The 57,671-nt window shown below is 73.1% G+C and carries 34 protein-coding genes and 2 pseudogenes (2 of these 36 only partly in view); 18 read left to right on the top strand and 18 right to left on the bottom strand.

All coding sequences use genetic code 11. The annotated features are described in order from the left end of the window. From OIE51_RS01965 to OIE51_RS01915, 11 genes are all read left to right on the top strand, one after another. On the top strand, positions 1–3,809 hold the end of the coding sequence (locus OIE51_RS01965; RefSeq protein ID WP_326595008.1) for an SDR family NAD(P)-dependent oxidoreductase. Its footprint begins 5,044 nt before the window's first position; 3,809 of the gene's 8,853 nt are visible here — the last part of the coding sequence; its start codon lies beyond the left edge, outside the window; its stop codon occupies positions 3,807–3,809. Continuing rightward, the gene (locus OIE51_RS01960; protein WP_326595006.1) at positions 3,806–7,150 is read left to right on the top strand and encodes a type I polyketide synthase; all 3,345 of its coding nucleotides are present in this window, start codon (positions 3,806–3,808) and stop codon (positions 7,148–7,150) included. The genes OIE51_RS01965 and OIE51_RS01960 overlap by 4 nt, the downstream gene beginning before the upstream one ends. After that, positions 7,147–10,497 carry an amino acid adenylation domain-containing protein gene (locus tag OIE51_RS01955; protein ID WP_326595004.1) on the top strand — a complete coding sequence of 1,117 codons (3,351 nt, stop codon included), beginning with the start codon at positions 7,147–7,149 and terminating at the stop codon, positions 10,495–10,497. Before OIE51_RS01960 ends, OIE51_RS01955 begins: the two co-directional genes overlap by 4 nt. A gap of 5 nt (positions 10,498–10,502) precedes the next feature. Further along, a complete protein-coding gene (locus tag OIE51_RS01950; protein WP_326595003.1) occupies positions 10,503–16,364 on the top strand; it encodes a type I polyketide synthase in 5,862 nt (1,953 codons plus the stop codon). Then, a complete protein-coding gene (locus tag OIE51_RS01945; RefSeq protein ID WP_326595001.1) occupies positions 16,361–25,825 on the top strand; it encodes a non-ribosomal peptide synthetase in 9,465 nt (3,154 codons plus the stop codon). Before OIE51_RS01950 ends, OIE51_RS01945 begins: the two co-directional genes overlap by 4 nt. Next, the gene (fabG, locus tag OIE51_RS01940) at positions 25,822–26,568 is read left to right on the top strand and encodes a 3-oxoacyl-ACP reductase FabG (RefSeq protein WP_326594999.1); all 747 of its coding nucleotides are present in this window, start codon (positions 25,822–25,824) and stop codon (positions 26,566–26,568) included. The genes OIE51_RS01945 and fabG overlap by 4 nt, the downstream gene beginning before the upstream one ends. Before the next feature lie 61 nt (positions 26,569–26,629). Continuing rightward, positions 26,630–27,838 carry a cytochrome P450 gene (locus OIE51_RS01935; protein ID WP_326594998.1) on the top strand — a complete coding sequence of 403 codons (1,209 nt, stop codon included), beginning with the start codon at positions 26,630–26,632 and terminating at the stop codon, positions 27,836–27,838. A 10-nt stretch (positions 27,839–27,848) separates the two neighbouring features. Beyond that, complete coding sequence (locus OIE51_RS01930) at positions 27,849–28,043, top strand: ferredoxin (protein WP_326594996.1); 195 nt, start codon at positions 27,849–27,851, stop codon at positions 28,041–28,043. Between the two features lie 74 nt (positions 28,044–28,117). After that, entirely contained in the window at positions 28,118–28,867 is a 750-nt protein-coding gene (locus OIE51_RS01925) for a thioesterase II family protein (RefSeq protein ID WP_326594995.1), read from the top strand. Next, on the top strand, positions 28,864–30,111 hold the full coding sequence (locus OIE51_RS01920; protein ID WP_326594994.1) for an MFS transporter: 1,248 nt from the start codon (positions 28,864–28,866) through the stop codon (positions 30,109–30,111). Before OIE51_RS01925 ends, OIE51_RS01920 begins: the two co-directional genes overlap by 4 nt. A gap of 50 nt (positions 30,112–30,161) precedes the next feature. After that, positions 30,162–31,127: a beta-ketoacyl-ACP synthase III gene (locus OIE51_RS01915; protein ID WP_326600460.1), complete on the top strand. Its 966-nt coding sequence runs from the start codon at positions 30,162–30,164 to the stop codon at positions 31,125–31,127. A 127-nt stretch (positions 31,128–31,254) separates the two neighbouring features. On the opposite strand, the gene OIE51_RS01910 is transcribed toward OIE51_RS01915, so the two are convergent. Both OIE51_RS01910 and OIE51_RS01905 read right to left on the bottom strand, forming a co-directional pair. After that, the gene (locus tag OIE51_RS01910) at positions 31,255–32,115 is read right to left on the bottom strand and encodes a 3-hydroxybutyryl-CoA dehydrogenase (RefSeq protein ID WP_326594991.1); all 861 of its coding nucleotides are present in this window, start codon (positions 32,113–32,115) and stop codon (positions 31,255–31,257) included. Positions 32,116–32,206: 91 nt separating this feature from the next. Further along, positions 32,207–32,875 (bottom strand): TetR family transcriptional regulator, encoded by a 669-nt coding sequence (locus OIE51_RS01905; protein WP_326600459.1) that lies wholly within the window; start codon positions 32,873–32,875, stop codon positions 32,207–32,209. A gap of 159 nt (positions 32,876–33,034) precedes the next feature. On the opposite strand from OIE51_RS01905, the gene OIE51_RS01900 reads away from it, so the two are divergent. Continuing rightward, positions 33,035–34,189, top strand: a complete 1,155-nt coding sequence (locus OIE51_RS01900; protein ID WP_326594989.1) for an acyl-CoA dehydrogenase family protein — start codon at positions 33,035–33,037, stop codon at positions 34,187–34,189. A gap of 232 nt (positions 34,190–34,421) precedes the next feature. Here the strand turns inward: OIE51_RS01900 and OIE51_RS01895 are convergent, their stop codons facing one another. The 4 genes and pseudogenes from OIE51_RS01895 to OIE51_RS01880 all read right to left on the bottom strand — a co-directional run bounded on the left by OIE51_RS01895 (position 34,422) and on the right by OIE51_RS01880 (position 39,807). Next, complete coding sequence (locus OIE51_RS01895; protein WP_326594987.1) at positions 34,422–35,699, bottom strand: metallophosphoesterase; 1,278 nt, start codon at positions 35,697–35,699, stop codon at positions 34,422–34,424. Between the two features lie 425 nt (positions 35,700–36,124). Continuing rightward, a pseudogene (locus OIE51_RS01890) lies at positions 36,125–36,352 on the bottom strand (response regulator transcription factor); the annotation flags it as partial. Positions 36,353–36,530: 178 nt separating this feature from the next. Beyond that, positions 36,531–38,765, bottom strand: coding sequence for an MMPL family transporter (locus tag OIE51_RS01885; protein WP_326594985.1), 2,235 nt, complete (start codon positions 38,763–38,765; stop codon positions 36,531–36,533). A 175-nt stretch (positions 38,766–38,940) separates the two neighbouring features. Next, a complete protein-coding gene (locus tag OIE51_RS01880; protein ID WP_326594983.1) occupies positions 38,941–39,807 on the bottom strand; it encodes an SDR family NAD(P)-dependent oxidoreductase in 867 nt (288 codons plus the stop codon). Between the two features lie 57 nt (positions 39,808–39,864). On the opposite strand from OIE51_RS01880, the gene OIE51_RS01875 reads away from it, so the two are divergent. Further along, entirely contained in the window at positions 39,865–40,329 is a 465-nt protein-coding gene (locus tag OIE51_RS01875) for a MarR family winged helix-turn-helix transcriptional regulator (RefSeq protein ID WP_326594981.1), read from the top strand. Positions 40,330–40,378: 49 nt separating this feature from the next. Here OIE51_RS01875 and OIE51_RS26820 read toward each other — a convergent pair. From OIE51_RS26820 to OIE51_RS01845, 7 genes and pseudogenes are all read right to left on the bottom strand, one after another. After that, positions 40,379–40,579 (bottom strand): annotated as a pseudogene (locus tag OIE51_RS26820) (hypothetical protein); the annotation flags it as partial. 39 nt (positions 40,580–40,618) lie between these two features. Further along, positions 40,619–41,059 (bottom strand): VOC family protein, encoded by a 441-nt coding sequence (locus OIE51_RS01865; protein WP_326594978.1) that lies wholly within the window; start codon positions 41,057–41,059, stop codon positions 40,619–40,621. Between the two features lie 557 nt (positions 41,060–41,616). Then, positions 41,617–41,760, bottom strand: a complete 144-nt coding sequence (locus OIE51_RS26815; RefSeq protein WP_442811843.1) for a hypothetical protein — start codon at positions 41,758–41,760, stop codon at positions 41,617–41,619. 696 nt (positions 41,761–42,456) lie between these two features. Continuing rightward, a complete protein-coding gene (locus OIE51_RS01860; RefSeq protein ID WP_326594976.1) occupies positions 42,457–43,647 on the bottom strand; it encodes an MvdC/MvdD family ATP grasp protein in 1,191 nt (396 codons plus the stop codon). After that, positions 43,644–43,916, bottom strand: coding sequence for a putative ATP-grasp-modified RiPP (gene tgmA / locus OIE51_RS01855; protein WP_326594974.1), 273 nt, complete (start codon positions 43,914–43,916; stop codon positions 43,644–43,646). The genes OIE51_RS01860 and tgmA overlap by 4 nt, the downstream gene beginning before the upstream one ends. Positions 43,917–43,996: 80 nt before the next feature. After that, the gene (locus OIE51_RS01850; protein ID WP_326594973.1) at positions 43,997–44,254 is read right to left on the bottom strand and encodes a hypothetical protein; all 258 of its coding nucleotides are present in this window, start codon (positions 44,252–44,254) and stop codon (positions 43,997–43,999) included. 670 nt (positions 44,255–44,924) lie between these two features. After that, on the bottom strand, positions 44,925–45,500 hold the full coding sequence (locus OIE51_RS01845; RefSeq protein WP_326594971.1) for a hypothetical protein: 576 nt from the start codon (positions 45,498–45,500) through the stop codon (positions 44,925–44,927). Positions 45,501–45,637: 137 nt separating this feature from the next. On the opposite strand from OIE51_RS01845, the gene OIE51_RS01840 reads away from it, so the two are divergent. After that, entirely contained in the window at positions 45,638–47,008 is a 1,371-nt protein-coding gene (locus OIE51_RS01840) for a hypothetical protein (RefSeq protein ID WP_326594969.1), read from the top strand. 263 nt (positions 47,009–47,271) lie between these two features. Here OIE51_RS01840 and OIE51_RS01835 read toward each other — a convergent pair whose 3' ends face one another. The 3 genes from OIE51_RS01835 to OIE51_RS01825 form a co-directional block, all read right to left on the bottom strand. Beyond that, positions 47,272–47,820: a hypothetical protein gene (locus OIE51_RS01835; RefSeq protein WP_326594968.1), complete on the bottom strand. Its 549-nt coding sequence runs from the start codon at positions 47,818–47,820 to the stop codon at positions 47,272–47,274. A gap of 104 nt (positions 47,821–47,924) precedes the next feature. Further along, entirely contained in the window at positions 47,925–49,127 is a 1,203-nt protein-coding gene (locus OIE51_RS01830) for a helix-turn-helix domain-containing protein (RefSeq protein ID WP_326594966.1), read from the bottom strand. Positions 49,128–49,324: 197 nt separating this feature from the next. Then, on the bottom strand, positions 49,325–50,572 hold the full coding sequence (locus tag OIE51_RS01825; RefSeq protein WP_326594965.1) for an MFS transporter: 1,248 nt from the start codon (positions 50,570–50,572) through the stop codon (positions 49,325–49,327). An 80-nt stretch (positions 50,573–50,652) separates the two neighbouring features. Between OIE51_RS01825 and OIE51_RS01820 the strand changes: the two genes are divergently transcribed. Both OIE51_RS01820 and OIE51_RS01815 read left to right on the top strand, forming a co-directional pair. After that, positions 50,653–51,324, top strand: coding sequence for an AIM24 family protein (locus OIE51_RS01820; protein ID WP_326594963.1), 672 nt, complete (start codon positions 50,653–50,655; stop codon positions 51,322–51,324). A gap of 151 nt (positions 51,325–51,475) precedes the next feature. Beyond that, on the top strand, positions 51,476–52,414 hold the full coding sequence (locus tag OIE51_RS01815; protein WP_326594962.1) for an alpha/beta hydrolase: 939 nt from the start codon (positions 51,476–51,478) through the stop codon (positions 52,412–52,414). Between the two features lie 8 nt (positions 52,415–52,422). Here OIE51_RS01815 and OIE51_RS01810 read toward each other — a convergent pair whose 3' ends face one another. Further along, positions 52,423–53,241, bottom strand: a complete 819-nt coding sequence (locus OIE51_RS01810; RefSeq protein WP_326594960.1) for a TetR/AcrR family transcriptional regulator — start codon at positions 53,239–53,241, stop codon at positions 52,423–52,425. 183 nt (positions 53,242–53,424) lie between these two features. On the opposite strand from OIE51_RS01810, the gene OIE51_RS01805 reads away from it, so the two are divergent. Further along, complete coding sequence (locus tag OIE51_RS01805) at positions 53,425–54,594, top strand: acyl-CoA dehydrogenase family protein (RefSeq protein WP_326594959.1); 1,170 nt, start codon at positions 53,425–53,427, stop codon at positions 54,592–54,594. A gap of 91 nt (positions 54,595–54,685) precedes the next feature. Here the strand turns inward: OIE51_RS01805 and OIE51_RS01800 are convergent, their stop codons facing one another. Further along, a complete protein-coding gene (locus OIE51_RS01800; protein ID WP_326594957.1) occupies positions 54,686–56,095 on the bottom strand; it encodes a carboxylesterase/lipase family protein in 1,410 nt (469 codons plus the stop codon). Between the two features lie 238 nt (positions 56,096–56,333). On the opposite strand from OIE51_RS01800, the gene OIE51_RS01795 reads away from it, so the two are divergent. Continuing rightward, positions 56,334–57,671, top strand: partial view of an AMP-dependent synthetase/ligase gene (locus tag OIE51_RS01795; protein WP_326594956.1) — the 5' portion only. The gene runs 597 nt beyond the window's last position; 1,338 of the gene's 1,935 nt are visible here — the first part of the coding sequence; the start codon lies at positions 56,334–56,336; its stop codon lies off the right edge, out of view.

The following is a 57,671-nucleotide window of genomic DNA, read 5'->3' as shown; positions in this document are numbered from 1 at the left end:
CCACCGTCGAGAACGTCCGCCTCACCCGGATGACCATGGTGCCCGAGACCGCCGCCGCGCCGACGCTTCAGCTCGTCCTCTTCCCCGAGACCCCCGACACCGGCTCGTTCCGCCTCTTCACCCGGGGCGGCGAGGACGACGACTGGACCGAGGCCGCCCAGGGCGCCTACCGCCGCCCCCGGCCCGGCACCGGCACCGGGGAGGGCACCGGCACCGGCACCGGCACCGGGGAGGGCGTGCCCACCGGCGGCCCGCTCGACGCCGCCCGCGACCGCTGCTCCCTCGACACCCCGCCCGACCCGTACTACGCCGCGCTGCACGGCGCCGGGCTCCAGTACGGCCCGGCCTTCCAGGGCATCGAGCGGCTGTGGCGGGGCGAACGGGAGGCCGTCGCCCGGCTCCGTGCCCGCGCCGACCTGACCGCCGACCGCGCCCCCTACCTGATCCACCCCGCCCTGCTGGACAGCGCCCTGCAGCCGCTCGTCGCGGCGCTCGGCGCCGCGGACACCTGGTCGCGGGCCACGTATCTCCCGGTCCGCACCGGGCGGTTCACGCTGGCGGGCGACCGCGCCGCCGCCGCCCGCTGGGCGCACGCCGAGGCCGGCACCGCCGAGCCGGGCGCCGACGAGATCACCGACGCCCGCGTCACGCTGTACGACGACTCCGGCGCCGTCGTCGGCGCGGTGACCGGCATCGCGCTGCGCCGCCTGGACCCGGCGGACTCCGCCGACCCGGTGGGCGAAACGCTCTTCGCCGTCGAGTGGCGCGTGGCGGACGCCGCGCCGCCCGCCACGGCGGACCCCGGCCGCTGGCTGCTCCTGGCCGACCACGGTGGCGTCTGCGACGGCCTGGCCGCCGCGCTCGCGGCCCGGGGCGGCTCGTCGGTCACGGTCACGCCCGGCCCGGAATACCGCAGGCTCGGCCCGGACCGTTACGAGATCGACCCGGCGCGCCGCGAGGACCTCGCCGCGCTCCTCACCGCGCTGCGCGCCGCCGGCCCGGCCCCGGCCGGCGTCGTGCACGGCTGGACCCTCGACGTCCAACTCCCCGGGGACGCGGGGCCCGAGGAGCTGGCGACCGCGCGGGACGCGGCCTGCCTCCCGGTCCTGCACCTCGTCCAGGAGCTCGCGTCTGAGCAGGACCAGGACCAGGAGCAGGACCGGGACCGGGACCGGGACCGGGAAGCGGACCCGGTCGGGGGCGCGGCTCCCCGACTGGTGCTCCTCACCCGGGGCGCCCAGCCCGTCGCCGCCGGGGAGGACATCGCGCTCGGCCAGGCGTCGCTGTGGGGCCTGGCCCGGACGATCGGCCTCGAACACGGCGCGCTGCGGCCGTTGACCGTCGACCTCGACCCCGCCCGCCCCGGCGACGAGGCCGCCGCGCTCGTCGCCGAGCTGCTGCGCGGCGGCGACGACGGCGACGACGGCGGCGGCGATGGCGACCAGGTCGCCCTGCGCGGCGGCGGGCGCCTCACCCCGGCGCTCCAGCCGTGGACCGCGACCGCCGGGCCGGCCGGCGCCGACCTGCGGCGCCGGGCGTTCGACCCCGCGCGGGACGGCAATCACCGGCTGCTGGCCGCCCGTCCCGGCAGCCTGGACAGCCTGACCCCGACCCGGTGGGAACGGACCCCGCCCGGCCCGGGACAGGTGGAGATCGAGATCGCCGCCGCCGGGCTCAACTTCAGCGATGTCCTCAAGGCCATGGACGCCTACCCCGGCGCCCCCAGCGGGATCGTGCCGCTCGGCGCCGAGTGCGCCGGACGGGTGAGCGCCGTCGGGGAGGGCGTGGACCGGTTCCGCGCCGGGGACCTGGTGATGGCCGCCGCGCCGGGCGGCATGGCCGCGTACGTCACCGTCGCCGCCGACCTGGTCGCCCCCCGCCCCGACGGCCTGAGCGACGAGCAGGCCGCGGCCGTGCCCATCGCCTACCTGACCGCCGTCTACGGGCTGGAGTACCTGGCCCGCCTCCGCCGGGGCGAGACGGTCCTCGTCCACTCCGCCACCGGCGGCGTCGGCCTGGCCGCCCTCCAGATCGCGCGGCGCCGCGGCGCCGCGGTCTTCGCCACGGCCGGCACCGACGAGAAGCGGGAGCTGCTCCGCTCGCTCGGCGCCGCCCACGTGATGGACTCCCGCTCGCTGCGGTTCGCCGACGAGATCAGGGAGCTGACCGGCGGCCGGGGCGTCGATGTCGTGCTCAACTCGGCGGCCGGCGAGGCGCTGCTGCGCGGGCTCGAACTGCTGGCGCCCGGCGGCCGGTTCGTCGAGATCGGCAAGCGCGACATCTACGACGACAGCCACATCGGCCTCGGACTCCTCAAGCACAACCGCTCGTTCTTCGCCGTCGACCTCGAACGGTCGATCCGCGAACAGCCGGACCTGATCGCCGAGTTGTTCGAGGAAGTGGTGCGCGGCCACGAGCGCGGCGAGTTCGGGGCGCTGCCCGTGACGACCTACCCGTACGCGGAGGCCGGCGCCGCGTTCGCCCGCATGGCGCAGGCCCGGCACATCGGCAAGCTGGTGCTCAGGCCGGGCGAACGCGAGGAGATCGCCGCCCGCCCCGACGCGCCTCCCGTCCACCGGGAGGCGACCTACCTCATCACCGGCGGCCTCGGCGCCCTGGGCCTGGAGACCGCCCGCTACCTGGCCGGCCAGGGCGCCCGCCACCTCGTCCTGGTGGGCCGCGGCGCGCCCTCGCCCGACGCCCGGCGCGCCGTCGAGGAGCTGCGGACCACCGCCGAGGTCGCGGTCGTCGCGGCCGACATCTCCCGGCCCGACGGCGTCGCCGCCGTCCTGGCGGAGATCGACCGCTCCCTGCCGCCGCTCGCGGGCATCGTGCACGCCGCCGGCACCCTGGACGACGGCCTGCTCACCGACCTGGACGCGGCGCGCTTCCGGTCCGTCGCCGAGCCCAAGGCGGCCGGCGCCTGGCACCTGCACCGGGCCACCCTCGACCGGGAGCTGGACTTCTTCGTCCTGTACTCCTCGGCCGCCGCGGTCCTCGGCTCCGCCGGCCAGGCCAACTACGCCGCCGCCAACGCCTTCCTCGACGCCCTGGCCCACCACCGCCGCGCCCGGGGGCTGCCCGCCCTCAGCGTCAACTGGGGCCCCTGGGCCGAGATCGGCCTCGCCGCCCGGCCCGGCCGGGGCGGCGCGCTGGCCGCCCGGGGGATCGTGAGCCTGAGCCCGCACGACGGGATCCGGGCGCTGGACCGCCTGCTGCGCGGCGCCGCCACCCAGGCCGGCGTGCTCCCGCTCGACCGGGAGGCGCTGCGCGAAACGGCCAGGACCGGCCGGCCGCCCGGCCTGCTCGGCACCCTGCCCGACGCCCGGGGCGACGGGCCGGGAGACGGGCCCGAGACGGACGGACCCCGGCGACTGGGCGAGGTGCGCCGCAAGCTGCTCGCGGTCGAGCCGGGCCGCCGTCGCCGGGCCATCCTCGTGGAGCACTGCCGGGCCCAGGCCGCGCGTGTCATCAGCCTGGAGCCGTCCCGGATCGACCCCACGGCGCCGCTGGCCGGCATGGGCTTCGACTCGCTGATGTCCCTCGAACTCCGCAAGGGGCTGGAGGCGTCGCTCCGGATCGAGCTGCCCTCCACCATCACCTGGCGCTTCCCGACGATCGACACGCTGGTGCCGTTCCTCGCCGAGCGCATGGAGATCCCGCTGGAGGCCGGCCCGCCGCCGGCCGCGTCCGAGGCGCCCCGCGCCGACGACGCGCCGCCGCCGGACCTCGACGGGCTGTCCGTGCCGGAGCTCGAAGCGCTGCTGCTGGCCAAGACCAAACAGATCGACGAAGGGGGTCAGCGATGACGTCACCGGAACAGGCGTCGGCATCGGTCGCCGCGCTCAAGAGCGCCTATCTCACGATGGAGCGCCTGCAGCGCCGGATCGAGAGCTACGAGCGTGCCCGGTCCGAGCCCATCGCGATCGTCGGCCTCGGCTGCCGCTTCCCGGGCGGAGCGGTCGACGCCGACTCGTACTGGCGGCTGCTGAGCGGCGGTACCGACGCGGTCGGCGAGATCCCCGCCGACCGGTGGGACGTCGACGCCTTCTACACCGAGGAGCCGCGCAGCCCCGGCAAGATCAGCACCCGCTCCGGCGGCTTCCTGGACCGGATCGACCGGTTCGACCACGACTTCTTCGGCATCTCCAAGCGCGAGGCCCTGGCCATGGACCCGCACCAGCGGCTCGCCCTGGAAGTCGCCTGGGAGGCCCTGGAGAACGCCGGACAGGCGCCGTCCGGGCTGGCGGGCAGCCGCACCGGTGTGTTCATGGGGGCCGCCGGCTGGGACTTCGTGATGTCCCAGGTCACCCACCCCCAGGACGTCACGGCCTACACCAGCTCCGGGACCGCCCTCAGCTTCATCCCCGGCCGCATCGCGTACCTGCTGGACCTCCGGGGTCCCAACCTGTCGATCGACACCGCCTGTTCGTCCTCGCTGGTCGCCGTCCACCAGGCGTGCCAGAGCCTGCGGGCCGGGGAGTGCGATCTCGCGCTCGGCGGCGGGGTCAACGTGGTGCTCTCGCCGCTGCTGCTGGTCTCCCTCTCCCAGTTCGGCTCGGTGTCCCGGCGCGGGCGCGCCTCGACGTTCTCCGACACCGCCGACGGCTATGTGCGCGGCGAGGGCTGCGGCATCGTCGTGCTCAAGCGGCTGTCCGACGCCGTCCGGGACGGCGACCGGGTGCTGGCCGTGCTGCGCGGCGGAGCCGTCAACCAGGACGGCCGCAGCTCCGGGATCACCGCCCCCAACGGCGCCGCGCAGCGCGACGTGTTCCGCCGCGCCCTCGCCGCCGGCGGGATCGAGCCGCACCAGGTCTCCTACATCGAGACCCACGGCACCGGAACGAAGCTCGGCGACCCCATCGAGGCCGAGGCCCTGGCCGACGTCTACGGCCGCGAGGCGGGCGACCCCGTCTACCTCGGCGCCGTCAAGACCAACATCGGCCACCTGGAGTCGGCGGCCGGCATCGCCGGACTGATCAAGGTCGTCCTCTCCCTGAACCACGCCGCCATCCCGCCGAACCTGCACTTCGAACGCCTCAACACGAACATCAGCCTCGAAGGCACCACCTTCCGCCTGCCCACCGAGCTCACCCCCTGGCAGCGCGGCGACGCGCCCCGCACCGCGGGCGTCAGCAGCTTCGGCCTCAGCGGCACCAACGCGCACCTGATCATCGAGGAGGCTCCGCCGCGCCCGGCGCCCGCCGCCGACGACCGCCGCCCCCGTTCCGTGCTGACCCTGTCGGCCAAGAGCGAGACCGCGCTCCTCAAGCTCGCCCGCCGCTATCAGGACCGGCTCACCGCCGACGGCGCCGAAGCCCTGCCCGACATCTGCTTCTCCGCCAACACCGGCCGCTCCCACTTCCGCCACCGCCTCGCGGCCGTCGGCGCCACCGGGCGGGAAATCGCCGACCGGCTGGCCGACTTCGTGCGCGGCGACTCCGGCGAGGGCCTCGCCCTGGGCGAGGCCGACCGCTCCGAGGCCGTCTTCCTCTTCACCGGCCAGGGTGCCCAGCGCCCCGGCATGACCCGTGAGCTGTACGAGACGCAGCCCACGTTCCGGGCGGCGATCGACCGCTGCGCCGAGATCCTGCGGCCCCTGCTGGCGAAGCCGCTGCTCGCCGTGCTGTATCCGCGAGACCCCGAGGATCCGGAGTACGGGCGGATCAACGACACCGCGTACGCCCAACCCGCCACGTTCGCCGTCGAGTACGCCATGTCCGAGCTGTGGCGGTCCTGGGGCCTGGAGCCGGCCGCCGTCCTCGGCCACAGCTTCGGCGAGGTCGTCGCGGCCTGCGTCGCCGGTGCCATGTCGCTGGAGGACGGCCTGACGTTCACCGTGCGGCGCGCCGCGCTCATCCAGGAGCTGTCCCTGCCGGGCGCCATGGCCGCCGTCTTCGCGCCCGAGGAGGAGGTCGCCGCGGCCCTCGCCGCCCACCCTGGCCGGATCGCGATCGCCGCCGTCAACGGCCCGGCCAACACCACCATCTCGGGAGAACGCGAGCTGGTCGAGGCGGTCCGCGAGGGCTTCGCCGCCCGGGGCGTGCGGACCAAGCCGCTGCACATCGCCTCGGCGGGCCACTCCCCGATGATGGAGCCCGTCATGGAGCCGCTGCGCCTGGCGGCCAAGGAGATCCGTTTCACCGCCCCGCGCATCCCGCTCGTCTCCAACGTCACCGGCGGCCTGTGGCCGTGGGACGCGGCGCCCGACGGCGACTACTGGGCCCGGCACACCCGCCGCCCGGTGCTCTTCGCGCGGGGCGTGCGGACCCTGTGGGACATGGGATACCGCACCTTCGTCGAGGTCGGCCCCGCCCCCACCCTGCTCGGCCTGGTCACCGACGCCGTGCCGCCCGGCGAGGACCTGGCCCTGCTGCCCAGCCTGCGCCCGCGGCAGGACGACTGGGAGGCGCTGCTGTCCACGGTGGCCGAGCTCTACGCGCGCGGTTTCGCCATCGACTGGACCGGCTTCGACCGTGACTACACCCGGGGCCGGGTGCCGCTGCCCACCTACCCCTTCGACCCGACCCGCTGCTGGCAGCCGCCGCGCCGCTGGGACGGCGACGCGCCGCCCCCGGGCCCGGCCGGCGCGCCCGCCGGACCGGCCGACGACGAGCGGCCGGTGGCGCCGCTCCCGGTCCGCGCCACGCGGAAGCGGGGCAGGGCGAGCGTGATCCCCACCGCCGAGGAGCTGCTGACGCTGCCGGCCGAGGACCGGCTCGTCACGCTCACCGGTCAGTTCCTCCTCACCGTCAAGGCGGTCCTCGGCTCGAAGTCCACCTCCATCGGCCCGGGGGAGCCGCTCACCGGCCTCGGCCTCGACTCCCTGATGGCCGTCGAGCTGCGGAACGAGATCCAGAGCCGGCTGGGGATCACCGTGCCCATCACCGACTTCCTCGGGGACGCGACCATCGGCAGCGTCGCCGGACAGATCATCGAGCGGATCTCCGGCACCGAGGCGACGGCGCCGGACAGTCCCGCGCCCGGCGACCTCGTCCCGGGCTCCGTTCCCGGCTCTGTTCCCGGCTCTGTTCCGGGCTCTGCCCCGGGCTCCGGCGAGGGCGGCGCGATCCGCCGCGTGGAGCGCTTCGAAGACGTCGCGGCGGCGCTGCTGGACCGGCTCGGCGACCTGCCGGAGGACCGGACATGACCGACCTCGACGCACGCCTGGCCGCCCTCACCCCCGAGCAACGGGCACGGTTCGAAAAGCTCCTGGCCGAGCGGGGGCTGACGGAGACGGAGAGTGTCTTCCCCCTTTCCGTGCTGCAACGCGGCATGTGGTTCCTCGAACAGCTCAGGCCGCACAACCCCGCCTACCTCGTCCCCGGCGCCGTCGACGTGCGCGGCCGGCTCGACATCGGCGTGCTGCGCGCCGCCGTCAACGAGATCGTCCGCCGACACGAGGCGCTGCGCACCACCTTCGGTCTGCGCGACGGCGTGCCGGCGCAGATCGTGCGCGGCCGGCTCGATGTCGACGTGCCCGAACTCGACCTGAGCGACGCCGCGTTCACGGAGGACGACCGGCGGGCGCGGATAGCGGCGGAGCTGGCCGAGCCGTTCGACCTCACCGCCGGACCGCTGCTGCGCGTCACCCTCGTCCGGACCGGGCCCGAGGAGTCCGTGCTACTGCTGGCGATGCACCATCTCGTCTCCGACCGCTGGTCGATGGGGGTCTTCCTCACCGAACTCTCCGAGCTGTACGAGGCGTTCGCCCAGGGCCAACCGTCCCCGCTGCCCGTGCTCGACGTCCAGTACGGCGACTTCGCCAGCTGGCAGCACCAGCGGCTGACCGACGGCGGCTGGGCGGCGGACCTGGCGTACTGGCGCGACCGGCTCCACGGCGCCCCGGCCGTACTCGCGCTGCCCACCGACCGGCCCCGGCCCGCCGTCCAGGGCTTCGACGGCGGCTCCGTCCCCGTCGAGCTGCCCGAGCCGCTGATGCGGGAGCTCGGCGCGCTCGCCGGACGGCACGGCGCCACCCCCTACATGGCGCTGCTGGCCGTCTTCCAGATCCTGCTGCACCGCTACAGCGGCCAGGACGACGTGGTGGTGGGCGTGCCGGTCGCCGTCCGGGACCGCGCCGAACTGGAGCCGCTGATCGGGTACTTCGTCAACACCCTGCCGATCAGGACGGATCTGGCCGGCGACCCCTCCTTCACCGAGGTGCTGGGGCGCGTGCGGGACTCCTGCCTCGGCGCCTACGCGCACCAGGACGTCCCCTTCGAGCTGGTCGTCGCCGACCTCAACACGGCCCGCGACCTCAGCCGCCCGCCGGTCTACCAGGTGAGCTTCTCCTACGGCCGTGAGCCGGTGCCCACCCTCGCCCTGGGCGGCGCCGAGCTGACCCGGATGCCGGTGCGCAGCGCGGGCTCCCGTTTCGATCTGGAGCTCCAGGCGTTCGACGCGGGTGGCGCGCTCAGCGGCTGGTTCGACTACGACCGCGACCTGTTCGAGGAGTCCACCGTCGCGCGCCTGGCCGGCCACTTCCGGCGGCTGGCCGAGCAGGTGGCCGCCCGGCCGGACACCCCGGTGGTCGAGCTGGAGCTGCTGGACGACGCCGAGCGGCGGCGCGTCCTCACCGAGGTGAACGACACCGACCGCGCCTGGCCCGACGACGCCGGATGGCTGCACGAGTGCGTCGAGGAACGCGCCCGCAGCCGACCGGACGCCGAGGCCGTCCGGTTCGAGGGCCGGAGCATGGACTACGCCGGGCTGAACGCGCGCGCCAACCGGCTCGCCCGCCTGCTGCGGCGGCACGGCGTGGGCCGGGACGTGCTGGTCGGCGTCGCCATGGAGCGCTCCTTCGAGCTCGTGGTGAGCCTGCTGGCGATCCTCAAGGCCGGCGGCGCCTACGTGCCGCTCGACCCGGAACTGCCCCCAGCACGCCTGGAGTTCATGCTCCGGGACGCCGCCGCGCCGGTGCTGCTGACGCGGCGCCCGGTGCTGGACGGCCTGCCCCCGGCCGGTGACTGCCAGGTGCTGGATCTCGACGCGCTGGCGGACGAGCTGGCCGCCGAGTCCCCCGACGACCTCGGGGTGGCCGTGGACGGCGAGGACCTGGCGTACGTCATCTACACCTCCGGCTCGACCGGCCGCCCCAAGGGCGTGATGAACGTGCACGCCGCCATCCGCAACCGGCTGCTGTGGATGCAGGACGCCTACCGGCTCGACACCACCGACCGGGTGCTGCAGAAGACGCCGTTCTCCTTCGACGTCTCGGTGTGGGAGTTCTTCTGGCCGCTGATGACCGGCGCCACCCTGGTCGTCGCCCGCCCCCGGGGCCACCGGGACGGCGCCTACCTGGCCGAGGTGATCCGCGCCGAGCGGGTGACCACCGCGCACTTCGTCCCCTCCATGCTCCAGGTCTTCCTTCAGGAGGACATCGAGAGCTGCACCGCTCTGCGCCGCGTCGTCTGCAGCGGCGAGGAGCTGCCCCGCGCCCTCCAGAACCGCTTCCTGGCCCGCTCCGGCGCCCAGTTGCACAATCTCTACGGCCCCACCGAGGCCGCCATCGACGTCACCGCCTGGACCTGCCGCGACGACGGCGACCCGCGACCGGTGCCGATCGGCTTCCCCATCGCCAACACCCGGATGTACGTGCTGGACCGCCGCCTGCGACCCGTCCCCGCCGGAGTGCCGGGCGAGCTCCACATCGGGGGCCGCAACCTCGCCCGCGGCTACCTCAACCAACCCGGGCTGACCGCCGAGCGGTTCATCGACGACCCCGTCGCCCCCGCCCCCGGCGCGCGGCTCTACCGCACCGGGGACCTCGCCCGCTTCCGCTCCGACGGCGCCCTCGAATTCCTCGGCCGCCTCGACCATCAGGTGAAGCTGCGCGGCTTCCGCGTCGAACCGGGCGAGATCGAAGCCGTCCTCGCCGGCCACCCCGGCGTCCGGGAAGCCCTCGTCGTCGCCCGCGAACACGGCGCCGACGACGTCCGCCTCGCCGCCTACCTGACGGCGGGACCCGACGGCCCGCCCGGCGTGCCCGAGCTGACCGCCCATCTGCGGGAGCGGCTGCCGGAGTACATGGTGCCCTCCTCCTTCACCGTGCTGCCCGCGTTCCCGCTCACCTCCAGCGGCAAGGCCGACCGGAAGGCGCTCCCCGAGCCGCAGGGGCTGCGGCCCGACCTCGGGACCCGCTTCGTCGCGCCTCAGGACGGCCTGGAGGACACTCTCGCCGGGCTCTGGCGCGAGTTGCTCGGCGTCGAACGGGTCGGCAGCCAGGACAACTTCTTCGACCTCGGCGGCCACTCCCTCCTGATGGCCCAGCTCAGGGCCCGGCTCGCCGCCACCGTGGGCCACGAGCCGTCCATGGTCGAGCTGTTCCAGCACCCCACCGTCGGGTCGCTGGCCGCGTATCTCAGCCGGTCCGAGGGCCCCCGGACCGGCTCGCCCGGCGGCGGCGCGCGGGAGCGCGCCGAGAGCCGCCGACAGTCCCGAAACCGGCGTCAGCAGGCGGCCGACCGCCGTGCTCTCTCCCGTGGAGACAGGTGATCGAAGTGTCAGAGCCAGACCAGGAAGACAACGGCCAGGTGGCGATCATCGGCATGGCCGGCCGCTTCCCCGGCGCCCCCGATGTCGAGACCTTCTGGGAGAACCTCGCCCAGGGACGCGAGGGCATCTCCTCGTTCACGGACGAGGAGCTCCTCGACGCGGGAGTCGGCCCCGATGCGCTCAGCCGGGACGACTACGTCAGAGCCAAGGGGGTGCTGGCCGACGCCGACCGCTTCGACGCGGCGTTCTTCGGCTACAGCCCCCGCGAGGCCGAGGTGATGGACCCGCAGCACCGGGTCTTCCTCGAATGCGCCTGGGAGGCGCTGGAGACGGCCGGCGTCGACCCGAGGACGTTCGACGGGCGGATCGGCGTCTTCGCCGGCGCCGGCCTCAACTCGTATCTGCTGTTCAACGTCATGCCCAACCGGCGGGTCGTGGACTCGGTCGGCATGCACCGCGTCCTGCTGGCGAGCGACAAGGACTTCCTGGCCACCCGGGTCTCCTACAAGCTCGACCTGAAGGGGCCGGGCATCACCGTCCAGACGGCCTGCTCGACGTCGCTGACCGCCGTCCACCTCGCCTGCCAGAGCCTGTTGGGCGGCGAGTGCGACATCGCGCTGGCGGGCGGCGTCGCCGTCACCGCCCCGCTGAAGAGCGGCTACCTGTACGAGAAGGGCGGCATCCTGTCGCCCGACGGCCACTGCCGGGCCTTCGACGCCGACGCCGCCGGGACCGTCGCCGGCAACGGAGCCGGCGTCGTCGTGCTCCGCAGACTCGCCGACGCCCGCGCGGGCGGCGACGCCGTGGACGCGGTGATCCGGGGCACCGCGATCAACAACGACGGCTCTCTGAAAGCCGGTTACACCGCGCCCAGCGTCGACGGCCAGGCCGACGTCATCGCCGAGGCGCTCGCGGTGGCCGATATCGACCCGGCCACCGTCGGCTATGTCGAGACCCACGGCACCGGCACCCCGCTCGGCGACCCCATCGAAGTCGCCGCCCTCACCCGCGCCTTCCGCGAGCACACCGAGGACCGGGGCTTCTGCGCGCTCGGCTCCGTCAAGAGCAACGTCGGCCACCTGGACGCCGCCGCGGGCGTCACCGGCCTCATCAAGGCCGTTCTCGCGCTCCGCCACGAGGCCATCCCGCCCACCCTCCACTGCGCCGAGCCCAACCCCCAACTCGCGCTGGAGAGCAGCCCGTTCTTCGTCAACACCGAGCTGCGGCGGTGGCCCCGCACGGACGCCGCGCCGCGCCGGGCCGGCGTCAGCTCCTTCGGCATCGGCGGCACCAACGCCCATGTGGTGCTGGAGGAGGCCCCCGCCGAACGCCCCGCCGCCGAACGCCCCGCCCGCCCGGCGCGCGTGCTGCCGCTCTCCGCCAAGAACGCCCCCGCCCTGGCCGAGGGCGCCCGGCGGCTCGCCGACCACCTCCGGCGCCACCCCGGCACCGACCTGGACGACGTCGCCCACACCCTGACCCGGCGCCGGGCCTTCGACCACCGCGCGGCCGTGGTGTGCCGGGACGGGGACGAGGCCGTCGCCGCCCTGAGCCGGCTGGCCGGCACCGGCACCGGTACTGGCCCTGGCACCGGCACTGGCACTGGCACCGGCAGCGCCGCCGTCTCCGTCGCGCCCGACCGGGCCGCCCCCGTCGCGTTCCTCTTTCCGGGCCAGGGCGCCCAGCACGTCGGCATGGCCCGGGGCCTTCACGCCACGGAAGCCGTCTTCGCCCGCGAACTCGACCGTTGCGCCGAGCTGTTCACCCCCCACCTCGGCGAGGACCCGCGCACCCTCCTCTTCGCCCCCGATGACCGGGCCGAGGAGGCGGCCGACCGGCTGCGGCAGACCCGGATCGCCCAACCGGCCCTGTTCGCCGTCGAGTACGCCCTCGCCCGGCTCTGGGAGTCCTGGGGCGTCCGGCCGCGCGCGATGGCCGGCCACAGCGTCGGGGAGTACGTCGCCGCCTGCCTGGCCGGGGTGTTCACGCTGGAGGACGCCGTCCGCCTGGTCGCCGCCCGGGGCCGCCTGGTGCAGGAGATGCCCACCGGGGCCATGCTCTCCGTGTTCCTGCCCGAGGCCGAGACCACCGCCTGGCTCGGGGACGGCCTCGTCCTCGCCGCCGTCAACTCCACCGCGCTCAGCGTGGTCTCCGGCCCGGCGGACGCCGTCGACGGCCTGGAGCGGCGGCTGACGGCGGCCTCAGTCGCCTGCCGCCGGCTCCACACCTCGCACGCCTTCCACTCGCCCGCCATGGACGGGGCCGTCGAGCCGTTCGTCGCCGAGGTCCGCGCCGTCCCGCTGCGCGCCCCCCGCGTCCCGTTCGTCTCCAACGTCACCGGGACCTGGATCACCGACGAGCAGGCCACCAGCCCCGACTACTGGGGCACCCATCTGCGCGCGCCGGTCCGCTTCTCCGACGCCCTCGACGTCCTCCTCGCCGACCCCGATCTGGTGCCCCTGGAGGTCGGCCCCGGCCGGACCCTGACCGACTTCGCCCGCCGGCACCGCGCCTGGACCGCCACCAGGACCGCCGCCGACTCGCTGCCGCACCCGCGCGAACGCACGGACGACACCGCGCACCTGCTGACCGGCCTCGGCACCCTGTGGAGCGCCGGCGCGGCCGTCGACTGGACCGCCGTCCACGGCGGCGAGCGGCGCCGGCCGCTGCGGCTGCCCACCTACGCCTTCCAGCGCCAGCGGTACTGGGTGGAGGCCGACGACGAGAGTCCCCGGGAGGAGCGGCCTCGCGCGGCACGCCCGCCGGCCGAGTGGTTCGCCACCCCCGGCTGGAAGCGCCTGCCGGTCCCGGCCGCGCCGGCCGCCGCGCCGGGCGCCGGCGCCCTGTGGGTCGTCCTCGGCGCCGACCTCGCGCTCGGCGGCGCGCTGGCCCGGAGCCTGGCGGCGGACGGCGCCGCCGTCGTCCGGGTCGGCGCCGGACCGGACCTGGTCCAGGACGGCGACCGCGCCTGGACGCTCGACCCGGCCGACCGGGACCACCTGGCCACCCTCGTCAAGTCGTTGGACGCGGCGGCCCCGGAGACGATCCGCGTCGTCCACCTGTGGAGCACCGCCGACGGACCCGGGGCGGACGGGCCCACCCCGGAGCGGCTGGACGCCGCCCGCCGCCTCGGCTTCGACAGCCTCCTCGCGCTGGCCCAGGGCATCGCCGACGCGCGGCCCTCGGTCCCGGTCGCCGTCGACGTGCTCTGCCGGGGCGTCCACAGCGTGACCGGCGAGGAGCCGCTCCAGCCGGAGAACGCCACCCTGCTGGGCGCCACCACGGTGATCCCGCAGGAGATCCCGGACACCGCCTGCCGCGCTCTGGACATCACCGGCCTGGACCCGGACGCTCCCCGGGACGACCAGGTGCGCGCGGTGCGGGCCGTCCTCGCCCACCCCACCGAGGAGCCCCAACTCGCCCTGCGCGGACGGCACGGGTGGATCCGCGACTTCGACACCGTGCCGCTGCCCGCCCCCGCCGGGCCGGACGCCGGACCGGACGCGGGCGCCGACGCGGGCGCGGCGGGCCGGACCGGCCTGCGCGACGGCGGCGGCTACGTCATCACCGGCGGCCTGGGAGGCATCGGCCTCGCCCTCGCGGAACACATCGCCCGTACCGTCGAGGCGCCCGTGCTCGGGCTGCTCGGCCGTTCCGCGTTCCCCACCGAGGAGACCTGGGACGCCTGGCTGCGCGACCACGGCGAACAGGACCCCACCAGCGTCCGCATCAGGCGGCTGCGGCACCTCGCCGAGCTGGGCGCCCGCACCCTCGTCCTGCGCGCCGACGTCACCGACCCCGAGGAGACCGCCCGCGCCATCGCTCAGGTGCGCGACACGGCGGGCGCGCTGCACGGCGTCGTCCACGCGGCCGGGCTGCCCTCCCGGGGCATGATCCCGACCAAGTCCCGGGCGGACGCCGACCAGGTGCTCGCCGCCAAGACGCGCGGCACCCTGGTCCTGGACCGCGTCTGCCGGGACGACGACCTGGACTTCCTGCTGCTGTGCTCCTCGGTGACCGCCGTGCTCGGCGGCCCCGGCCAGAGCGACTACGGCGCGGCCAACGCCTTCCTCGACGCCTTCGCCCAGTGGAAGCGCCGCGCCGGCGGCACGCCGGTCACGGCGGTCGCCTGGGACACCTGGCGCGAAGTGGGCATGGCGGCCGGCCTGCTCGCCCGGCTCGGCGGTGCCGCCGACGCCGACGCCGACGCGGGGGAGGAGCTGACCGGGCACCCGCTGCTGACGCGCCTGGTCCACCGCACGGAGGAATCCCGTACCTACGCCTCCACGTTCAGCACCGCCGAGAGCTGGATCGTGGACGACCACCGCATCATGGGCCACGGCCTGATCCCGGGCACGGCCTATCTGGAGCTGGTCCGCGCGGCCGTGGCCGAACAGGCCGCCGGCCGGGTCATCGAGATCCACGACGTGCTGTACATGACGCCCGTGATCGTGCCGGACGGACAGACCCGCGAGGTCTTCACGACCGTCGAACTCCGCGACGGCCAGTGGCGGTTCGCGGTCCAGAGCCGCACCGGCGGCGCCGGCTCGACGGTGTGGCGGGACCACGCGCGCGGCTCGGTCACCTTCCACGAGCCGGAGCCCGACACCGTCCACGACCTCGACGCGCTCATCGCCCGCTGCGAGATCACCGACGTCCTCGACACGGACGACGCGATCGAACGCGGCCTGGGGCTGGACCGGTTCCAGAGCGGCGGCCCCATCGAGTTCTCCTTCGGGCCCCGCTGGAAATGCATGCGGGAGATCCGGGTGGGCGCCCGCCGGGTGTTCGCCACCCTGCGGCTCGACGACGCCCACGCGGCCGACGTCGACAGCTACCTCCTGCACCCCGCGCTGTTCGACGCGGCGGGCGGCACCGCCCGCGTGCACGCCCGGGACACCTACTACCTGCCGTTCAGCTACCGGAGCCTGCGGATCGCGCACGGTCTCACCAGTACGATCCACTGCTACGTCGAGCTGAAGGAGTCCGCCGACTCCTCGGGCGAGATCATGTCCTGCGACATCGACATCCTCGACCCCGAGGGCCGTTCGCTGGTGCGGGTCACCGACTTCGCGATCAAGCGGATCAACGACCTCACCGGCCTGCGCGAGCAGATCGAACGCTCCTCGGTCCCGCCACCCGACGAGGCGCACGACCGAGGCCCGGCGGACACGGAGCGGGACGGGCACGGCCCCGACGCGGCCCCGGGCATCCTGCGGACGCTCAGCGAGGGCATCAGCGAGGAGGAGGGTCGGGGGGCGTTCGCGCGCATTCTGGCCGCCCCCGAGCCGCCCGATCAACTCGTCGTCTCTCACCACGACTTCACGGCCATGCGCCGCCTCGCCCGGACCATCACCCCCGCGCTGCTGGCGCGCGAGGCCGAGCGGTTCGCGCCGCCCGCCGGCTCCCACCCCCGCCCCGACCTCGCCACGCCCTACGTGGCGCCGGTCACCGACGAGGAGAAGGCCGTCGCCGCCGTCTGGCAGGAGATCCTCGGCGTCGAACAGGTCGGCGTGGACGACGACTTCTTCGCTCTCGGCGGCCACTCCCTCGCCGCCGTGCAGATCGGCACCAGAATCCGCGCCCGGTTCGGGATCGAGCTCGACCTGCGGCGGTTCTTCGACGCCCCGACCGTCGCCCACACCGTCACCCTGCTGGCCGACGGCGACCGGGAGCGGACCCCCGAGGACACCATCGAGGCGATCAGCCGCGACGAGCCGTACCCAGATCCGGCCGACCCGGCCGACCCGGCCGACCCGGACGGGCTCGCGGAGCTCTCCGACGAAGAAGTGGAAGCACAGCTACGCGAGTTGCTCGCGGCGGAGACCGGCGAACAGCGGACGGGCGAACAGGAGGGCATGGCGTGAGCGACGGACACGCGGCCGGCGAGCCGCACCGGGAAGCGAAGCGGAAACAGGGCAGCGGCGTCGACCTCGGCGGCCTCTCCGCCGAGCAGAAGCGGGCCCTGCTGGCCGAGCGGCTGCGACGCCAGGCCAGGGGCGGCGAACAGCCCAGGCGGCGACGCCGGTTCCCCGCATCCTTCTCCCAACAGCGCCTGTGGTTCCTCGATCAGCTCAACCCCGGCAGCGCCGCCTACAACGTGCCGGGCGCGCTGCGCGTCACCGGCCCGCTGGACGTGGAGATCTGGCGGCGCTGCGTCAACGAGATCGCCCGCCGCCACGAAGCCCTGCGCACCACCTTCGCCGAGGCCGACGGCGAGCCCGTCCAGGTCGTCGCCGACGAACTGCCGCCCGAACTCACCGTCGTGGACTGCGCCCACCTGCGCGGCCCCGGCGGGGATGACGGCATCCGGGCGCTGGCCCGCGAGGAGTTCGCCCGCCCCTTCGACCTGCGCACCGGACCGCTGCTGCGCATGCGCTTCCTGCGCCTGGCCCCGGACGAGCACATCCTGCTGCTGAACATGCACCACATCGTGGCCGACCTCTGGTCCACCTCCGTCCTCTTCTCCGAACTCGTCACGCTCTACGGGGCGTTCGCCTCCGGCGGCGAGTCCCCGCTGCCCGATCTGCCGATCCAGTACGCCGACTACGCGGTCTGGCAGCGGCGCCGACTGGCCGGTGAGACGTCCGACACCGACCTGGCGTACTGGCGGGACACGCTCCACGGCGCCCCGCCGATGCTGGAGCTGCCCACCGACCGGCCCCGGCCCCCGGTGCAGAGCACACGCGGCGGATCGGTCCCCTTCCGACTCCCGGCCGCGCTGATGGAGGACGTGCGCGAGCTGAGCCGCCGCGAGGGCGTCACCCCGTTCATGACGATGCTGGCCGCGTTCCTGGTCCTCCTGCACCGCTACAGCAGGGAGGAGGACATCGTCGTCGGCGTGCCCGTCGCGGGCCGGAGCCGCAAGGAGATCGAGCGGCTCATCGGCTACTTCGTCAACACCCTCGCCCTGCGCACCGACATGTCCGGCGACCCGTCCTTCCGCGAGCTGCTGGGCCGCGTCCGCCAGGCGTGCCTGGGCGCCTTCGCCCACCAGGAGCTGCCGTTCGAACGGCTGGTGGAGGAGCTGCACCCCCGCCGCGACCTGTCCCGCGCCCCGGTCTTCCAGGTCTCGTTCGTCTTCCAGAACATCCCCATCCCCGAGTTCGACGCCGGGGGACTGCGCATCGAGTTCCTGGAGGTCGAGAGCTCCACCGCCCGCTTCGACCTCGAACTCCAGGTCTTCGAGTGGCCCGACGGGCTCAGCGGCTGGTTCGAGTACAACACCGACCTCTTCGACGCGGCCACCGTCGAACGCATGGCGGCCCACCTGGCGCTGTTGGTGAGGAACCTCGTCGCCGACCCCGGCGCGTCCCTCGCCGGCGTCCCGATGCTCGACCCCGCCGAGGAGACCGCCCTGCGGCGGCGGGACGCCGCCACCCGCCGTGACTGGCCCGAACCGCTCCTCGCCCACCGGCGGTTCGCCGAGCAGGCCGCGCGAACTCCGGACGCCGAAGCGCTCCGCTGCGCCGGCACCGCCCTCACCTACGCCGAACTCGACGGGCGCGCCAACCAGTTGGCCCGCCGCCTGCGGCGCCTCGGGGTCGGCCCCGACACCCTCGTGGGTATCTGCCTGGAACGCTCCCCGGAGATGGTCGTCGCCCTGCTCGCCGTCCTGAAGGCCGGCGGCGCCTATGTGCCGATCGACCCCGGCTTCCCGCCGGACCGCGTCGCGTTCATGCTGGACGACTCCCGGCTCCCCGTGCTGCTGACCCAGCGCGAGGTGCTGACCGGCCTGCCGCCCGTCAAGGCCGAGGCGCTGTGCCTGGACGAGATCCGCGCCGAGTTGGACGCCGAGCCCGCCGGCCCCCTGGCCGCGCCCGTCGACGCGGACGACCTCGCGTACGTCATCTACACCTCCGGCTCCACCGGACGCCCCAAGGGCGTGCAGATCCCGCACCGCGCCCTGGGCAACTTCCTGCACGCCATGCGGGAACGGCCGGGCATCGACGCCGGTGACTCCCTCCTCGCCGTCACCACGTTCTCCTTCGACATCGCCATGCTGGAGCTGCTGCTGCCGCTGGTCGAGGGCGCCCGCGTGATCCTCGCCGGCCGTGACGTCGCCACCGACGGCCGCCGCCTCGCCGACGCGCTCGACACCTCCGGCGCCACGATGATGCAGGCCACGCCCTCCACCTGGCGCATGCTGCTGGACGCCGGCTGGACCGGCGGCCGGGGGCTGCGCGCCCTCGCCGGGGGCGAGGCGCTGCCCGCCGACCTGGCGCGGCGGCTGGTGGCCAGGGGCGTCGAGCTGTGGAACATGTACGGCCCCACCGAGACCACGATCTGGTCCTCGGTGGCACGGGTCGGCGACGGGCCGGTCACCCTCGGGGAGCCGATCGCCAACACCGAGCTGCACGTGCTGGACGGCGACGGCCGGCCCGTCCCACCGGGCGTGCCCGGCGAGCTGTGCGTCGGCGGCGCCGGCCTGGCCCGGGGCTACCTGGGCCGGCCCGAGCTCACCGCCGAACGCTTCATCGCCGACCCCTTCGCCGCCCACCCCTTCGCCGCCGACCCCTTCGCCGCCGACCCTTTCACCGTGGACTCCCTCACCGCCGGCCAGGACGCCCGCCTGTACCGCACCGGCGACCTGGTCCGCCGCCGCGCCGACGGCGCCCTGGAATTCCTCGGCCGCCTCGACCATCAGGTCAAGCTGCGCGGCTACCGGATCGAGCTCGGCGAGATCGAGTCCTTGCTCGTCGGCCAGCCCGGCGTCCGGGACGTCGTCGCCGTCATCCGGGAGGACGTGCCCGGCGACCAGCGGCTCGCCGCCTACCTGGTGACCGGCGCCGGGGCGGCGGCGGCCGAGGCGGAACGGACCCGGCTGCGGGCCGCGCTGTCGGAGAAGCTGCCCGGCTACATGATCCCCTCCGCGCTGGTCTTCCTCGACGCGCTGCCGATGACCCCCAACGGCAAGATCGACCGCAAGGCCCTGCCCGCGCCCGCCACCGCCGGCCCCGGAGCGGGGACCGCGTACGTCGCCCCCCGGACCCCCGACGAGGCGGTCCTGTGCGACCTCTTCGCGCGCGTGCTGGGCGTGGAACGGGTCGGCGCGACGGACAGCTTCTTCGACCTGGGCGGCCACTCGCTGCTCGCCACGCGCCTCATCGCGCAGCTCCGCGCGGCCCGGGGCGTCGAGCTGGAGGTCCGCGCGCTGTTCCAGGCCCCCACCCCGGCGGCCCTCGCCCCCCGGCTGCGGCAGGCCACGGGCGCGCGCCCCGCGCTCGCGCCCGCCACCCGGCCCGACGAGCTGCCACTCTCCTTCGCCCAGCGGCGGCTGTGGTTCCTCCACCACCTCGAAGGCCCCTCGCCCACCTACAACATCCCCGTGGCCCTGCGGCTGTCCGGCCCGCTCGACCCCGCCCATCTGAGGGCGGCCCTGGCCGATGTGACGGCCCGCCACGAGGCGCTGCGCACCGTCTTCCCCGACCGGGAGGGCGTGCCCCGGCAGCACATCCTCCGCCCCGAGGAGGCGCGCCCCGAGCTGCCGGTGATCCCGGTGACCGAGGCGGACCTCGGGCGGGCGGTCACCGAGGCCGTCCGGCACGCCTTCGAGCTGACGACCGAACCCCCGCTGTTCGCCACCCTGCTGGCCCTCGCCCCCGACGACCACGTGCTCGTCGTCGTGGTGCACCACATCGCGGCGGACGGCTGGTCCCTGGCGCCGCTGGGCGGCGACCTGGCCACCGCCTACGCCGCCCGCCGGCAGGGCCGGGCCCCGGCGTGGGAGCCGCTGCCCGTGCAGTACGCCGACTACACCCTGTGGCAGCGGGACCTGCTCGGCGACCGGGACGACCCCGCCAGCCCGCTGGCCGGACAACTCGGCCACTGGCGGCAGGCGCTCGCCGGCCTGCCCGAACGCGTCCCGCTGCCCACCGACCGCCCGCACCCCAGGGAGGCGTCCCACCGGGGCGACCTGCTCTCCTTCACCTGGGACCCCGGCCTCCACGAGGGCCTGGTCCGGCTGGCCCGCGCCGCCGACGCCAGCGTCGCGATGGTCCTGCACGCCGCGCTCGCCACCGTGCTGAACGGCCTCGGCGCGGGCGAGGACATCCCCATCGGCACGCCGATCGCCGGACGCACCGACCAGGCCGCCGAGGACCTCATCGGCTTCTTCGTCAACACCCTCGTGGTGCGTGTGGACCTCTCCGGCCGCCCCACCTTCCGCGAGCTGCTGTCCCGGGTCCGGGAGCGGAGCCTGGACGCCTACGCCCACCAGGACATCCCGTTCGAGCACGTGGTGGACGCTCTCAACCCCACCCGTTCGCTGGCCCACCACCCTCTCTTCCAGACCATGCTCGCCTGGCAGAACACCCCCGGGTCGGTGCCCGAGCTGCCCGGCCTCGGCGTCTCGGTGGTGCCGGTGTCCACCGGCACCACCCGCACGGACATCTCCCTGGCGCTGTTCGAACGTCCCCCGGCGGACGGCCGGCCCGGTGGGATCGACGGCACCGTCGAATACAACACCGACGTCTTCGACCCGCCCACCGTCGACGCCCTTCAGCGCAGGCTGCGGCAGGTGCTGGCGGCCGTGACCGCCGACCCGGACCGGCCCGTCGAGGCCCTCGACGTGCTCCTGCCGGAGGAACGGCACCGGCTGCTGACCGAGTGGAACGGCGTCGACCGCGAGCTGCCGCCCGGCACCCTGCCCGTACTCTTCGCGGAGCAGGCCCGGCGCACCCCCCACGCCACCGCCGTGACCTGGGACGACACCGAGCTGAGCTACGCCGAGCTCGACGCCCGCGCCGACCGGCTGGCCCGCCGCCTGCGGGCGCGCGGCGTCGGCGCCGAGACCCCGGTGGCGGTGGCGATGAGTCGCTCGCCCGAGCTGGTGGTCGCCCTGCTGGCGGTGGTGAAGGCGGGCGGTGCGTACGTTCCGCTGCACCACGCCTGGCCTCCGGAGCGGTCCGCCTGGGTGGTGGCGGACACCGCCGCCCCCGTGCTGCTGGTGGACGATCCGGCGAAGGGCCGCGCGTTCGACCACGACGCCCGGGTGGTCCTCGCGACCGGCGACGACTCTCCCACCGACGACGGCCCGGCCGTCGAACCACCCACTCACCCGGACCGGTTGGCGTACGTCCTGTACACCTCCGGCTCCACCGGCCGGCCCAAGGGCGTGGCGGTGCGGCACCGCGACGTCGTCGGCCTCGCCCACGACCGGCGCCGCGCCAGCGCCCCGCCGTACCGGACGCTGCTGCACCACCCGTACTCGTTCGACCCCTCCACCTTCGAGCTGTGGGTGCCGCTGCTGACCGGCGGCACGGTCGTCGTCGCGCCCGACGAGACGATCGACGCCGACCAGATCAAACGGCTCGTCGCCCGGCACGACCTGACGACGATGCTGGTCACCGCGACCATGTTCAACCTGGTCGCGGACCAGAACCCGGCCTGCTTCGCGGGGATGCGGGAGGTCTTCACCGGCGGTGAGGCCGCCGCGCCCGGCGTCATCCGCCGGGTCCTGGAGCACAACCCGGGCCTGCGGGTCCGGCACGGCTACGGCCCCACCGAGGCCACCACCTACGCCACCATCCACCCCGTCGACCCGGCGACGGGCGTCGAGGACGTGCCGCCCATCGGCCGCCCCAAGGACAACAGCCGCGTCTACGTGCTGGACGGCGCGCTGCGCCTGGTGCCGCCGGGCGTGGTGGGCGAGCTGTACCTGTCCGGCACCGGCCTGGCCCGTGGCTACCTCGGCCGGCCGGGGCTGACCGCCGAGCGGTTCGTGGCCTGCCCGTTCGAGCCGGGCGCCCGGATGTACCGCACCGGCGACCTGGTGCGGTGGCGCCCGGACGGGCGGCTGGAGTTCGTCGGTCGGGGCGACGACCAGGTCAAGGTGCGCGGCTTCCGCATCGAGCTCGGCGAGGTCGAGGCCGCGCTGACCGCCCACCCCGCCGTCGCCCAGGCGGTGGTCGTCGCCCGCGAGGACCGGCCCGGCGTCACCGACCTGGTCGGCTATGTCGTCCCCGCCGACGGCGTGCGGGCCGACCCGGCCGCCGTGCGCGCGTCCGCCGCCGACCGGCTGCCGCCCTACATGGTCCCGGTGGCGGTGATCGCGCTCGCCGCGCTGCCGCAGACCGCCAACGGCAAGCTGGACCGCGCGGCCCTGCCCGCGCCGGACTTCCGGGCCGCCGCCGGCTCCCGCCCGCCCGCCACGCCGGAGGAGAAGGCGCTGTGCGAGGTGTTCGCCCGGGTCCTCGGCCTGCCCGAGGTCGGCGCCGAGGACAACTTCTTCGAGCTGAGCGGTGACAGCATCCAGGCCATCCAGGTGGTGGCCCAGGCCCGCGCCGCCGGACTGCTGATCACCGCCCGCGACGTCTTCGCCCGGCAGACGGCGGCCGGCCTGGCCGCCGTGGCCGAGCGGCTGGACGCGGACCGCGCGCCCGCCACGCACGACGTCGGCACCGGCGAGATCCCGCCCACCCCCATCGTGGAGTGGCTGCGCGGCCTCGGCGGCACGGCCACCGGCTTCAGCCAGGCCACGGTCGTCGCCACACCCCCCGGCGCCGACCTCGACCGGCTGACCGCCGCACTCCAAGCACTCCTGGACCACCACGACGTCCTGCGGTCCCGCCTCGTCGTCCAGCCGGACGGCCGCTGGTCCCTGTACGCGGAGGCCCCCGGCGCGGTCCGGGCCGCGGACCACCTCCGGCGGATCGACGCCACCGCCCCGGCCGCCTCCTCCTCCGCTCCGGTCTCCTCCGCCTCCCCCTCCTCGGCCACGGTCTCCTCCTCCGGTGGCGACGCCGCGCTCGGCGCGCTCGTCTCGGCGGAGGCCGCCGCCGCACAGGCCCGCCTCGACCCGGCGGCCGGGACGGTGCTCCAGGCCGTGTGGTGCGACGCCGGACCCGAACGCGCCGGCCGGCTGCTGCTCGTCCTCCACCACCTGGTGGTCGACGGCGTGTCCTGGCGGATCCTGCTGCCGGACCTCGCCGCCGCCTGGGAGTCCGTCACGGCCGGTCGGCCTGTGGCCCTGGCCCCGGTGGGCACCTCGCTGCGCCGCTGGGCCGAGCTGCTGACCGAACGGGCCCACGCCGAGGAGCTGACCGCCGAACTCCCCCTCTGGACCGGCCTCCTGCGCGACGCGCCACCGCTGGTCGCCGGGGCGCTCGACCCGGCCCGCGACGTGCACGGTGGTGCCGGACAGCTGGCCCTCACCCTCCCGGCCGAGGACACCGCGCCGCTCCTCGGACGGCTTCCGGCGGCCTTCCGGGCCGGCGTCCAGGACGTGCTGCTCGCCGCCTTCGGCCTCGCCCTCACCCGATGGCGGCGCGCCCGTGGCGGCGCGGACGGCCCGGTGGCGGTCGAGGTGGAGAGCCACGGTCGGCACGAGGGCCTGGCCCCCGGGATGGACCTCTCCCGCACCGTCGGCTGGTTCACCAGCTCCCACCCGGTCCGGCTCGACCCCGGCCCCGACCCGGCGGCGGCCGTCACCCGCGTCCGCGACCAGGTGCGCGCGATCCCCGGCGACGGCCTGGGCTACGGCCTGCTCCGCCACCTCAACCCGGAGACCGCCCCCGCGCTGGCCGCCCTGCCCGAGCCGCAGATCGCGTTCAACTACCTCGGCCGCGTCACCGCCCCCGACGGGCTCGCGCCCTGGACCCCGGTGCGGGACGACACCGCCACGGCCACGGGCGGCGCCGACCCCGCCATGCCGCTCGCCCACCCGCTGGAGCTCAACGCCGTCACCCACGACGGCCCCGGCGGACCCGAGCTGGTGGCCCACTGGACGTGGGCCGGGGCCCTGGTGGACGAGGCGGCGGTGCGCGAGCTGGCGGACGGCTGGTTCGCCGCGCTCCGGGCGATCACCGCCGCCGCCCCCGACACACCCGCGGCCTCCATGGCCGAGCCGGAGAGCCCGGCCGTCCCGGCGGGCCGCCCCACCGGCCCCGCCCCGCTCACCGCGCTCCCCGCCGTGGACCGCGCCGAGGCCATCCCCGTCTCGTTCGCCCAGCTCGACGTGCTGCACCAGCCCGTCGCCCTGGACGACCCGCACCACAACGTCGTCACCGCCCTCTCCCTCGACGGCGACCTGGACGAGAGCGCCCTGCGCCGCAGCCTGGACGACACCGTGCGGCGCCACGAGGCGCTGCGCACCCGCGTCGTCCGGCGCGGTCCCGCCGACTGGGTCCAGTACGTCGACCCGGACGGCTCCTGGCCGCTGGAATCCGTCGACCTCCGCGCCCACGACGAGGCCACCCGTGAGGAGAGGCTGCGCCGGGTCGTCCAGGACCAGGTGGACCGCCCCTTCGACGTGGCCGCCGGGCCCGTGGTCCGGGGCGTGCTCGTGGCGCTGACGGACCGCCGGCACGTGCTGCTGCTGGCCATGCACCACATCGTCGTCGACCAGTGGGCCTACGGCGTGCTCTACCAGGACCTGACCGAGCTGTACGAGGCCCACGCCCGGGGCCTGGAGCCCCGCCTGTCCGCGCTCCCGCTGCACTACCCGGACTACGCGGCCTGGCAGCGGCGGCAGCTGGCCGAGGGCGCCTTCGCCGAACACGTCGGGTACTGGCGGCGGCGGCTGGACCCCATGCCGCCCCGGCTCCACTTCGACGCGCCCGCGCACCAGACCGCCCCCGCGCCGGACGGCTACACCCACGGCTTCGCCCTCGACCCCCGGCTCACCCAGGCGCTGCGCGAGACCGCCCAGCGCGAGGGCGTGACGCTGTTCATGCTCCTGATGGGCGCCTTCGAGCTGCTGACGCACACCTTCTCCGGCAGCGACGACGTCACCGTGGCCTGCCCGCTGGCCGGCCGTGAACGGCCCGAAGTGGCGCGCATGATCGGCTTCTTCATCAGCCCCGCCCTGATCCGGGTGGACCTGGCCGACGACCCCGCGTTCGGCGAGCTGCTGGCCCGGGTCCGCGAGAGCCTGGTCGACGCCTATCTCCACCAGGACGTGCCGCTGCGGCACCTCATCCACGAGGCCGTCCGCGACGGCGCCGACGACCCGTTCCGGATCGGCTTCAACCTGCTCAACGCGCCCACCTCGGCACTGGACATGCACGGCCTGCGCGTCGCCCCGCTGGACACCGGCGTCGGGGACGACGACGTCCTCCCCGAGCTGATCACGGTCATGCGGCCCAACGTGATGGACCTCTACCTCGTCATGCGCGAGCACGAGGGGAAGCTCGGCGGCCTGTGGCTGTACAACCCGGACCGCGTCGCGGGCCGCGTGATGGGGGTGATGGTCCGCCAGTGGATCCAGCTCCTCGAACTCATCACGACCCACCCCGGGCTGCGCGTCGCCGAGCTGCGGCACCGGCTGCGGCGGACCGTGCTCCCCGCCGATCCCGCCGACCCCGCCGACGAGAGGACCGACCGATGACCCGGACCGACACCCCGGTGGCGCTCGTCGCCGGCGGCTCGCGCGGCATCGGCCGCGCCACCGCCCTGCGGCTCGCCCGGGACGGCTTCGACCTCGCCGTCTGCTACGCCTCCGACGGCACCGCCGCCAAGGAACTGGAGCGGGAGATCACCGACCTCGGCCGCCGCGTCTACGTCCGCCGGGCCGACGTGTCCGACGGCTCCGCCGTCGAGGAGCTGGTGGACGGTGCCGAGGACGCCCTCGGACCCATCACCGCCGTGGTCACCTCGGCCGCGATCCTCCGCGACAACCCGCTGCTGCTGATGGAGGACGAGGACTGGGACGCCGTGCTCCGGGTCAACCTGGACGGCGTCTACCACGTCTGCCGCACGGTCGTCCGCGAGATGACCAAGCGGCGGCACGGCGCGATCGTCAACCTCTCCTCCATCGCCGGCCTCCACGGCAACGCCGGCCAGACCAACTACGCGGCGACCAAGGCCGGAATCATCGGCTTCACCAAGTCCCTGGCCAAGGAGGTCGGCCGGTACGGCATCCGGGCCAACGTGGTGGCCCCCGGCTTCATCGGCACCGACCCGGTCCTCAGCCTGCCCGAGGCCCACCTGGAAGGGTTCCGCCGGCAGATCGCGCTCGGGCGCGTCGGCCGGCCCGAGGAGGTGGCCGACCTCGTCTCGTTCCTGCTCTCCGACCGGGCCGCGTACATCACCGGCACGGTCCTGACGATCGACGGCGGGATGTCCTTCTGACCGCGCGCCCCGAGAACGCACCGCCCGCCCCACCCACGACCCAGGCAAAGGACGTACTGCGATGACCGAAGCGGTCTGCCCCTTCACCAACGGCTTGCCCACGTTCCGGGAGCGCCCGCTCGACCCGCCCGAGGTGTTCGCCCGCACCCGGGCCGAGCGGCCGATCACCCCCATGACCTTCCCCGACGGCCACCGGGGCTGGCTGGTCACCGGATACGACCAGGCCCGCGCGATCCTCGTCGACCCGCGCTTCAGCTCCCGGGGCTCCCTCAAGCACCTGGCGTTCCCCTCGGACCGCGCGGCCGACTTCGACCTGGAAAAGGACATGCCGCCGGGCCAGTTCGAGCACATGGACCCGCCGGACCACACCCGCTACCGGAAGCTGCTCACCGGCCAGTTCACCCTGCGCCGGATGAAGCTGCTCGCCCCCAGGATCGAGCGCATCGCCGCCGACCACGTCGAGGCGATCAAGCGCAAGGGACCGCCCGCCGACCTGGTGCGGGACTTCGCCGTCCCCATGTCGGCCCAGGTGATCTGCGAACTGCTCGGCATCCCGGTCGCCGACCAGGAGCGGTTCGAGGCCGACTCCGCCAAGCTGCTCAGCCTCGACGTCACCCCCGAGCAGGCGATGGGCGCGCTCGGCAACATCGTCGGCCTCCTCGGCGAGCTGGCGGCCCGCAAGCAGGCCGAGCCCGGCGACGACCTGCTCAGCGGCCTGGTGGCCGGCGGCGAGCTGTCCCACCCCGAGCTGATCGGCGTCGCGCTCCTGCTGCTCGTCGCCGGCCACGAGACCACGGCGAACATGCTCTCGCTCGGCACCTACACCCTGCTGCGCGAGCCGGAGCAACTGGCCGCGCTGCGCGCCGACGAGTCCCTCGTCGAGGGCGCCGTCGAAGAGCTGCTGCGCTTCCTGACCATCGTGCACATCGGCGTCCAGCGCACTCCGCTCGAAGACATCGAGATGGACGGCGAGGTCCTCAAGGCCGGCGAGACCGTGCTGCTCCACCTGCCCAGCACCAACCGCGACCCGAAGCGCTTCCCCGACCCCGACCGCCTCGACGTCACGCGCCGCGCCATCGGCCACCTGACGTTCAGCCACGGCATCCACCAGTGCCTCGGCCAGCAACTCGCCCGCATCGAGCTGCGGATCGGCTACAGCACCCTGCTCCGCTCGTTCCCCGGACTGCGCCTGGCCGAGCCCGTCGAGGCGATCCCGATGCGCGACAACATGACGATCTACGGCGTGCACCGGCTGCCGGTGGCCTGGTGAGGAGAGCGGCATGCGCATCCAGGCCGACACCGGACGCTGCGTCGGCGCGGGCATGTGCGCCCTGACCGCGCCCGACCTGTTCGACCAGTCCGACGAGCAGGGGACCGTCGTCCTGCTCGACCCCGAGCCGCCGGCCGGTGGCCGCGACTCGGCCAGGGAAGCGGTGGAACGCTGCCCCTCCGGCGCCCTGACCCTCGCGGAGTGAGCACGGGGCCGCGTCGCGCGCCGGGCCGGGCACCCGGCCCGGGATCCCGGGCCGAGAACCGAAGGAGACCGCACGTGGACAACGCATGGCTCGCCTGGCGCGAGCCGGCGGAGCAGACCGGCTTCCGCCTCTTCTGCCTGCCGTACGCGGGCGGCGGCGCGTCCGCCTACCGGGCCTGGGGCGATCTCGCTTCCGGCCGGATCCAGGTCTGCCCGCTGGAGGTCCCCGGCCGGGGCCGCCGCCTGGCCGAGACCCCGTTCAACCGGCTCCGGCCGCTGGTCGGCGCCCTCGCGGACGCGCTGCGGGCACACCTGGACCGCCCCTTCGCGATCTTTGGCCACAGCATGGGCGGCCTTCTGGCCTTCGAGCTGACCAGGACGCTGCGCCGACGCGGCTGGCCGCTCCCCGAGCACCTGTTCGTCTCCGGGGCCGCGCCGCCCGACGTGCCGCGCACCCGGCCGCCCGTGCACGCGGCCTCCGACGAGGAGGTGAAGGCGGAGCTGCGCCGCCTCGGCGGCACCCCCGGGGAGCTGCTGGACGACGACGAGGTGATGGAGCTGATGCTGCCCACCCTGCGGGCGGACTTCTCCGTCCTGGAGACCTACGAGTACCGCGCGGAGCCGCCGCTGCCGGTGCCCATGACCGTTTTCGGCGGCACCGCCGATCCGCTGGTGGCGCCGGCCGCGCTGCACGGGTGGCGCCGCCAGGCCGGCGCCGGGTCCCGGTTGGAGCTGCTGCCCGGCGGCCACTTCTTCCTCCACCCGGCCGCCGCCGACGTCGTGACGACGGTCTCCGGCACCCTGTGCCCGGAGGTCGTGACGTGACGGTGTCGGAGGCCGCCGGGCCGGTGGAGACGGCGGGCGGCGGCCGGTTCGGGCTGGGACCGCTGCGGCAGCGGGGCGTGCGCCGGGTGCTGGCGGCGGAGTTCGTCTCGTCCCTCGGCACCCAGATGACCACCTTGGCACTGCCCTGGTTCGTGCTGGTGACGACCGGCTCGCCCGCCCGGATGGGCCTGGTGTTCGTCATCCAGATCCTGCCCATCGCCCTGTTCGGCCTGTCCGCCGGGATACTCGTGGCCCGGTGGGGCGCGCTGCGGATCACCGTGGTGGGCGACCTGGCCAACGCGGCCCTCATCGCCTCGGTGCCGCTGCTGCACATCGCCGGGCTGCTGCCGTTCTGGACGCTGCTGCTGATCGTCGCCGGCACCGGGACCGTGGCCGCCGCCTACTTGCCCGCGCAGCGCCTGCTGCTGTCCGAGGTGGTGGGCGACGACCCAAGCGCCGCCATGGCCGGCAACGCCTTCTTCGAGACGGCCACGTCGGGCGCCCGGCTCATCGGCCCGGCGGTCGCCGGCGGCCTGATCGGGCTGATCGGCACGCTCAACGTGCTCTGGATCGACGCCGGCACCTTCGTAGTGTCCGCACTGCTGCTCCTGGGGCTTCCCCGGCGGGCGGCGGCGGCGCCCCCCGAGTCGTTCACCGGGGAGATGAAGGCCGGGGTCCGGTACATGCTCCGGGACAAGGTGATCCGCACGCTGTCGATCGCCGCGCTCGGATACGGGCTGCTGATGCCGTTCGTCCTGCTCTCCCTGCCGGTCCTGGCCAAGGTCCGCTACGACGCGGACCCACACGTCGCGGGCGCGCTGCTGGCCGCGTGGGGCGGCGGCACAGTGGCCGGCACCCTGGTGGTGGCCACCCTCGCGCGCCGCGTCGCCCCCGTCGTGCTCGGCTCCATCGGTGGCGTCGGCGTGGCACTGCCGCTGTGGCTGATGCCCCTGGACCAGCCCGCCGTGACGGTCGCGCTGGCGGTCGCGGCCAGTTGCGCGTTCCTGCCCGCCATCACCGCGCCCGCCATCACCCTGATGACCACCCGGCCGCCGGAGCATCTGCGGCCCTACGTCATGCCGGTGTTCGCCACCGCCGCCATGCTGGCCGGCCCGCTCGCCTACGCCGCCGCGGGCCTGCTCTTCGAACGGTTCCGCCCCGGGCCCGTCCTCCTCGGCGTCGCCGCCGGCGCGTCCCTGTGCGCCCTGCTCCTGCTCAGCCTCACCCGACACCGCGCCGACTGAAGCACCCGCGACCGCGCGGGGACCGATCATCTGGAGGACCCGTGGTTCCCCTGGCAACTGGATCCAAAATCCTGTCGCTCGGCCATTACCAGCCGGCGCGCGTGCTCACCAACGACGAACTGGCCACCATGGTCGACACCTCCGACGAGTGGATCCGCTCCCGGGTCGGGATCGCCACCCGTCGGCTGGCCGCCTCCGGCGAGACCGTCGCGGACATGGCGGGAGCCGCCGCCGCGAAGACCCTCGCCCGGGCGGGCATCGACGCCGCGCAGGTCGACCTGGTCGTCGTCGCCACCTGTACCGCCGTGGACCGCATGCCGAACATCGCCGCGCGCGTCGCCCGTCACCTGGCGATCCCCGCGGCGGGCACCTTCGACGTGAACGTCGCCTGCTCCGGCTTCTGCTACGCGCTGGCGACGGCCGACCATGCCATCCGCGGCGGCGCGAGCCGCACCGCGCTGGTGGTGGGCGCCGACAAGATGAGCGACTTCCTCGACTGGGAGGACCGCTCCACCTGCGTCATCTTCGGCGACGGCGCCGGCGCCGCCGTCCTGACGGCGGCGGAGACCGAGGAGACCGTCGGCGTCGGCCCGGTGGTGTGGGGCTCCGACCCCGAACGCGGCCCGGCGATCGCCCTGGAGACCACGGGCCCCGATGGCCCGCCCGCCCTGTTCCGCCAGGACGGCGGCGTGGTCTACCGGTGGGCGACGCGCTCCCTCACCCCGATCGCGCGGCAGGCGTGCGAGCGGGCCGGCGTCGACCCCGCCGACCTGGCCGCGGTCGTCACCCACCAGGCCAACCTGCGGATCATCGACATGATCGCCCACCGGCTCGGGGCCTCCCGGGCGATCGTGGCCAGGGACGTGGTCGAGTCCGGCAACACCTCAGCGGCCAGTGTGCCGCTGGCCCTGTCCAAGCTGGTCGAACGCGGCGAGGTCACCAGCGGCGCGCCCGTGCTGCTCCTGGGCTTCGGCGCCGGCCTCGCCTACGCCGCCCAGGTCGTCCGCTGTCCCTGAGAGGGGCCGGTCCGGGCGGGCGGGTCGGTTCTCCGACCGCCCCCGCCCGGCCCGCCCCGGGCGGGTGAGCACGAGATCGACGTGCCCCTCGGCGAGCGGTGCCCTCACCCATCCGCACTCATGTCCGTCAGGCGTAGGAGTAGAAGCCCCGGCCGGTCTTGCGGCCCAGCCGCCCCGCCGCGACCATCCGGCGCAGCAGCGCGGGGGCGGCGTACAGCGGCTCCTTGAACTCCTCGTACATGGACTCGGCCACGGCCTGCGCGGTGTCCAGACCGATCAGGTCCAGCAGCCGCAGCGGTCCCATGGGGTGGGCGCAGCCGAGCTCCATGCCCCGGTCGATGTCCTCGGGGCGGGCCACGCCGGACTCCATCATCCGGACGGCGGACAACAGATAGGGGATGAGCAGCGCGTTGACCACGAATCCGGACTGGTCGGCCGCCTGGATCGCCTCCTTGCCGAGCTGGTCGGCGGCCAGCCGGGTCGTGCGCTCGACGGTGTCCTTGCTGGTGGTCAGCGCGGGGATCAGCTCCACGAGCCGCTGCACGGGCACCGGGTTGAAGAAGTGCATGCCGATCACCCGGTCCGGGCGCTGGGTGGCGACCGCCAGATCCACGATCGGGATGGAGGAGGTGTTGGTGGCCAGGATGGCGTCCGGGTCGGCGACCGCCTTGTCCAGGGTGCGGATGACGTCGGTCTTGAGCCCGGGGTTCTCCGCGACGGCCTCGATGACGAACTGACGGTCGGCCATGTCCCCGAGGTCGGCGGTGAAGCTCAGCCGGGAGCGGGCCCCTTCGCGCTCCTCCTCGGTGATCTTGCCCCGGCCCAGCGCGCGGTCGAGGGAGGCGGCGACGCGCTCGCGCCCGGCGTCGGCGGCCTCGGGGGTGGCCTCGGCGACCAGGACCTCGATGCCCCGGAGGGCGGCGACCTCGGCGATCCCGGAGCCCATCAGGCCACAGCCGACGACACCGAGACGAGATACGGATTCCATGGGTTCTCCGTGGTGTTGGGGAAACGCGCGGTCGCGCGGCCGGAGCCCGGCGGAATCAGCATATGGCACTGAGTGCTGAAACAGAACGCACTCAGTTCCCTTCTGGTGGGTGCCCCTTCCCGGCCGCGGCCTCGATCTCCTGGACGACCCGCCACATCGGCACCCCGCGTCGGGAGACCACGACCACCACGTCGTCGGGTGCCTCGGCGGACCCGAACGACTCCCGCACGAAGGCCAGGGCCTCGTCCGTGGCGGTGCCGGCGTCTCCTTCCGCGCCCGAGCGCAGCCAGGAGCGCAGCGCGTTGTTGTGCGCGGCGACCACGGCGGCGGCGATCACGTCGGCCCGCAGCGTCCCATCGGGGCGGCCGGCGAAACGGGCCCGCAGGTATTCGGCGAGGGTGCGCTCGTACCGCCAGACCACGGACAACTCGTGCGCGCGCAGCCCGGGGACCTGCTTGGTCAGCCGGTAACGCTGCACTGAGAAGACCGGGTTCTCCGCGTACATGCGCAGCACCAGGCGGGCGGCCTCGCAGACCCGGTCCACCGGGGCGCCCTCGTCCGGGGCGGTGCTCAGCAGCCGGGTCATGTCGGCCAGGCACCGGTCGTGGTCGGGGAAGACCACCGTCTCCTTGGCGGGGAAGTAGCGGAAGAAGGACCGCCGGCCGACGCCCGCGAGGGCGGCGATGTCATCGATGGTGGTCTGCTCGAACCCGCGCGCCAGGAAGAGCTCGAACGCCGCCTCGACGATGGCCTCCCGCATCGGCGGCTTCGGTGTCCCGTTCCCCGTCTCCTGCCTCCGGCCGCGCGTCTCGCTCATGAGGGGAACATAACACCGGAGATGACGTGATGGCACTCAGTGTGCATAATTGAGGGTACTGAGTGCCATCCTTCCGTTCCCTCGTCACACTGGAGCCTCACGATGAACCAGGCTTTCGATCTCTTCCGTCCGGCTGAGGAGCACGATTTGCTCCGGGAGTCGGTCCGTGCGCTGGCGGAGGCGAAGATCGCGCCGTTCGCGGCGGAGGTGGACGAGGAGGGGCGTTTCCCGCGGGAGGCGCTGGACGCGCTGGTGGCGAGTGATCTGCACGCGGTGCATGTGCCGGAGGAGTTCGGGGGTGCGGGGGCGGACGCGCTGGCGACGGTGATCGTGATCGAGGAGGTCGCCCGCGTCTGCGTGTCCTCCTCGCTGATCCCCGCCGTCAACAAGCTGGGCTCCCTCCCCGTCGTCCTGTCCGGCTCCAAGGAACTGAAGGCCAAATACCTCGCGCCCCTCGCCGCCGGTGAGGCGATGTTCTCGTACTGCCTGTCGGAGCCGGACGCCGGCTCCGACGCGGGCGGGATGAAGACGCGGGCGGTGCGGGACGGCGACTCCTGGGTGCTGAACGGGGTCAAGCGGTGGATCACCAACGCGGGAGTCTCGGAGTTCTACACGGTGATGGCGGTGACCGATCCGGAGAAGCGGACCCGGGGCGGGATCTCGGCGTTCGTGGTGGAGAAGTCCGACGAGGGCGTCTCGTTCGGGGCGCCGGAGAAGAAGCTCGGCATCAAGGGCTCCCCGACCCGCGAGGTTTACCTCGACAACGTCCGCATCCCCGCCGACCGGATGATCGGCGACGAGGGCACCGGCTTCACCACCGCGATGAAGACCCTCGACCACACCCGCATCACGATCGCCGCCCAGGCCCTCGGCGTGGCCCAGGGCGCTTTGGACTACGCGAAGGGGTACATCCGGGAGCGGAAGCAGTTCGGGAAGCCGGTGGGGGATTTCCAGGGGATCCAGTTCATGATCGCGGACATGGCGATGAAGCTGGAGGCGGCGCGGCAGCTGACGTACGCGGCGGCGGCGAAGTCGGAGCGCGGGGACGCGGATCTGACGTTCTTCGGGGCGGCGGCCAAGTGCTACGCCTCGGACGTGGCGATGGAGGTCACCACGGACGCGGTCCAGCTCCTGGGCGGGTACGGCTACACCCGGGACTACCCGGTGGAGCGGATGATGCGCGACGCCAAGATCACCCAGATCTACGAGGGCACCAACCAGGTCCAGCGCATCGTCATGGCCCGCAACCTCCCCTAGATGATCAATTCCCCTCACGGCAGTGCTCACCAGCGACCCGCGCGGGGCGCGGACGAAGGCGTCCCCCCTCGCCCGGGGCGAGTCGCTCAGAAAGCTGGAGGGGCAGTTGGCCGACCATGCGGCAGTCCCCGACTTCACGTGACGACGCCGAACCTGACCTGGGCGGCGAGGAGCGGCGGCACCTACGCTGGTGCCGCCGCTCATTGCGCATCGTGCCTCCAGCACTCGTCTCTCACGCCCCGCGTAGTTCGATCACCGTGATGTCGGGTGGTGCTCCGACCCGGATGGGCGGGAGGGACGCTCCGACGCCGCGGGAGACGTAGAGCTGTGTGCGGTCGATGGTGGCCAGTCCGGCGGTGACGGGCTGGGTCAGTGGGACGAGCAGGTTGCCGGGGAAGAAGGCGCCGCCGTGGGTGTGGCCGGACAGCTGGAGATCGACGTTGTGCCGGGCTGCTTCGTGCACCTGGACAGGTTGGTGTGCGAGCAGGACGACGGGGTGAGAGGGGTCGCGGTCGCCGAGGGCTGTGTCGTAGTCCGGTGCGTCGCGATGCTGTTCGCCTTCGATGTCGGTGACGCCCGCGAGATCGAGCGTTCCGCCGCGGTGCTTGATCAGTGAGCGGGTGTTGCGCAGGGTGGTGACGCGGAAGCCGGCGAGTGTGTCGATCCAGGCGTCGATGTCGTGGCGGTAGTCGTGGTTGCCTGTCACGAAGAAGGTGCCATGGGTCGAGGACAGGCGGGTCAGCGGCTCCGCGTGCGCAGCCAGGTCTTCGGCACTGCCGTCGGAGAGATCTCCCACGATGGCGACCAGGTCGGGAACCGTGTCGTTGATCATGCGCACCATGCGTGTGGTGTGGGCGCGTCCGAAGAACGGCCCGAGGTGGAGGTCGCTGGCCATGGTGATACGCATGCCGTCGAGTGAGGGGTGCAGTCGGCGCAGCGCCACCGGCACGGTCTTCACGTCTGGTGCTCCCAGCCCGCGGCGGAAGCCGTAGCTGGTGGTGGCCACGGCGGCACCGGTGGCGAGCAGCGCGACCGAGCGGGCCAGAACGAGACGACGGTCCACCATCCGCGGCGTGTCCTCGATCGGCCGAGGACACGTACGGTCCGGGCTGGGAGCGCTGGCGGACTGTGCCTGGTGGACGACCGGTGCCTGAGGGGCCCGCGCAGGGGCTGCGGGACCGGATCCGGTACGCCGTCGCAGCGCACGCGACGAGAGGCGTACCGGAATCTCCAGGACGACGAGGATCATCATGAGGTAGGCGGCGACGCTGACCCAGACGAACGTCGGCCAGGCCAGCCAGGCGATGTGCGCCGGATTGGCGTACTCGGCGGCGACAACTCCTGTGGGGACCAGGACGGTGAGAGCCACCGCCGCGGCCTGTCCTGCACGGCGCAGCCGGGCGGATGCCGTGACGTCTTTGACGAGCCGCAGGTAGAGGTAGCGGTGTCCGGCGGCCGAGACGACGATGCTGGCCGCGATGACGGTGGCTTCCTGTATGAGGGTGCTCATGCCGCTGCCTTCGTCGGTAGGAACGGACTGTGGACGAACCGTCTGCTGCGGCCGGTGGGAGCGATGATTTGGGGCATGGCGGCGAGGTACTCCGGGAGGATTGCCGGGTGGTGGAGAAGTGAAGAAGCGGTGGTAGCGGACATGCTCGGTCGGACAGCACTGTGTCCGGCTGGACGGCCAGGTACGGCGGCAGATCGACGGGCGGCTGATGGCCGGACGGCTCGCGCTGGCACGACTGAAGCTCCCGCAGGCCGTCCACCGGCTCGGCCCGGGCGATCAGGCAGGCATGACGGGGCGGCTCGGTATGTCACCGCGGTCGGCGTCCCGGGTGGTGGACGCCCTGGAGGGCCACGGTCCGGTGCGCGGCAGCCCCCGGTGGTGTCGGGCAGCGTCACACGGGGGCGGTGCGTGTCCGTCCGGACGTGTCAGTGGGAGCGGGCCATGCCCACGTCGTAGGCGAAGATGACGGCCTGCACGCGATCACGTGCGTTGATCTTTCCCAGGATGCGGCTGACGTGGGATTTGACCGTGGACTCGGCCAGGTGGAGGTGGGTGGCTATCTCGGCGTTGGACCATCCGGTGGCGACGGCGGTGAGGACTTCGCGTTCCCGGTCGGTCAGGTCGGCCAGCTGGCGTCGCTGCTCCCGGCCGCGGGGTCGCTGGTCAGTGACCGCGGAAGCCGGGACGCGTGCGAGGAAACAGTGCGTGCGGGCTCTTCGGCGGTGGGCTCGGTCATGGCAGGTTCAGGCATTTTCACTGTTCGGGCAGGCCGCCCGCCAGCCCTCGGGGGAGTGGGCCGGCGGGCGGGGTCGAGGTGTGCCGGGCGTGTGCCTACCCCAGGGGAGCAGGCGCCGCCGGCTCCTGGTCGGACGGCGCGGGAACGGACATCTGACGGTCGCGTTCGGCCAGGGCATGACGCAGTTTTTCCCCCTCGACGTCCACGTTGGGCAGCAGGCGGTCGAGCCAGCCGGGAAGTGCCCAGGCCCGCTCGCCGAGCAGGGTCATCACCGCGGGCACGAGGGTCATGCGGACGACGAAGGCGTCGAAGAGGACAGCGGTGGCCAGGCCCATGCCGATGGACTTCACCAGGACGATGTCGTCGAGGAGGAAGCCGGCGAAGACCGAGATCATGATGACGGCGGCGGCGGTGACCACGCGGGCGCCGTGCCGGAATCCGGTGACGATCGCCTCGGTGGGGCCGGCGCCGTGGACGTATGCCTCGCGCATGCCGGAGACGAGGAATACCTCGTAGTCCATGGCCAGGCCGAAGACGACACCGATCAGCAGGATCGGCAACAGACTGACGATGGGCGCGGTCTCGTCCACGCCGAAGACGTCCTTCAGCCAGCCCCACTGGAACACGGCCACCAGCACGCCGAGGGTGGCGACCACGCTGAGCAGGAAGCCCGCTGCGGCCTTCAGCGGGACCAGCACCGACCGGAACACCAGCAGCAGCAGGATCAGTGCCAGACCGACGACGATGGCCAGGTAGGGCACCATCGCCTCACCGAGCTTGGCGGAGACGTCGATGTTGACAGCGGTCGTGCCGGTCACCATCACGCGCGTGCCGTTGTCCTCCTCCACCGCGGCACTGCGGTCACGTATCTCGGCGACCAGGTCGACCGTCTCCTGGCTGGTGGGTGAGCTGCCCGGCACCGCGGTGAGCAAGGCGACATCACCGGCCTCGTTGAAGACCGGAGGCCGCACAGTGACGACGTCCGTGAGACTGTCCAGCATCGCGGAGGTATCCGTCGCCGCGGCCTCCGCGTCGTCACCGTCCCGCGCGTCGACGACGACGGTCAGCGGGCCGCTGAAACCCGGCCCGAAGCCCTTGCTCAGCGTGTCGTAGGCCACGCGCTGTGTACTGCCGGGAGCGGCCATGCTGTCGTCCGGCAGGGTCAGCCGCAGCGACAGCGCGGGTACGGCCAGCACGCTCAGGCCGACGACCGAGGCCAGCAGCATCTTCCAGGGATGCCGGGTGACGAAGCGGCCCCAGCGCACGCCCATCGTGACGCGCCGGTCGCGCTGCGCGGCGCGCATACGCCGCGTGGTCAGGCGCCCGCCTGCCACACGGTTGCCGGCGAAACCCAGCGTGGCCGGCAGCAGGGTGAGCGCGACCAGCACGGCGACGGTGATGGCGAAGGCCGCGGCCAGGCCCATGGTGGTGAGCATCGCGATCCCGATGACGCTCAGCCCCGCCAGCGCGATGATGACGGTCAGGCCGGCGAACACCACGGCCGAGCCCGCGGTGCCCAGGGCACGTCCGGCGGCTTCCTCGGGCTGATGCCCCGCCCGAAGCTCCGTGCGGTAGCGGGAGACGATGAACAGGGCGTAGTCGATCGCCACCGCCAGCCCCAGCATGAGCGCCAGGGTCTGCGCGTTGGAGGCCATGTCGACGAACGACGAGGCGACGGTGATGCCGCACAGGGCGATACCGACGCCGACGATCGCGGACAGCAACGGCAGCCCGGCCGCGACCAGCGAACCGAAGGTGATGACCAGGACGAAGGCGGCGACCAGCAGGCCGATCAGCTCCGCGGCGTTGCTCTGCTCCTCCTCCAGCACCGCGTCGCCGCCCAGGCTGACGTTCAGGCCGGCCTGCTCGCCCCGGTCCGCCACCTCGTGCAGGGCGTCCGACGCGGCAGAAGTGATATCGGCCTGCGGGACGGCATAGGTCACCTGGGCGTAGGCGATGCTGCCCGAGGAGCTGACCAGGCCGGCGGTGAAGGGATCAGCGACGCTCGCCACCTGCGGCGCCTTCTGCAGGTCGGCGATCAGGGACTCCACCAGTGGCTTGTGCGCGGCGGACGTCACCTTCTGCCCGTCCGTGGCCTCGATGACCACGCGGGCTGTGGCACCGGAGGCCGATGCCTGGGGGAACTCCTTCTCCAACAGGTCGATGGCCTGCTGCGACTGGGTGCCGGGAAGGGTGAAGTTGTCCGTCGTCGTGCCGGACACACTGCTGGCGCCGATGCCCGCGGCGATGAGCACCGCGATCCAGGCCAGCAGCACCAGTCGGCGCCGCCGGAAGGCGAGCCGGCCGAGCCGGTAGAGAAAGGTGGCCACGAGAATTACTCCCACAGGGAAGAAGAAAAGGATGTAAAAGGGGCAGACATGACAGGCGCCGCGGACAAACGTAGGAGCCGGGTGCGGCCGAAATGAGCTACGCGAGGACGAATCCGCGCCCGGGGCGGTACCCCGGTACCGGTCGCCGTCCTTCTTTCGACGGACGACTCAGGTCTCAGTCGACCGCGTGGGCGGCGAGGAGCTCCACGGTCTCCTCCCACAGCTCCTTCTGCAGGAGCGGGGCCCGGCCGGGTTCGGGGCACTCCAGCGGGCGGGCGTCACGCACGGAGAGGTAGCCGCCGCTGGTCCCGGCGAACGCCGGGTCGGTGGCGAGCCGCACGATGATGCCGGCGCCCTTGCGGGGATCGCCGATCCTCAGGGTGTTCAGCACGCGCTGCAGGACAGCGGAGCCGGGCAGGTCCCGGCCCAGGCCGGTGGCGTTGAAGCCGGGATCGCAGCAGTTCACCGTGACTTTGTTCGGGTTCAGGCGTCGGGCGAGCTCCTGCGTCCACATGATCGTCATCAGCTTGGTGCGTCCGTACAGAGGCATCGACTCCCGGCGGGTGTAGGCGTCGGTACGGCGCAGATCCACAGCCGGCGCGATGGTCTTCGCCTGCCGGGACGCCTCGGAGGCGACGTTGACGACCCGGGCCGGCGCTGAGGCGCCGAGCTTGCCCTTCAGCGCCTCGGTGAGCACGAACGGGCCCAGGTAGTTCACGGCTGTCATCTCCGCGAAGCCTTCGGCGGTGACGCGCTGCGTGAAGGCGTGCAGGCCGGCGTTGTTGACCAGGACGTCCAGGCGCGGGTAGTGCGCGGCGATCTCCTCACCCATGCGGCGCGCGTCGCAGATGAGGCCGAGGTCGCCGTGGAAGACATCGACGGGCCCGTCGGTCACCGCCCTGAGCTCGTCGACGAGGGCTTCCGCCTTGCTCCGGGAGCGAGCCACAGCGCCGATGCGGTAGCCCAGCCGGGCCAGCTCGAAGGCGGCGATGCGGCCCAGTCCGGAGGTGGCTCCGGTGATCAGGGCAACCGGACGGTCCATCTCACAGCTCCTTTCGTGAGGTACCTCATGATTACACTATGGGAGGATACCTGAACCATGGAGCGGTACGAAGCAACAGCTACAGCTAGCACGCCGGAGCAGGTGGGACTGTCCTTCCTCACCCTCGCCCACACCCTGCGCGAACAGGTCGATCAGCACATGATGGCGACCGCGGGACTGTCTCTCTCCCGCACCAAGGTCCTCCAGGCGCTGGCCGGCCGCGGCGCGCTGCACCAGGCCGAACTCGCCACCGCCCTCGGACAGGCCCCGCGCTCCGTAACCCAGATCCTGGAGAGCCTGGAACGCCTCGGCTTGGTCAGCCGGACCGGCCACCCCGAGGACCGCCGCCGCAAGACCGTCAAGCTGACGCATACGGGCCGCACCGCCCTGGCAGCGGCGGAAGAGGCAGGAACTCACGTGCTTCGTCAGCTCTTCGGCTCGCTGGCACCACAGCAGCTGACAGACCTCGACGCGCTGCTCACCCTGGTACGGACCACACTGGCAGGCGACAAAGCCGACTGACGCGCCACGTGGTGCCCCGCCATGCCCCCCCGCCGCCTACTCGGGCGCAGGCGGGTTCGGGCTCCGGCTCCAGGGCGGCGACGTGCGGCCGTCCGTCGTCGTCGAACACGATCTGGGAGTTCGTCGGCACCCGCGCGGCGATCTCGCGGTAGGGGCCGTCCAACAGCGCGGCCCGTGCCGCCGGATGCTCACCCGCCTCGGCGGGCAGGCTGAGCGAGGCGAGCATGGTGGGCTTGGCCTGCTCCCACGCGGTGCTGACCGTCGACATGCTCCGCGTGGCAGGCCCGCGTCAGCCAATCTGTTCGGCTAGGGCGACGATGATGCCTGCGGGGCCGCGGAGGTAGCAGAGCCGGAAGATGTTCTCGTACTGCGCTACCTCGCCGAGGAGTTCGGCGCCGTGGGCGCGCAGGCGGGCGATGGTGTCGTCGATGTCGTCGACGGCGAACATGACGCGATGCAGGCCCAGCGTGTTGGGCGGAGGGTTCCGCGGCTCGGCGTCGGATACCGCGGGGGTGTGGTATTTGGTCAGCTCCAGCTTGCTGTGGCCGTCCGGGGTCCGCATCATCGCGATGTCGCTCCGGACGCCGTCGAGTCCGACGGTGCGGTCCGCATACATGCCTTCGATCTGCGCCTTGCCTTCCAGCTCCATGCCGAGCGCGGTGAAGAAGGCGACAGCCGCGTCCAGATCGTCGACGACGATGGCGACGTTGTCCATCCGCTGAACAGTCATGTCTTTGAGCCTAACGACTCGATACGCGGTAGCGCGGGGTTGGCCGGCCGTGACATGACGAGGGCCGCGCGGGTTGAGTGGATGGTGACGTCCTTCTCGGCCCGCGCGGCCTTGTCCCATCCTGCCTTCTGCGGCCTTGATCGTGCACATCTCGGCGCCTTGATCGAGGAAGTGGCCGGCCCGTGGGCGGCAGACGGTCTACTGCGGTGCGTTCGGGGAGATGGTGCCTGTCTCGACCCACACGTGTCCCGCGCGGCCGGAGAGGGCCGAACAGCCGGAGCGCGGACGGTGAGCGGGGCGGTGTACGGGTCGCGGGAACCGGACGCGACGGGTGTCCGCGTGGGCGACCCAACTCCTGGTCGGCGGCCGGTCGTTCACGGTACGGGACACGACCGCGCTGCCTCAGGGCGGCAGACGCCCGGAGTTCGAGACGGGGGAGACGTTCGTACGTGTTTGCGAATCTCGGCGCCGGACAACCTCGGTCCGCACGGCCCCCTACGGACGCCACATGGGCGGGGTGGGCGGCAGCGGTCGTCGCCGTGGTTGTGTCACCGGCTTCAAGCAGGTGATTCCGAAGCGGCGACTCGGTGGAGGAAGCGGTGTTGTGACCGCGTCTCGACCGCCTTGGGGGCGTATGCCGCCCGCACCCATGCGACCGCCTCGGCGGAAGACATCCCTTGGAGGATGGCGAGTGCGGCCAAGGCGGTCCCGGTGCGACCACGCCCGCCGCCGCAGGCGACCTCGACACGTTCACCATGCTGTATGCGGGCCAGGCCCCACGGAGTTGACCGATCGCTTCCTCCGGCTGACGAGGGGAGGAGAAGTCAGGCCAGTCGACGCGCTCGTGCGGCCAGGGCGGGCTCCACGGGCGCAGCCCCACCAGGTACCGGCCGTAGAAGTTGGGGCGGTCGAGAGGATGTCCCAGCAGATACAGGCCGAACTGCGGAAACGGCTGCGGCGCCGACGCACCCCGCAAACCCCGGGCCAATACCACGCCTCCCCCCGGAAGCTCAACCGTCCGTACCCGAGGACTGCTCTCAGCAGCCTTGCCCCTGCTCATCCGTCCTCCTTGTGCTCTGTCACGCCGCCCGAAGCCGGAGGAGCACCACCGATTCAGCTCTCCCTCCCGTTGCCAGGTCGGCCCTGCGCCAGCACAGTACAAACCCGAGGAAGGGAAGGCCCATGGGGCCGGCCGCTATGTCGACCGGAGGTTGACCGGAGGCGGTGGTGCGGAGAACCTCTCGCGGACCGGGAGCTGGGCGCCGCCGCGGCAGCGCCGCAGGACAGCTGACGGGATCGTGGTGGAGGACCAGCCGGCCGCCCGCCCCGGCTTGTCTCGCAGGCGGGGACGGGCAGCTCCTCTCCTCTTCATGGGCCGACTCCGGGCTCCACCCAGGTCAGGTGTGGCTCGCCCCCTTTCGGGAATTCGATCCGTCGAAGATCTGCATGTCCTCCTGGGTCTGGACGACGGTCTCGAAGCTGCTCGCCATGGACGGGGTGCTGATGAACGGCACGCCGTCCTCGGTGACGGTGATCTGCCGCTCCGGGCACAGGCTCAGGTCCGCCTGTGGGCCCGGCACTGCCGGCGACACCGCGGGCTGCTTGGCCGTCGGGCGGCCGGAGGCGAGCAGTTCGGCCATGGCCTGGGCCAGTGGCAGGGCGGGCAGCTCTTTCTGGAGCCAGTCCCATTGCCCAGCGGGGTTGAGGTCGACCAGCCACCAGTGCCCCTGTTCGTCGACCAGGAGGTCGATGGCCGCGACCAGCAGCCCGTAGTGGGCCATCAGCCGGGTGATGCCCTCGCGCACCGTGTCCGGGACCTGGGTGTGGCGGTAGGTCAGGGCGCCGTAGTCCGCGCGGAAGTCCTCACGGGCGGCCGGGCTGTGGGCGTCGATACGGGCGGCGAACATCTCCCCGCCCACGACGGTCAGCCGCACCTCGTGGTCCTTGACGACACGGTGCTGGAGCTGGTGGGCGCCCAGGCCGATGCCGCTGTCGATGGCCCGGTGATCGACCGGGGTGGTGTGCAGGGACCGGGAGGTGCCGTCCGGGCAGGCGATCCACGGGCGGGTGAGGGCCTTGCCCACCACCCCGCCGGGTGTCTCCCGGGCGAAGCCCCGCGCGGCGCCGGGGTGGTTGCCGATCCAGGTGGCCGGCACGTTCAGGCCGCAGGCCGCGGCGGAGGCCAGCGCGCCCGGCTTGGACTGCGCCGCCCGGGTGCGCGACGGGTGGTTGACATGCTCGCATTCCAGCGCGGCCAGCACCCCAGCCACACCGGCCATGGCCTCTTCCCGCGCCCACTCGGCCTCCGCCGCGCACAGCCCGTCCAGGGCGATCCTTGGCGGTCCCGGGTGCCACCACCAGATGGCACGCAGCTCCTGGAGCGCCACGGTCCGGCCGTGTACGGACAGGGTGCCGTGCCAGCCCGCAGGGCTGAGGGAGGCATTCAGTGTCATGTCCCGGGGAAAGTCGGCCAGGTCGAACCGGACCACAGGGACGCCCAGCTCTCCCAGTTCCAGCACGACGCGGTCGGCCGTCAGATTGTCCGGCTCGGTGATCACCGCCACCGGGCGGTCAGACTCCGCCGTCACAGCGGAAGTCCGTCCGAGGCAGTGCCGTCGATCTCCAGCTCGGTCGGGGAGTTCAGGCCGCCGGTGGTCCTGCTGCGCTCGTCCCCGGGCGCGTCGGCGCGGGGCGTGCCGTCCGCCAGGACGCCGATCTGCCGCACCGGGTCGAACCGGAACGCCCCCGTGTCCAGCGGCAGTCGGGGGCTGGGGGTGAACAGGCCCAGCACGAACGGCCGGCGGGCGGGCGGCAATGTCTGAGGGCCCGTGACGGGGACAGCGGTGGTCGTGGGCATCTTCAATTCCTCACTCTGGATCTGGTCGGGCGGGCCGGGCCGGGGGGCCGTGCGCGTCACAGCGGCCCCGCCGGGACGGGTCACAGGATCAGGGACTCCAGCTCTCCCCGGTGGCCGCGCACGGCGTGGGTCTTGGTGGGGTCCGCCCACAGCGTGCTGACGCGGGGCGTGCCGTCCGCGAGGACGGACACCTGCCGCACCGGGTCGAACCGCGGCTTGCTCAGCGGGTGACGATCCTGGCCGGCGGGCGACGGGTCAGCGGTGAACAGGCCCAGCACGAACGGCCGCTGAGCAGTGGGCAGCGCGCTGGGGGAAGGCATCACGGTGGTGGCGTGCATGGGGTGGTTCTCCTTCGTCGAGTGCTTGGAGCCGGAAGCCGGTCCATGAAGAGGATGAGGAGGGGAGTGGGTCCCGGTCGCCCGACGGGGGGAAAAGGCGGCCGGGACCCTGCGACCCCTGGCCTCCCCAGGCGGGGTCGCCTTCCCGCCCCCTGGTCGTCAGCGAAAAGGGGCGGGGACACCCTGCCGGCCCGGCCTTGGATGGAGCCTCCGAGTGGCTCCCCGGGCTGGCAGGGGGATCTACGGGGCTGGTGGCGGTCGCTGGCCGAGTGGGCGGACGGGGCTGGGTGGGGGGCCGGGCCGGGCCGGGCCGGGGCCGGCGACGCGGCCGGCGGCTGGTACTCGTGGAGGGCGATCGCCACCCGCTCGATGACGCCCGTGTCGACGCGGGTCCCGTCGGTGGCGACTTCGGCGGCGGCCCCGGCGGCCTGTGCGCGCCCGGCGCGGGCGCGGGCCTGGGCGACGTGCGCCACCTGGGCCGCGCGGCCCTGCGCCATCAGGTCCCTGAGCTGGCCCGGGGACATCCGAAGCTCCAGCCGCGACGGCGGTGTCCGGCCGGATGGGTCGTGGCGGATGCCGGCGACCACGAGCCGGACGCACAACTCCGGGTGCGAGTCCCCCGCCCGCGCCAGCGCCTCATCGCTGAGCAGGGCCAGCGTCATCATCCGGCTCACCGCCCGGCCCCCGCGTGGCAGTCACAGTTGCACGGCTCGTAGATCACCGAGCTGTCCTGCGGGGAGGAGGGCACCTCGGCCTTGGTGCACGCCTCGTGCTCGCCGAAGAGGCACTCGGGCGACGTGAAGGTGGACACGCTCGCCCTCGGTCTCCGTTCGCCGGTGACGAGGGCGAGCGTGTCGTACAGCAGCGCCGGACAGGTCAGGCAGTCCCCGGCCGGAGGGATCACCCAGCGCAGGAGCGCCCTGTCCGGAACGGCCGCCGGGGGAACGACGATCTCGCAACCGGCGCCGAGGACCCCGACGCACGGCAACGACCAGCCCACGGCCGACCCGGGCCTGACGAACCACGTGACGAATCCCTGCTCCGGGTCATCGATCACCGGCCCGGACCGCTCGCCGAGCCGCGCGATGGCGCGGACGCCCTCGACGCTGTAGGCCGTGACGGCATCGAACCACCGGCCGGTGGGCCGGAGTTCGGGATACCGGCCGACGGGAATCCACTCGGAGACACGGGTGAGTTCGGAGTCGGGGTCATCGGGCGGTGGCCAGCCCGCTGCTGTGATCGGCACCTACTGCCCCCTCGGGCTGAAGATTCGGTGGATCGGTTACAGCGGATACAACTCCCCGTAGGGTGGTTGCGACTAGCGGCTACGGCTGCGGAACGGTATACCAGGTTTAACGCCCTGCTCGGGAGGGTGATCAGAGAGTGACCAACAGGCGGACGTCGAATCAGGCGTTGCGGGACGCCGTCGTCGAGGCCGGATACAGCTATGACCAACTCGCCCGCGCGGTCCGCGCGGTGGCAGCAGAGACAGGAGACAGCCTTCTGACGAACAAGAGCGCTGTGGCCCACTGGATCGGGGGGAAGCGCCCGGTGCCGCGGACGGCTTCGTACATCGCAGAAGCACTGTCCAGGCGACTGGGGCGCCAGGTGGAGCCCGCCGACCTCGGACTGGTGGACAGCAGTCAGGCCCCGGCGCGTCTCGGATTGCGCCTGGGGCCTGATCCGGTGACCTTGCTGCGCCAGTTGGGCGAGGCCGACATCGAACGGAGGGGCTTCATCACCGGGGCCGCCTACAGCGTCGCCGCAGCCGCGCTGCCCCTGGGTATCGAGCAGGCAGCCGAGTACCAGCAACGGGCCACCGGCCAGCGCGCCGGACACGCGGAGATCGACGCCGTCCGGGACATGACCGCGCTCTTCACCGCCATCGACGAACGGCACGGCGGACAGCACGGGCGGGCCGCCGTGGTCCAGTACCTCACCTCGGACGTCGCCCGGCTGTGCCGCGCGACGTTCGCAACCCAGGATTACCGCAACGCGATGCTGGGCGCCGCAGCCGAACTGGCCTACCTGTGCGGCTGGAAAGCGTACGACGCCGGCGAACACGGCCTCGCGCAGCGCTACTACCTCCAGGCGTTCCAGCTCACCCGCGAAGCAGATGACCGGCTGCACGAAGCGTTCATACTGCGGATCATGGCGCACAACGGGATGGACATCCGGCAGCCAGGACACACCCTCGAACTGGCCGACGCCGCCTTGGGACGCGTCCACGGCCAAGCCGACACGTGCACCGAGGCGCTCTTCCAGGTCACGCGCGCTCGCGCACTGGCCAACGCTGGCCGACGCACCGAAGCCACCCGCCAGTTGAGATCCGCGCAGGACCTCGTGCTGCGCGGCGACGAGCGGGAGATGCCCCGTTGGGCGGCACTGTGGGGTTCGGCACGGGCCTGTGTCTCCAGCCACAGCGCGAAGACCATGGTGGCCTTGGGCGACCACTCGGCCGCCGAACGGCATTACGCCGCTGCCGCGCGGTCCCGGCCTTCGCCGGAGTACCGGCGGATCACCGCGCTGACGATCGCGGCACAAGGACGTGAGCAGGCCGCCCAGGGCCATGTCGAGCAGGCGTGCGACACCTGGGACAGGGCGCTGGACATGCTGGAGGGAGTGCGTTCGTCCCGGGGCGTCGACGCGGTTGCCGGGATGCGCCGGACCCTCCGGCCGGTGCTGCGGCGGGGGGCCCGGAGAGCCGCTGACCTGGACGAGCGTGCCCGCACATGGCAACTTGCCCACGCCTGAAGCCCCGGAAATGACGACAGCCCCCGGGCGCCCGCCTTCACGAGGAAGGCCGGGCGCCCGGGGCATCGCGAGGCGTTGGTCAGTGGCGGGAGCGCCCCGCCGCCTGCCTGTGGACATCCGAAGCTCCAGCCGCGACGGCGGTGTCCGGCCGGATGGGTCGTGGCGGATGCCGGTGACCACGAGCCGGACGCACAACTCCGGGTGCGAGTCCCCCGCCCGCGCCAGCGCCTCATCGCTGAGCAGGGCCAGCGTCATCATCCGGCTCACCGCCCGGCCCCCGCGTGGCAGTCACAGTTGCACGGCTCGTAGATCACCGAGCTGTCCTGCGGGGAGGAGGGCACCTCGGCCTTGGTGCACGCCTCGTGCTCGCCGAAGAGGCACTCGGGCGACGTGAAGGTGGACACGCTCGCCCTCGGTCTCCGTCCGCCGGTGACGAGGGCGAGCGTGTCGTACAGCAGCGCCGGACAGGTCAGGCAGTCCCCGGCCGGAGGGATCACCCAGCGCAGGAGCGCCCTGTCCGGAACGGCCGCCGGGGGAACGACGATCTCGCAACCGGCGCCGAGGACCCCGACGCACGGCAACGACCAGCCCACGGCCGACCCGGGCCTGACGAACCACGTGACGAGTCCCTGCTCCGGGTCATCGATCACCGGCCCGGACCGCTCGCCGAGCCGCGCGATCGCGCGGACGCCCTCGACGCTGTAGGCCGTGACGGCATCGAACCACCGGCCGGTGGGCCGGAGTTCGGGGTACCGGCCGACGGGAATCCACTCGGGTACCGCTGGGGGTAGTGCGGGGGCGATCGTCGCCATAATCGGCTCTCCAGTGAGCTGCCGTGCGCTGACAGTCATCACTGTGGTGGAGGGGAAGGCCCCTGGTGTTCCCGATTCGGGAACACTCCCGACCACGTCCCGCGCTACATACCCACCCACGCCGCCAGCGCCGTCAGCCCCTGTGGAGCGCGCCTCTGACGGCGCACCAGCACACCGATCGTCTCCCGCATCAACGGGTGGTAGCGGGCCTGCTGCGGCGCCACCTCGCGCGCCAGGTGCAGCGCCTTCTCCGCCTGCGGGTGCCTGCCCATCTGGGCGAAGGCGCGGGCCATCTCGATGTGGTACCGGCCGACCCGCATCTTGGGGTGCTGAGGCGGGAAGTGCAGCTCCTTCGCTTCCTTCATCGCGTCGCCCAGATGGCCGAGTTCGACGGCGGTGGCGACGGCGAAGTGCTGCACGTTGGTCAGCCCGAACGACCCCCAATACACGTGCGGGACGTCGCGGCCGATCGCCTTCGCCGTGCGCCGCGCTTCCTCCATGTACCCGTCGACGGTGTCGCCGTCCTTCGCCTGCGCGGCGGCGATGGCGCCGGCCAGGTGCAGGGTGCCCTCCACCGCGAGCGCTGGCACGCCCCTCGGGGCGTCGTGCTGCCCGACGAGAGACAGGCCGCGGTCGAGCACGCGCCGGGCCATGACGTTCTCGCCGCGCCGCAGCAGCATGGATGAGCGCTTCGTCAGCCGCGTGGCGAGCAGCAACGGGTCCTGCGCCTGCTCGCCCATCCAGCCCATGCGTTCCAACGCGATTGCGGCGAGCTGGTGGTAGCCCAGGCGGTACGCGAACTCGTAGGCCACCCAGTACAGCCACGACAGCGCCCCGGCCGCTTGCTGCCGCTCCGCCCCGTTGAGCAGACTCACGGCGGTGGTCAGCTCACCGAGCAGGCCCGGCAGCTTCTCGCCCACGCCCTTGTACTCGGTGGCGCAGGTCTGCGCGCACAGCTCGTCCACCTCGGCCGCGATCACGCCCAGGGGGCGCGGTGTGATGTACGGGTCCGGGCCGAGGTCGTACATGTCGAGCACATCGGACAGCGGCGCGACCATGCGGTCCAGCCGGTCTTGGCGCATCTCGTCCATGTAGGGCTGACCGTTGAGTACCGCGATCTCGACTTCCAGCGCTCTGGCGACGGCCGCCACGATCGCCGGAGTGGCAGGGGTGAGCCCGGCTTCCACCTTGGCGATGGTGCCGCGCGAGAGGAACGCCCGCTGAGCCAAACCGGCTTGGGTGAGCTGGCGGAGCTTGCGGTGATCGGCGATACGCGCGCCAGTGTGGTCGTCAGCAGGATGTGGCAAGCTGATCTCCGTGTTGCAGGTTCCGTGGTAGCACTCGGAACCGTACCCCTGACGGGAGTTGGGGGAACAGCGAACGGCCCCGCCTTGACGGCGGGGCCGTCCTGCTGTGGCCACTCAGGTGGGCGAATCTTGCCGGACCGGGCCGCATCCACCCCGCGTGTGGTCCCCGCGCACGCCGGGGTATGACCTGCGGGGTGTCATGGGTGGCTTCCGGCCGCTTCCCGCTCATGCTGCGGCGCGTCGATGTGGCGGGGGAGCAGGAGTGGGGTGGTCAGGATGAGGAGGCCGGCGATCGCGATCGCGGTGCGGGGGCTCGTGAGGCCGGCCAGCAGGCCCCACAGACCGGTCGTGGCCGCGATGGTGGCTTTGCCGGTGGCCGACCAGGCGGACAGGGTTCGGGCGACTCGGTCCGTCTCCGTGCGGTCGAGCCGGTAGGTGGCGAGCACCGGGTTGAACACGCCCATGCAGGTGATCAGCCCGAGCTCGACGGCCATGACGAGCACGAGCCCGGCGGTGCCCGGGCGGATGAAGGCCAGCCCGATCGGCCAGCAGGCCCGCAGCGCCCCGGCGGTGAGCATCACCCTGTGCTGCCCGAACCGCGCGACGAGCCGGCGGGCCAGTCGTGAGCCGATCAGGCCGCCGACGCAGGGCACCGCGAAGGCGAGACCGTACTGCCAGGGGGCGAACCCGAGGTCGCTGAGCATGAGGACGGCGAGCAGCGGCGAGGCCGCCATGATCAGGCTGTTGACGAGGATCGTGTTGAAGAACAGCGGGCGCAGCGCCGGATCCGCCAGGATGTACCGCCACCCGTCGAGCAGGTCGCCGGCCCGGGGCCGTGCCGGTGCGTCGGTTCGCGCGGGGCGCGGCTCCTTCCCGCCGATCGCGTGGATCCCCACCGCCGAGAGCAGATAGCTGACCGCGTCGGCCACCACGGTCATCACCGGGCCGAACAGCCCGATCGCGGTGCCGCCGAGCGGCGGTCCCAGCACGGTGGCGGTCCAGGTCGTGGCCTCGAACCGCGCGTTCGCGACGAGCAGGTCCCCCGGTGGGACCAGGGACTTCAGGAACGCGCCGCCGGCCGCGTTGAAGGTGATGTCGGCGGCGGCGACGACGACCGACACGACCAGGAGCTGGACGAAGCTGAGCCGGCCGAGCGCGAACGCGGCGGGGACGCTCATCAACGCCGCGAACCGGGTCACATCCATCGCGACCATCACCGGCCGCTTGCGACGGAATTCCACCCACGGGCCGAGCGGCACCGATACGACCGCCCCCACCGCCAGCCCCGTGGCCGCCAGCACCGACACCTGCGTCGGCCCGGCGTCCAGCACGAGGATCGCGGTCAAGGGGAACGCCTGGAACGCGAGCCACGTGCCGAACGTGCTGACCGCGTACGCCGCCCACAGCCACCGGAATCGCCGCCCCAGCGACCGCCCAGCCCCCATGCCCCCGCACACCCCTCGCTTCCGCGCGCCACACCGGCGATTCTCCGTCACTCGAACGGGTCAAGCTCTATGATCGCGCCGTGCGAAGCGATCTCTTTAAATCCGAATATCAGGCCCAGGCGCCCGCCGCGAGCGGGATGTCCCTCCAGCACTCCAAGGCGATCAAGTATGTCGTCAACGGCGAGTGCCATGCCCGTCAGGGCTCGATGGTGGCCTTTCGCGGCAATCTCCAGTTCGAGGTGAAGTCCCAGGGGGTGGGGAACTTCCTCAAGCGCGCCGTCACCGGCGAGGGGCTCTCCCTGATGGCCGTGCGCGGCCAGGGCGAGGTGTGGTTCGCGCACAACGCGCAGAGCTGCTTCGTCATAGAGCTGGATCCCCAGGACGCGCTGACCATCAACGGCCGCAACGTGCTGTGCTTCGACCCCACGCTCAGCTACGACATCAAGATGGTGAGCGGCGCCGGGATGACGGGCGGCGGTCTGTTCAACTGCCAGTTCGCCGGGCAGGGCCGGATCGGCCTCATCTCCGACGGCGAACCGATCGTCATCCCGGTGACCTCCAACGCCCCCGTCTACGTTGACACCGACGCGGTCGTCGGCTGGACAAGCCAGCTGCGGACGTCGATTCACCGGGGCCAGAGCATCAAGTCGATGCTGCGCGGCGGTTCGGGCGAGGCGTTCCAACTGATGCTCCAGGGCGACGGGTTCGTGGTCGTCCAGCCCAGTGAGGCGCAGCCGCCCGCCGAGAAGTGACCCACCCGCGCGCGGCGGCGTGCGCGCCGCCGTGCCTGATTCTCTATCAGTTGCCTATGTGATCAGGTCCGTTGGGCGTTTTCCGGCCGCCGGTCGCGGTCACGGTCTGAGGAGAGGGCGGGACGTCCCGCCCCCGACCTCCGGAGGCACCGTGAAACTCGATCCCGACGCGCGGGCGGCGGCCGATCTGCTCAAGGAACTGCTGCCGCTGCCGATCCACCGGATGGGCCTCGCGGGCGCCCGTGAGTTCTTCGGCGGGCGCGCCACCGAGGGCACGCCACCGTCCGTGCATGAGGTGTCCGACCATGTCGTCCCGCGTGTGGACGCGGAGATCCCGGTGCGGCTGTACCGGCCGGGTCCCGGGAGCGGGCTGCCGGTGCTGGTCTACCTCCACGGCGGCGGCTGGACGCTGGGCGGGATCGACCGCGTCGACGCCCTGTGCCGCACCCTGGCCAGCCGGGCCCGCTGTCTGGTGGTCTCGGTGGGCTACCGCCTCGCCCCGGAGCACAAGTTCCCCACCCCGCCGCACGATTGCCACGCCGCCCTGGCATGGGTCGCCTCGCACGCCGCCGAACTGGGCGCCGACGCGCGCCGGATAGCCATCGGCGGGGACAGCGCGGGTGCCAACCTCGCCACCGCCGTCTGCCTGCTGGCCCGTGACCGGGGCGGACCGCGCCCGGTCTTCCAACTGCTGGCCTATCCGGCCATGGAGTACGCCGTGCGGCGCCCCTCCTGGACCGAGTACGCCGACGGCCCGCTGCTCACCAGCGACGATGTGGTGTGGTTCTGGGAGCAGTATCTGCGGGACGAGGCCGACCGCGCCAACCCGCTCGCCGTGCCCGCCACCGCCCCGAGCCTGCGCGGCCTGCCGCCCGCGTTCGTCATCACCGCCGAGTACGACCCGATCCGCGACGACGGCGAGCACTTCGCCCGCCGGCTCCGCGAGGACGGCGTGGAGTGCGCGGCCAAGCGCTACCCGGGCGTCTTCCACGGCTTCTTCCCGCAGGTCGGCGTCTTCGCGCGGGCGGATGAGGCGGTCGCCGACGCCGCCGGGCACCTGCGCCGGGCCTTCGGCACCGCCCGCCCCTGAGTCCCGGACTACGCCTCCGGCTCCCCGGCGTCCGCCACGTGCCCGGTGTCCGTTCCGTTCGCGGCGTTCGCGGCGTTCCCGGTGTCGGTGCCGTTCGCGGCGTTCGCGGCGTTCCCGGTGTCGGTGTCGGTGTCGGTGCCGTTCGCCGCGTCCCCCGCGTTCCCGGGGTCCGTTCCGCTCGCGGCGTCCGTTCCACTCCCCGCGTCCGTTCCGTTCGCCAGGAAGTCGAAGCGGCGGACGATCGTGAGCGCGGCGTCGGTCACCTCGCTCGCCTCCGCCTCGTCGTCGCTGGTGGCGACCTCCCACATGGCCTCACCGATGAGACCGCTCATGACGGTGACGGTGAGGCGGCTGAGGGGGTCGTCGCCGGCGCCGAGGAGGGCCGCGTTCTGCCGGACCCAGCCGCGCGCGCGGGCCCGGCGGGTCAGCTCGAAGCCGGGCGGGGTGTCACCGTGCAGGAACAGGCGCACCAGGTCGCGGTGGCGCCAGGCGTTCTCCAGGAAGGTGCGCGAGCCCACGGCGAACAGCTCCAGCGGGTCGGTGACGCCGTCCCTCCTGGCCTCGGCGACGCTGGCGGCGGCGGCCTCCTCCTGCGCGTCCTGGAAGCTCTCCCACACCGCGATGAACAGCTCGGTCTTGCCGCCGAAGTGGTGGTAGAGGCTGCCGACGCTGGACCCGGCCCGTTCGATGACCTGGGAGATGCTGGCCTCCGCGAAGCCGTGTTCGGTGAAGACCTCGCGGGCGGCCCGGAGCATGGTCTGCCGGGTCTGCGCCGTGCGGCTCCACTCCCATGAGCCCCGCCGGCCGGCGGACGGTTTGCGTCCCATCGCGCTCATTCCCTCCCGGGGCCGCTCGGCTTTCCCCCGAGGGATCCTAGCGCCGGAGATTCCAGAAACACGTTCCCGTATGTGTCCCCGTATCCCTTGACACCGCCGAGCCGGACGCGGAAGCTGACAGCATTCCTGGAAGTGCGTTCTAGAAAACCTGAATCCGGAAGGCAGGCCCCCGACATGGACTTCTCGCTCTCACCGGAGGAGCGGCAGATCCGCGACACCGTGCGGTCCTTCATCGAGAAGGAGGTCGTGCCGCTGGAGCCCGACGTGCTGCGCAACGAGCGCGAGGGCCGCCCCGGGCTCGACCCGGAGGTGCTCCGCGAGCTGCGTGCCAAGGCCCGGCGCAGCGGCCTGTGGGGGATCGACACCCCCGAGGAGTACGGCGGGGCCGCCCTCGGCGCGGTGATGAACGCGATCGTCGCGATGGAGCAGGGCCGCACCTTTGTGCCGTTCCGCTTCGGCGGCTCGGCCGACAACATCCTCTACGCCGCCGACGAGGAGCAGAAGCAGCGCTATCTGATCCCCACCATCGAGGGTGAGCGCAAGTCCTGCTTCGCCATCACCGAGCCCGGCGCCGGCTCCGACGCGCGCAACATCCGCACCCGCGCGGTCCGGGACGGCGGCGACTGGGTCATCAACGGCGAGAAGACCTTCATCACCAATGGCAACGACGCCGACTTCGTCATGGTCTTCGCCGTCACCGACCCCGACAAGGGCGCAGGCGGCGGCGTCACCTGCTTCCTGGTCGACCGCGACATGGGCTGGAAATCCGAGGCCATCCCGACGATGGGGGAGTGGGGCCCGGCCGCGCTCGTCTTCCAGGACGTCCGCGTGCCGCACGAGAACGTCCTCGGCGAGGTCGGCGGCGGCTTCACGCTGGCCATGCAGTGGATCGGCCAGGGCCGCTTCATGATCCCCGCCCGGGCCATCGGCTCCGCCGAGCGGCTGCTCCAGATGGCCATCGACTACGCCAAGATCCGGCAGTCCATGGGCCGCCCGATCGCGGACTACCAGGCGATCCAGTGGATGATCGCCGACTCCGCCATCGAGATCGAGTCCGCCAAGTGGCTGACCCTGCACGCCGCCTGGCGCGTCCAGCAGGGCAAGGACGCCCGCCACGCCTCCTCCATCGCCAAGATCCACGGCGCGATCATGGCCAACGAGGTGGTCGACCGCGTGCTCCAGATCCACGGAGGCATGGGCTACACCAAGGAGTTGCCCATCGAGCGCTGGTACCGCGAGCTGCGCCTGCTGCGCATCTTCGAGGGCACCGACGAGATCCAGCGCCGCACCATCGCGCGCAACCTCCTGAAAGGCCACGCGCGGCTCGGCACCATCGGCGAGTAGCGCGTGACCGCGTGACCGCGTGACCGCGTGACCGCGCGGGCCGGTGAGCGGGTGAGCGGGCGGGCGGCCCGCTGCCCGCCCGGCCGCTCGATCAGCCCGCGGATTCCCAGATCCGGCGGGACACCGCCTCCGGGTCGGAGACCACCGAGACCGGCAGGTCCCAGACGCGCGTGAGCGCCTCCCCCGCCCGGTACTCGGGCCAGCCGGGGTCGCCCGTGGTCGCGAACGAGGTCCACGCCCTGCGGATCTCCTTCGACAGGGTCTCCGCCTCGGCGGGGGCCGGGTCACCCAGCAGCAGTTGGCCGAGCGGCCGGCCGGTCAGGTTGCCGAAGACCAGCGGGACGTCCAGGGCGTGGCACACCCGCAGGGCTCCGCCCAGCGCCGGGGTGGCCCAGGTCAGCTCGTAGCACCAGCTCCGCCCCGGGTGGTTCCGCGCGCTCCACAGCGACGGCATCCGGAAGAGACCGTCCGACATGATCAGCACGTACAGGTCCTGGTCGGAGATCCCGGGGCGGGCCGCCCGGTATTCCGCGACGGCCCCGGCGGGCAGGCCCAGCCGTTCCGCGGCCACCACCGGGTCCTGCCGCTCCGGCGCCTCCAGCAGCGCGAACAGCGTGTACTCGTCGCGGTTGAACCCGGCGATCAGGTCCACCTCGGCGCGCAGCCGGCGCCACGGCAGGTCGGGCACCAGATCGTCGCCGCCGACCAGCGGCCCGAAGGGGGTGAGCATCCCGGGGACGCTCTGCACGGCGTGGATCGCCTCCGAGGCGACCTGGCCGAACGCCTCCGCCGTCGCGGGCACGCCGAGCGCCCCCGCTATCCGCTCGGCCGCGCGCCGGGCCCGCTCCTCCGGCTGGAAGCCGCTCGCGACGCTCTGCCCGATCGCCCGCCGGAACAGCCCCCGCCCGGCCTCGGCGGCGGTCAGGGCGGCGATGGAGGCGGCGCCGGCGGACTCGCCGAAGAGCGTCACCGTGTCGGGGTCGCCGCCGAACGCCGCGATGTTCTCCCGCACCCAGCGCAGCGCGGCGAGCTGGTCGAGGAGGGCGCGGTTGCGCGGCGCGTCCGGCAGCCAGCCGAAGCCCTCGAAGCCGACGCGGTAGTTGAGGGTGACCACGACCACGCCGCCCCGGGCGAGGTTCGCCCCGTCGTAGTCGGAGGCCCGGGAGGTGCCCAGGATGTAGGCCCCGCCGTAGATCCAGACCATCACTGGCAGCCCGCGCCCGCCGGGGTCGGGGGTCCACACATTGACGCTCAGGCAGTCAGCCGAATCGCCCGGGCTCCACGCGGAGTCGCTGTCCGGGAAGAGGGAGACCTGTGGGGGATCGCTGCTGAAGCGGTGCGCCTCCCTGACTCCGTCCCACCGCTCGGGCTCGCCGGGTGCCGCGAAACGGGCCGGACCGTCCAGCGGCGCCGCGTACGGGATGCCCTTGAACGAACTGACGCCGTTCTCGTTCCGGCCACGCACCGCACCGTGCGTCGTCTGCGCTATGGGGAGTTCCACGGACGCATGCCTACCACAACGAAGTGCCGCCGCGGACCGCCCCGGTGGCGACGGATCCGTCACACGGAAGGGGCGGCGGCGCGGTGACGCTCCCTTCGCGGCGGTCGCCGCGGGAGGCACGGCCGGTGGTGGTGGCCGACGGGTCAAACAAGCGGGTACCGGGCATTGCTTTTTCCTTACCAAGGAGTAAGCCTACTGGGCAGTCGGGTAGAGCCGGATGGCCAGCAAAGGGGCTGACATGTACGCGCGGGTACTCAAGGACATGAAACGGGCAAAGCGGCGCGCGGATCTGTCCGTCCGGGTCAGACCCGAGCTGATCAGCGAGAACGGTGTGGTGCGCGAGGTGCGTGTCCCGCCGCTGGTCACTCCGCCGGCTTCGGGGAGCATCGGGGACATCCCGTTCACCAACGCGGCGGAGGCGCCCGGTTCGGTGGTCATCCGGCGCAAGGTCGGCGACCGCTATGTCCCGGTGACGGCCTCGGCGTTCGCGCGGGAGGTCACGGACGCGGCCAAGGGGCTGATCGCGGCGGGTCTGGTGCCCGGCGGGCGGGTGGCCGTGATGGCGCGCACCTGTTACGAGTGGGCGGTGCTGGACTTCGCGATCTGGGCCGCCGGTGGCGAGACCGTGCCGATCTACGCGACGTCCTCCGCCGAGCAGATCGAGTGGATCCTGCGGGACTCCGGCACGGCGTTCATCGTCGTGGAGACCGCCGACCACGCCGCCACCGCCGACGCCGGGATCTCCGCCCTGCCGGCCGACTTGCCCCGCCCCCGGCTCTGGCAGATCGACGACGGGGCACTGGCCCAGCTCACCGCGCTCGGCCGGGACGTGGCCGACGCGGAGGTGACCGAACGGCGCACCGCGCTCCGGCCGGACACCATCGCCACCCTCGTCTACACCTCGGGCACCACCGGCCGCCCCAAGGGCTGCGTGCTCACCCACGCCAACCTGCACGCCGAGTCCGCCAACCTGGTCGAGCTGCTGAAGCCCGTCTTCGAAGAGGTCACCCGGCAGACGCCCTCCACGCTGCTGTTCCTGCCGCTGGCCCACATCCTCGGCCGCACCCTCCAGATCGCCTGTCTGTCCGGGCGCATCGAGATCGGCCACTGCCCGAGCATCAAGCCGGACGACCTGCGGCCCGAACTGGCCATCTTCAAGCCGACCTTCGTCGTCGGTGTGCCGTATCTCTTCGAGAAGATCCACGACACCGGACGGGCCATGGCCGAGAAGATCGGCCGCGGCTCGTCGTTCGAGCGGGCCGACCGGATCGCCGTGAAGTACGGCGAGGCCGCACTGCGCAAGTACCTCGGCACCGGCCCCGGCCCGAGCCGTGGCCTGGCCGCCGCGCGGCTCCTCTACGACCTGCTCGTCTACCGCCGCATCCGTAAGGCGCTCGGCGGCCGGATGAGCTACGCCATCAGCGGCGGCTCCCCGCTGGACACCCGGCTGAACCTGTTCTTCTTCGCCTGCGGCATCGTCATCTACGAGGGCTACGGCCTCACCGAGACCACGGCGGCCGTCACCCTGATCCCGCCGCTCACCCCGCGCCCCGGCACGGTCGGCCAGCCGGTGCCG

This window comes from Streptomyces sp. NBC_01803, from assembly GCF_035917415.1.
Classification (GTDB): Bacteria; Actinomycetota; Actinomycetes; order Streptomycetales; family Streptomycetaceae; genus Streptomyces.
The sequence above is the reverse complement of the archived record's forward strand: the minus strand, read 5'-3'. Positions and strand labels throughout refer to the sequence as shown.

Bases quoted from the DNA above. Each gene is read 5' to 3' on its own strand.
- OIE51_RS01960 (WP_326595006.1), top strand. From the start codon at position 3,806: ATGACGTCACCGGAACAGGCGTCGGCATCGGTCGCCGCGCTCAAGAGC.
- OIE51_RS01955 (WP_326595004.1), top strand. From the start codon at position 7,147: ATGACCGACCTCGACGCACGCCTGGCCGCCCTCACCCCCGAGCAACGG.
- fabG (WP_326594999.1), top strand. From the start codon at position 25,822: ATGACCCGGACCGACACCCCGGTGGCGCTCGTCGCCGGCGGCTCGCGC.
- OIE51_RS01935 (WP_326594998.1), top strand. From the start codon at position 26,630: ATGACCGAAGCGGTCTGCCCCTTCACCAACGGCTTGCCCACGTTCCGG.
- OIE51_RS01930 (WP_326594996.1), top strand. From the start codon at position 27,849: ATGCGCATCCAGGCCGACACCGGACGCTGCGTCGGCGCGGGCATGTGC.
- OIE51_RS01910 (WP_326594991.1), bottom strand. From the start codon at position 32,115: ATGGAATCCGTATCTCGTCTCGGTGTCGTCGGCTGTGGCCTGATGGGC.
- OIE51_RS01905 (WP_326600459.1), bottom strand. From the start codon at position 32,875: ATGCGGGAGGCCATCGTCGAGGCGGCGTTCGAGCTCTTCCTGGCGCGC.
- OIE51_RS01900 (WP_326594989.1), top strand. From the start codon at position 33,035: ATGAACCAGGCTTTCGATCTCTTCCGTCCGGCTGAGGAGCACGATTTG.
- OIE51_RS01895 (WP_326594987.1), bottom strand. From the start codon at position 35,699: ATGAGCACCCTCATACAGGAAGCCACCGTCATCGCGGCCAGCATCGTC.
- OIE51_RS01880 (WP_326594983.1), bottom strand. From the start codon at position 39,807: ATGGACCGTCCGGTTGCCCTGATCACCGGAGCCACCTCCGGACTGGGC.
- OIE51_RS01875 (WP_326594981.1), top strand. From the start codon at position 39,865: ATGGAGCGGTACGAAGCAACAGCTACAGCTAGCACGCCGGAGCAGGTG.
- OIE51_RS01865 (WP_326594978.1), bottom strand. From the start codon at position 41,059: ATGACTGTTCAGCGGATGGACAACGTCGCCATCGTCGTCGACGATCTG.
- tgmA (WP_326594974.1), bottom strand. From the start codon at position 43,916: ATGCCCACGACCACCGCTGTCCCCGTCACGGGCCCTCAGACATTGCCG.
- OIE51_RS01850 (WP_326594973.1), bottom strand. From the start codon at position 44,254: ATGCACGCCACCACCGTGATGCCTTCCCCCAGCGCGCTGCCCACTGCT.
- OIE51_RS01835 (WP_326594968.1), bottom strand. From the start codon at position 47,820: ATGGCGACGATCGCCCCCGCACTACCCCCAGCGGTACCCGAGTGGATT.
- OIE51_RS01825 (WP_326594965.1), bottom strand. From the start codon at position 50,572: ATGGGGGCTGGGCGGTCGCTGGGGCGGCGATTCCGGTGGCTGTGGGCG.
- OIE51_RS01810 (WP_326594960.1), bottom strand. From the start codon at position 53,241: ATGGGACGCAAACCGTCCGCCGGCCGGCGGGGCTCATGGGAGTGGAGC.
- OIE51_RS01805 (WP_326594959.1), top strand. From the start codon at position 53,425: ATGGACTTCTCGCTCTCACCGGAGGAGCGGCAGATCCGCGACACCGTG.